Annotated in this window: 59 protein-coding genes (1 of these 59 running past the window's edge); 14 read left to right on the top strand and 45 right to left on the bottom strand. The window is 66.4% G+C overall.

What is annotated here, in order from left to right:
• The 23 genes from ACV4UZ_RS06105 to ACV4UZ_RS05995 all read right to left on the bottom strand — a co-directional run.
• Window positions 1–1408: the 5' portion of a methyl-accepting chemotaxis protein gene (locus ACV4UZ_RS06105; protein ID WP_491600018.1), read on the bottom strand. 614 nt of this gene lie to the left of the window's left edge; only the first 1408 of its 2022 coding nucleotides appear in the window; it begins with the start codon at window positions 1406–1408; its stop codon lies beyond the left edge, outside the window.
• Window positions 1409–1633: 225 nt separating this feature from the next.
• On the bottom strand, window positions 1634–2017 hold the full coding sequence (locus tag ACV4UZ_RS06100; RefSeq protein WP_491600017.1) for a 2Fe-2S iron-sulfur cluster-binding protein: 384 nt from the start codon (window positions 2015–2017) through the stop codon (window positions 1634–1636).
• Between the two features lie 38 nt (window positions 2018–2055).
• Entirely contained in the window at window positions 2056–2910 is an 855-nt protein-coding gene (locus tag ACV4UZ_RS06095; RefSeq protein ID WP_491600016.1) for an SIR2 family NAD-dependent protein deacylase, read from the bottom strand.
• Between the two features lie 23 nt (window positions 2911–2933).
• On the bottom strand, window positions 2934–3149 hold the full coding sequence (gene nifT / locus ACV4UZ_RS06090; protein ID WP_491600015.1) for a putative nitrogen fixation protein NifT: 216 nt from the start codon (window positions 3147–3149) through the stop codon (window positions 2934–2936).
• A complete protein-coding gene (locus ACV4UZ_RS06085; protein ID WP_491600014.1) occupies window positions 3146–3427 on the bottom strand; it encodes a nitrogen fixation protein NifZ in 282 nt (93 codons plus the stop codon). Before ACV4UZ_RS06085 ends, nifT begins: the two co-directional genes overlap by 4 nt.
• 23 nt (window positions 3428–3450) lie before the next feature.
• Window positions 3451–3639 (bottom strand): 4Fe-4S binding protein, encoded by a 189-nt coding sequence (locus ACV4UZ_RS06080; RefSeq protein ID WP_491600013.1) that lies wholly within the window; start codon window positions 3637–3639, stop codon window positions 3451–3453.
• Window positions 3640–3657: 18 nt separating this feature from the next.
• Entirely contained in the window at window positions 3658–5148 is a 1491-nt protein-coding gene (nifB, locus tag ACV4UZ_RS06075) for a nitrogenase cofactor biosynthesis protein NifB (protein ID WP_491600012.1), read from the bottom strand.
• Window positions 5149–5473: 325 nt separating this feature from the next.
• A complete protein-coding gene (locus ACV4UZ_RS06070) occupies window positions 5474–7114 on the bottom strand; it encodes a hydrogenase maturation protein (RefSeq protein ID WP_491600011.1) in 1641 nt (546 codons plus the stop codon).
• Window positions 7115–7214: 100 nt separating this feature from the next.
• Window positions 7215–8264 (bottom strand): hydrogenase expression/formation protein HypE, encoded by a 1050-nt coding sequence (gene hypE / locus ACV4UZ_RS06065; protein WP_491600010.1) that lies wholly within the window; start codon window positions 8262–8264, stop codon window positions 7215–7217.
• Window positions 8265–8528: a DUF2442 domain-containing protein gene (locus tag ACV4UZ_RS06060; protein ID WP_491600009.1), complete on the bottom strand. Its 264-nt coding sequence runs from the start codon at window positions 8526–8528 to the stop codon at window positions 8265–8267.
• Between the two features lie 3 nt (window positions 8529–8531).
• Window positions 8532–8792: a DUF4160 domain-containing protein gene (locus ACV4UZ_RS06055; RefSeq protein ID WP_491600008.1), complete on the bottom strand. Its 261-nt coding sequence runs from the start codon at window positions 8790–8792 to the stop codon at window positions 8532–8534.
• Window positions 8785–9924: a hydrogenase formation protein HypD gene (gene hypD / locus ACV4UZ_RS06050; RefSeq protein WP_491600007.1), complete on the bottom strand. Its 1140-nt coding sequence runs from the start codon at window positions 9922–9924 to the stop codon at window positions 8785–8787. The genes ACV4UZ_RS06055 and hypD overlap by 8 nt, the downstream gene beginning before the upstream one ends.
• On the bottom strand, window positions 9921–10148 hold the full coding sequence (locus tag ACV4UZ_RS06045; protein WP_085375368.1) for a HypC/HybG/HupF family hydrogenase formation chaperone: 228 nt from the start codon (window positions 10146–10148) through the stop codon (window positions 9921–9923). The genes hypD and ACV4UZ_RS06045 overlap by 4 nt, the downstream gene beginning before the upstream one ends.
• A gap of 111 nt (window positions 10149–10259) precedes the next feature.
• Complete coding sequence (locus ACV4UZ_RS06040; RefSeq protein WP_491600006.1) at window positions 10260–11333, bottom strand: Kae1-like domain-containing protein; 1074 nt, start codon at window positions 11331–11333, stop codon at window positions 10260–10262.
• A 123-nt stretch (window positions 11334–11456) separates the two neighbouring features.
• Window positions 11457–12392 carry a hydrogenase nickel incorporation protein HypB gene (hypB, locus tag ACV4UZ_RS06035; protein WP_491600005.1) on the bottom strand — a complete coding sequence of 312 codons (936 nt, stop codon included), beginning with the start codon at window positions 12390–12392 and terminating at the stop codon, window positions 11457–11459.
• Window positions 12392–12736: a hydrogenase maturation nickel metallochaperone HypA gene (gene hypA / locus ACV4UZ_RS06030; protein ID WP_491600004.1), complete on the bottom strand. Its 345-nt coding sequence runs from the start codon at window positions 12734–12736 to the stop codon at window positions 12392–12394. The genes hypB and hypA overlap by 1 nt, the downstream gene beginning before the upstream one ends.
• Complete coding sequence (locus ACV4UZ_RS06025; protein WP_491600003.1) at window positions 12729–13832, bottom strand: nickel-dependent hydrogenase large subunit; 1104 nt, start codon at window positions 13830–13832, stop codon at window positions 12729–12731. The genes hypA and ACV4UZ_RS06025 overlap by 8 nt, the downstream gene beginning before the upstream one ends.
• Complete coding sequence (locus tag ACV4UZ_RS06020) at window positions 13832–14059, bottom strand: HypC/HybG/HupF family hydrogenase formation chaperone (RefSeq protein WP_237051411.1); 228 nt, start codon at window positions 14057–14059, stop codon at window positions 13832–13834. The genes ACV4UZ_RS06025 and ACV4UZ_RS06020 overlap by 1 nt, the downstream gene beginning before the upstream one ends.
• Window positions 14060–14069: 10 nt before the next feature.
• Window positions 14070–14567, bottom strand: a complete 498-nt coding sequence (locus ACV4UZ_RS06015; protein WP_491600002.1) for a HyaD/HybD family hydrogenase maturation endopeptidase — start codon at window positions 14565–14567, stop codon at window positions 14070–14072.
• A gap of 139 nt (window positions 14568–14706) precedes the next feature.
• Complete coding sequence (locus ACV4UZ_RS06010; RefSeq protein ID WP_491600001.1) at window positions 14707–16410, bottom strand: nickel-dependent hydrogenase large subunit; 1704 nt, start codon at window positions 16408–16410, stop codon at window positions 14707–14709.
• A gap of 13 nt (window positions 16411–16423) precedes the next feature.
• Window positions 16424–17629: a Ni/Fe-hydrogenase cytochrome b subunit gene (hybB, locus tag ACV4UZ_RS06005; RefSeq protein WP_491600000.1), complete on the bottom strand. Its 1206-nt coding sequence runs from the start codon at window positions 17627–17629 to the stop codon at window positions 16424–16426.
• The gene (gene hybA / locus ACV4UZ_RS06000; RefSeq protein WP_491599999.1) at window positions 17629–18648 is read right to left on the bottom strand and encodes a hydrogenase 2 operon protein HybA; all 1020 of its coding nucleotides are present in this window, start codon (window positions 18646–18648) and stop codon (window positions 17629–17631) included. Before hybA ends, hybB begins: the two co-directional genes overlap by 1 nt.
• Window positions 18649–18654: 6 nt before the next feature.
• On the bottom strand, window positions 18655–19785 hold the full coding sequence (locus ACV4UZ_RS05995; protein WP_491599998.1) for a hydrogenase small subunit: 1131 nt from the start codon (window positions 19783–19785) through the stop codon (window positions 18655–18657).
• Between the two features lie 387 nt (window positions 19786–20172).
• Here ACV4UZ_RS05995 and ACV4UZ_RS05990 point away from each other — a divergent pair, with 387 nt between their 5' ends.
• Window positions 20173–20379, top strand: coding sequence for a hypothetical protein (locus ACV4UZ_RS05990; RefSeq protein ID WP_491599997.1), 207 nt, complete (start codon window positions 20173–20175; stop codon window positions 20377–20379).
• A 14-nt stretch (window positions 20380–20393) separates the two neighbouring features.
• Here ACV4UZ_RS05990 and ACV4UZ_RS05985 read toward each other — a convergent pair whose 3' ends face one another.
• Window positions 20394–20849, bottom strand: a complete 456-nt coding sequence (locus ACV4UZ_RS05985; protein WP_491599996.1) for a hypothetical protein — start codon at window positions 20847–20849, stop codon at window positions 20394–20396.
• A 98-nt stretch (window positions 20850–20947) separates the two neighbouring features.
• Complete coding sequence (locus ACV4UZ_RS05980) at window positions 20948–22159, bottom strand: CaiB/BaiF CoA transferase family protein (RefSeq protein WP_491599995.1); 1212 nt, start codon at window positions 22157–22159, stop codon at window positions 20948–20950.
• Window positions 22160–22388: 229 nt separating this feature from the next.
• Between ACV4UZ_RS05980 and ACV4UZ_RS05975 the strand changes: the two genes are divergently transcribed.
• On the top strand, window positions 22389–22655 hold the full coding sequence (locus tag ACV4UZ_RS05975; RefSeq protein ID WP_068435911.1) for an FtsB family cell division protein: 267 nt from the start codon (window positions 22389–22391) through the stop codon (window positions 22653–22655).
• Here the strand turns inward: ACV4UZ_RS05975 and ACV4UZ_RS05970 are convergent, their stop codons facing one another.
• Window positions 22656–23114, bottom strand: coding sequence for a hypothetical protein (locus tag ACV4UZ_RS05970; RefSeq protein WP_491599994.1), 459 nt, complete (start codon window positions 23112–23114; stop codon window positions 22656–22658).
• Between the two features lie 98 nt (window positions 23115–23212).
• Here ACV4UZ_RS05970 and ACV4UZ_RS05965 point away from each other — a divergent pair, with 98 nt between their 5' ends.
• The 5 genes from ACV4UZ_RS05965 (at window position 23213) to ACV4UZ_RS05945 (ending at window position 26862) form a co-directional block, all read left to right on the top strand.
• Window positions 23213–24190 carry a bile acid:sodium symporter family protein gene (locus ACV4UZ_RS05965; protein ID WP_491599993.1) on the top strand — a complete coding sequence of 326 codons (978 nt, stop codon included), beginning with the start codon at window positions 23213–23215 and terminating at the stop codon, window positions 24188–24190.
• 74 nt (window positions 24191–24264) lie between these two features.
• Window positions 24265–24669: a Fur family transcriptional regulator gene (locus tag ACV4UZ_RS05960; protein ID WP_491599992.1), complete on the top strand. Its 405-nt coding sequence runs from the start codon at window positions 24265–24267 to the stop codon at window positions 24667–24669.
• Window positions 24670–24764: 95 nt separating this feature from the next.
• Window positions 24765–25256: a bacterioferritin gene (bfr, locus tag ACV4UZ_RS05955; RefSeq protein ID WP_491599991.1), complete on the top strand. Its 492-nt coding sequence runs from the start codon at window positions 24765–24767 to the stop codon at window positions 25254–25256.
• Window positions 25253–25735 carry a bacterioferritin gene (gene bfr, locus ACV4UZ_RS05950; protein WP_491599990.1) on the top strand — a complete coding sequence of 161 codons (483 nt, stop codon included), beginning with the start codon at window positions 25253–25255 and terminating at the stop codon, window positions 25733–25735. The genes bfr (ACV4UZ_RS05955) and bfr (ACV4UZ_RS05950) overlap by 4 nt, the downstream gene beginning before the upstream one ends.
• 134 nt (window positions 25736–25869) lie before the next feature.
• On the top strand, window positions 25870–26862 hold the full coding sequence (locus ACV4UZ_RS05945) for an IS481 family transposase (RefSeq protein ID WP_491599989.1): 993 nt from the start codon (window positions 25870–25872) through the stop codon (window positions 26860–26862).
• A gap of 63 nt (window positions 26863–26925) precedes the next feature.
• Here the strand turns inward: ACV4UZ_RS05945 and ACV4UZ_RS05940 are convergent, their stop codons facing one another.
• Window positions 26926–28185 carry an MFS transporter gene (locus ACV4UZ_RS05940; protein WP_491599988.1) on the bottom strand — a complete coding sequence of 420 codons (1260 nt, stop codon included), beginning with the start codon at window positions 28183–28185 and terminating at the stop codon, window positions 26926–26928.
• A gap of 95 nt (window positions 28186–28280) precedes the next feature.
• On the opposite strand from ACV4UZ_RS05940, the gene gor reads away from it, so the two are divergent.
• Window positions 28281–29648: a glutathione-disulfide reductase gene (gene gor, locus ACV4UZ_RS05935; RefSeq protein ID WP_491599987.1), complete on the top strand. Its 1368-nt coding sequence runs from the start codon at window positions 28281–28283 to the stop codon at window positions 29646–29648.
• Window positions 29641–30516 (top strand): radical SAM protein, encoded by an 876-nt coding sequence (locus ACV4UZ_RS05930; protein ID WP_491599986.1) that lies wholly within the window; start codon window positions 29641–29643, stop codon window positions 30514–30516. The genes gor and ACV4UZ_RS05930 overlap by 8 nt, the downstream gene beginning before the upstream one ends.
• A 40-nt stretch (window positions 30517–30556) precedes the next feature.
• On the opposite strand, the gene padI is transcribed toward ACV4UZ_RS05930, so the two are convergent.
• The 5 genes from padI to ACV4UZ_RS05905 all read right to left on the bottom strand — a co-directional run bounded on the left by padI (window position 30557) and on the right by ACV4UZ_RS05905 (window position 35353).
• Window positions 30557–31966: an NADH-dependent phenylglyoxylate dehydrogenase subunit beta gene (gene padI, locus ACV4UZ_RS05925; RefSeq protein ID WP_491599985.1), complete on the bottom strand. Its 1410-nt coding sequence runs from the start codon at window positions 31964–31966 to the stop codon at window positions 30557–30559.
• A 2-nt stretch (window positions 31967–31968) separates the two neighbouring features.
• Complete coding sequence (padH, locus tag ACV4UZ_RS05920; protein ID WP_491599984.1) at window positions 31969–33204, bottom strand: NADH-dependent phenylglyoxylate dehydrogenase subunit epsilon; 1236 nt, start codon at window positions 33202–33204, stop codon at window positions 31969–31971.
• A gap of 5 nt (window positions 33205–33209) precedes the next feature.
• A complete protein-coding gene (gene padG, locus ACV4UZ_RS05915) occupies window positions 33210–34430 on the bottom strand; it encodes an NADH-dependent phenylglyoxylate dehydrogenase subunit alpha (RefSeq protein ID WP_491599983.1) in 1221 nt (406 codons plus the stop codon).
• A gap of 129 nt (window positions 34431–34559) precedes the next feature.
• Window positions 34560–34829, bottom strand: coding sequence for an NADH-dependent phenylglyoxylate dehydrogenase subunit delta (gene padF, locus ACV4UZ_RS05910; protein WP_491599982.1), 270 nt, complete (start codon window positions 34827–34829; stop codon window positions 34560–34562).
• Window positions 34826–35353: a 2-oxoacid:acceptor oxidoreductase family protein gene (locus ACV4UZ_RS05905; protein ID WP_491599981.1), complete on the bottom strand. Its 528-nt coding sequence runs from the start codon at window positions 35351–35353 to the stop codon at window positions 34826–34828. Before ACV4UZ_RS05905 ends, padF begins: the two co-directional genes overlap by 4 nt.
• A 305-nt stretch (window positions 35354–35658) precedes the next feature.
• Here ACV4UZ_RS05905 and ACV4UZ_RS05900 point away from each other — a divergent pair, with 305 nt between their 5' ends.
• Window positions 35659–35823, top strand: a complete 165-nt coding sequence (locus ACV4UZ_RS05900; protein ID WP_491599980.1) for a hypothetical protein — start codon at window positions 35659–35661, stop codon at window positions 35821–35823.
• Between the two features lie 113 nt (window positions 35824–35936).
• On the opposite strand, the gene ACV4UZ_RS05895 is transcribed toward ACV4UZ_RS05900, so the two are convergent.
• From ACV4UZ_RS05895 to ACV4UZ_RS05875, 5 genes are all read right to left on the bottom strand, one after another.
• A complete protein-coding gene (locus ACV4UZ_RS05895; protein ID WP_491600155.1) occupies window positions 35937–36641 on the bottom strand; it encodes an ABC transporter ATP-binding protein in 705 nt (234 codons plus the stop codon).
• An 11-nt stretch (window positions 36642–36652) separates the two neighbouring features.
• A complete protein-coding gene (locus ACV4UZ_RS05890; protein WP_491599979.1) occupies window positions 36653–37414 on the bottom strand; it encodes an ABC transporter ATP-binding protein in 762 nt (253 codons plus the stop codon).
• The gene (locus tag ACV4UZ_RS05885; protein WP_491599978.1) at window positions 37411–38358 is read right to left on the bottom strand and encodes a branched-chain amino acid ABC transporter permease; all 948 of its coding nucleotides are present in this window, start codon (window positions 38356–38358) and stop codon (window positions 37411–37413) included. The genes ACV4UZ_RS05890 and ACV4UZ_RS05885 overlap by 4 nt, the downstream gene beginning before the upstream one ends.
• Before the next feature lie 4 nt (window positions 38359–38362).
• A complete protein-coding gene (locus ACV4UZ_RS05880) occupies window positions 38363–39238 on the bottom strand; it encodes a branched-chain amino acid ABC transporter permease (RefSeq protein WP_491599977.1) in 876 nt (291 codons plus the stop codon).
• Window positions 39239–39327: 89 nt separating this feature from the next.
• Window positions 39328–40470: an ABC transporter substrate-binding protein gene (locus tag ACV4UZ_RS05875; protein ID WP_491600154.1), complete on the bottom strand. Its 1143-nt coding sequence runs from the start codon at window positions 40468–40470 to the stop codon at window positions 39328–39330.
• A gap of 314 nt (window positions 40471–40784) precedes the next feature.
• Between ACV4UZ_RS05875 and ACV4UZ_RS05870 the strand changes: the two genes are divergently transcribed.
• Together ACV4UZ_RS05870 and ACV4UZ_RS05865 are read left to right on the top strand one after the other, a co-directional pair.
• Window positions 40785–42467, top strand: a complete 1683-nt coding sequence (locus ACV4UZ_RS05870; protein ID WP_491599976.1) for an EAL domain-containing protein — start codon at window positions 40785–40787, stop codon at window positions 42465–42467.
• A gap of 187 nt (window positions 42468–42654) precedes the next feature.
• On the top strand, window positions 42655–43818 hold the full coding sequence (locus tag ACV4UZ_RS05865; protein WP_491599975.1) for an amidase: 1164 nt from the start codon (window positions 42655–42657) through the stop codon (window positions 43816–43818).
• A gap of 151 nt (window positions 43819–43969) precedes the next feature.
• Here the strand turns inward: ACV4UZ_RS05865 and ACV4UZ_RS05860 are convergent, their stop codons facing one another.
• The 3 genes from ACV4UZ_RS05860 to ACV4UZ_RS05850 all read right to left on the bottom strand — a co-directional run bounded on the left by ACV4UZ_RS05860 (window position 43970) and on the right by ACV4UZ_RS05850 (window position 48024).
• Window positions 43970–46075 (bottom strand): 3-hydroxyacyl-CoA dehydrogenase NAD-binding domain-containing protein, encoded by a 2106-nt coding sequence (locus tag ACV4UZ_RS05860; protein ID WP_491599974.1) that lies wholly within the window; start codon window positions 46073–46075, stop codon window positions 43970–43972.
• 56 nt (window positions 46076–46131) lie between these two features.
• A complete protein-coding gene (locus tag ACV4UZ_RS05855; protein ID WP_491599973.1) occupies window positions 46132–47337 on the bottom strand; it encodes a thiolase family protein in 1206 nt (401 codons plus the stop codon).
• A gap of 183 nt (window positions 47338–47520) precedes the next feature.
• Entirely contained in the window at window positions 47521–48024 is a 504-nt protein-coding gene (locus ACV4UZ_RS05850) for a MarR family winged helix-turn-helix transcriptional regulator (RefSeq protein WP_491599972.1), read from the bottom strand.
• A 200-nt stretch (window positions 48025–48224) separates the two neighbouring features.
• Here ACV4UZ_RS05850 and ACV4UZ_RS05845 point away from each other — a divergent pair, with 200 nt between their 5' ends.
• Both ACV4UZ_RS05845 and ACV4UZ_RS05840 read left to right on the top strand, forming a co-directional pair.
• Window positions 48225–48992 carry a DUF2189 domain-containing protein gene (locus ACV4UZ_RS05845; RefSeq protein ID WP_491599971.1) on the top strand — a complete coding sequence of 256 codons (768 nt, stop codon included), beginning with the start codon at window positions 48225–48227 and terminating at the stop codon, window positions 48990–48992.
• Window positions 48993–49106: 114 nt separating this feature from the next.
• Window positions 49107–49301, top strand: a complete 195-nt coding sequence (locus ACV4UZ_RS05840; protein WP_491599970.1) for a hypothetical protein — start codon at window positions 49107–49109, stop codon at window positions 49299–49301.
• 23 nt (window positions 49302–49324) lie between these two features.
• Here ACV4UZ_RS05840 and ACV4UZ_RS05835 read toward each other — a convergent pair.
• The 5 genes from ACV4UZ_RS05835 to ACV4UZ_RS05815 all read right to left on the bottom strand — a co-directional run bounded on the left by ACV4UZ_RS05835 (window position 49325) and on the right by ACV4UZ_RS05815 (window position 53888).
• Window positions 49325–50282, bottom strand: a protein-coding gene (locus ACV4UZ_RS05835) for an IS630 family transposase (protein ID WP_491599710.1) whose coding sequence is annotated in 2 segments (ribosomal slippage) — window positions 49325–49952 and window positions 49951–50282 — 960 coding nt in all. Because the reading frame shifts where the segments join, the coding sequence is not laid out codon by codon here.
• Between the two features lie 225 nt (window positions 50283–50507).
• The gene (locus ACV4UZ_RS05830) at window positions 50508–51881 is read right to left on the bottom strand and encodes an FAD-binding oxidoreductase (RefSeq protein WP_491599969.1); all 1374 of its coding nucleotides are present in this window, start codon (window positions 51879–51881) and stop codon (window positions 50508–50510) included.
• A 32-nt stretch (window positions 51882–51913) separates the two neighbouring features.
• Window positions 51914–53095: an MFS transporter gene (locus tag ACV4UZ_RS05825; protein ID WP_491599968.1), complete on the bottom strand. Its 1182-nt coding sequence runs from the start codon at window positions 53093–53095 to the stop codon at window positions 51914–51916.
• On the bottom strand, window positions 53096–53383 hold the full coding sequence (locus ACV4UZ_RS05820) for a hypothetical protein (protein ID WP_491599967.1): 288 nt from the start codon (window positions 53381–53383) through the stop codon (window positions 53096–53098).
• A gap of 175 nt (window positions 53384–53558) precedes the next feature.
• Window positions 53559–53888, bottom strand: a complete 330-nt coding sequence (locus tag ACV4UZ_RS05815) for a four-helix bundle copper-binding protein (RefSeq protein WP_491599966.1) — start codon at window positions 53886–53888, stop codon at window positions 53559–53561.
• Window positions 53889–53996 lie beyond the last annotated feature (108 nt).

The raw sequence follows: 53996 nt of genomic DNA, 5'->3' as shown, positions 1-53996 counted from the left end.
TCTCGTGGGTGGAGGCGCCCAGTTCCTCGGCCGCCGAGGCCACGGTCTGGATGTTGGCGGTGGCTTCCTCGGCGGCGGCGGCGACGGCGGCGCTCTGGCGCGAGGTCTGCTCGGCGGCGGCGTGCAGGCTGGTGGAGGTGGCGTGGACGCTCTGCACCGTATTGTCCACCTTGGCGATCACCCGGCGGATCATCACGTCGAAATCGGCGGTGAGCAGTTCGCGCTTGCGGCCGCGGGCCACCTCGCGCTCCTGCTCGGCGCGGGCCTCGGCTTCCAGGCGTTCGGCCTGGATCATGCTGTCCTTGAACACCTGGACGGCGCGGGCCATCTCGCCGATCTCGTCCTTGTTGGCGGTGGCGGGAATCTCCACGCTCTTGTCGCCCGAGGCCAGTTTGGACATGGTGGCGGTCATGGCGTTGATGGGCTTGACGATGGAGCCGGCGATCAGCGAGGCCAGCAGCAGGCCGATCACGAAAGCGCCGCCCGACAGCACCAGATCGGTGGTGGTGGCGCGGCTGATGCCGCCGATGGTCTGTTCCTTCAGGCCGGAAAGCCGGTCCATCTGGGCGCTTCGGGTCTGGTCGGCCAGCTTGGCGATTTCTCCGGCCTCGCCGCGCATCACCGTGTTGGCCAGATGCTCGACCACCATGGTCTTGTCGACCATCTGCACGAAGGCGGCGGCGTAGCGTTCGGCCAGGGTGGCGGCTTCCTTGGCCAGCCGCTTGCGGCCGGGGTCCTGCAGACGTTCCTCCAGCGAGCGCGCCCGGAGCAGGAAGGCATCCAACTGCTGGCGGGCGGTTTCGGCCAGCTTCTGGGTGGGGGTGCTGGTGAAGCGGCTGGCCAGCAGCCGGGCCTGCATCAGGGCTTCCTGGGCCTGGAGGGTCTGGGCCGCCGCCTCGAAATCGCCGGTGGCCATGGCCGCCGCGACGATGCCGGCCAGGGCCTCGCGCGATTGCATGCCAAGGACACTCAGCTGCTCGTTGATCAGCTTTTCCTTTTCACTGCGGGCCTCGGCCATCTTCTCGAAATTGGCGGCGTAGGCATCGAGTTCCTTGGCGATCTTGTTCAGGTTCTCCCGCCGCGCCGGGTTGACCGTCTTGCCGGCCACTTCGGCGACATCCTTGCGAAGTCGCGCGAACAGCTCACGCGCGGCGGTGGCCGAGGCGGCTGTGCCGTCATTGGCGAAGGCGCGGACATTGCGCCGCGCCTCGGTGAAATTGCCCACCAAGACCGCCACCTGAACGGTATTGTCGCCGACCCTGGCGTATTCCTCCACCTGATCCTTGGCGGATATCAGGCCGCTGATGCCGATGGCGGCGACCAGGGCGAGCAAGGCGAGGACCAGTCCGAATCCCAGAAAAACCCGGGTCTTGACGGTAAAGCGGGAGAGAACCTGATCAAGGGCCATGACTTCCCCTATTATATCATTGGCGATGTATGTTTTGCGGAAGCCTATGAATAAAGCATCCCGTTCGATCGGACTTTATGGCATGTGAAACTGGCGGGCTATATGCGTAAATACTGTATATACTCCAGGGTGACAGGCTTCGTATTCTTCTGATCGGTGTATTACAAAAGAATGAAGGGGCGCCCCGCCGGGGACGCCCCTTCTCGATCTGCGAGCTTCCGCCACCTATCGCCGCAGATCGATCTCGACGCCCGGCTCGCCCGAGAATTCCACCAGGATATCCTCGTTCCGGACGATGTACTGACAGGCCAGCCGGTAGGGCGGCGGCATGTCGTTGGTCTCGGTATTGGCCAGCTGATCCTTGGTCAGCTTGCCATTGACCGAAAGGGTGAGCTTTTCCTTTTCGGTCAGATGAATGCCGGACGGGCGCTTGTCGTCCAGGATGGTGACCTTGATCAGGCACGAGCCGCATTCGCCGTCCTGGCACTGGCAGGGGATGGCGATTCCGTGCTGCTTGGCCACGCCCAGCAGGGTCTTGTTGTCGCCCGCCACCGCATAGACGGTGACGTCCTTTTCCAGGGTGGGGGCGCTGAACGTAACGTTGGCCATGAGTGTTCCTCTCTCCGGGTATGGTGGGTGGCGGGGGGTCAGGCTGGCTGTTGGGCGCTCATCAGCGCCACGGCCTCGGCCAGCGGCAGGATGATGGGGGTGATGCCCTCGATTTCCAGGAATTTCAGTTCGTTGCGGGTGAGATCCTCGGGCAGGACGGCATAGCGCGGCCCGCCCGAGCGCTTGGCGATCTGCCGGGCGAAGGTGCGCAGGATCTGGTCGTAGAAGCGGCAGCCCAGGAAGACGAAGCCGCGTCCCGTCCGCCGGTCCTTGACCACCCGGGGAATGGGTGTCCCGATGTCGATGTCGGTCAGGACCTCCACATAGTCGGAATCCGACACCAGCACGTCGCCGGTGGGCTGGGCGGCGCCGTGGGGCTTGTAGAGCACGGTGCGCCAGCCGTCGGCCACGTCGTCGGCGACGATGGCGCCATCGGGCGACACCGCCCTCGTCCAGACGCCGCCGTCCAGACGCCTTGCCTTGGAGCAGCCCTGGACGATGCCCCAATTGTCGCGGCCCGCTCCTTCGAAGGCCGCCTTCATGGCGCCGTCATACCAGGTGTCCACCACCAGGGGCAGGCGGGGCAGCCCGGCCAGCCAGCGATGCAGCGCGTTGGGTTCCGGCACCGGCTGGAAGAACCCGGCCATCAGCTTGTCCAGGGTGACGCGGTGCTTGTGGGTCTCGATGTACTGGGCGGAATGCCAGAGATTGTTCTTGATGCGGCCGGGCACGCCCACCTTGGCGCCGAGCGCCAGCGCCAGGGCGCGGGCGCCCACCGGCACCGGCGGCTCGGAATCCATCAGCAGCACGTCGGGCCCGAGGAAGGGGACGAGATTGCCGGCGGCGATCTCGGTTCCGATCTCGGCGAGCAGGGATTTGGGGGAGTCGAGCATGGCCGCGTCCTCCTTGCCGGGGCTCACTCGTCGTCGCCGCTGAGCTTCCGGGCGTCGACCGTGACGGGCAGCTTGGTGTCCGGCGGCATCTCCGGCATGGCGAAGGTCCAGCCGTTGGCGATCTTGATGGTGCCGCCCCAGATGCCTTCCTTTTCGGATTCGACGACGAATTCCTCCAGGTCCTTCTTGGGGACGTAGATTTCGTATTTCTCGCCGACCTTGCGCAGCATGACCTTCATGACGCCTTCCTCTCTTCTTCTTCCGCGCGCTCCAGTTCGTGGGCGCGCATGCCGACCAGACGCTCGCTTTCCAGGAAGTCCACGGCATAGACGTAGAAGCGGTTGAGATAGGTCCCCACCTGGGTGACGTAGCCCACTTCGCCCTTGCGGATCAGGAACTCCCCGATCCTGGAGCCGGGATAGGTGCCGTCATTGCGGACATCCCTGAGCGCCGTGACCTTGTCACCGCGCTCGTAAAGGGGCTTGTCCCACAGTTCGAAATTCGCGTCCTCGCTCATGACGGCACCCTTTCCTCGGAAGGTCAGCCCTGGACGATGCAGCCCTCGACCGGGCAGACCGCCTGGCACTTCGGGGCATCGCCATCGCACTCGGTGCAGGCGGACGCCTTGATGATGTAGACGCTGCCCTTGGAGCTGATGGCCGCGTTGGGGCACTCGAACTCGCAGGCGCCGCAGGACGTGCATTCGTCGGCAACGATCTTCAAAGCCATGATGTTCTCTCCTTCTCTCTAGGCAATATCCGCGGCGATGCCGCTTTGTCCGAAGCGGTCGGCGTACCAGCCGGCAACCGCCGTCTCGATGTAGTCGAAGGGATAGGCGTCGATGGCCTCGATGCCGGCCTTCTTCAGGTCGTCCTTGGGGCAGCGGCCGATCTTGGCCACGAACACCGTGTCGATGCCCTCCAGCGCGGCCAGGACCACGTCCAGCTTGTCGTCGTCGCCATAACCGCCGACGCAGTAATTGTCGGCCTTGCGATGGCCCGAGAAGCGCACGCCCCTGGAATCCACCTCGAAGATCTGGAATTCCTTGGCGTGGCCGAAATGCTGGTTGATGCGCCCGCCGCCCTTGGTGCAGACGGCGACCAGCTTGGTCGGAGCCTCGGTCACGGTTTCCGCCAGTTCGGCCTCGGCCCCGGCCAGCGCCTTGGCGCGGTCGGCGCGCTCGCGCTCCACCACCTCGCGGTAGAGGCGGCGGGGCTCGGGGTCATAGGCGGCGGCCACTTCCGGAAGCTTGTCCAGGGTGAAGTCCTGGGACAGATCCTCGCCCAGCATGCCCACCGCGTCGGCGCGGCACTGGCGACAGTGGCGCATCAGGTTGGCGCCGCCGGCCAGCTTGTCCTGCAGGTCCTTCAGCTCGGCGGGCTTGGGGCCGCGCTGGCCGGAAAGCCCGAAGGCGGTGCCGTGGGCCGGGTCCGAGATCAGCGGCATGACGTTGTGCAGGAAGGCGCCGCGCGCCTTGATCTCCTTGTTCACCTCGATCAGGTGCTGGTCGTTGATGCCGGGGATCATCACCGAGTTGATCTTGGTGAGGATGCCGCGCGCCGTCAGACCCTCCAGGCCCTCCATCTGGCGCTCGTGCAGGATGCGCGCCGCCTCGATGCCGGTGTAGCGCTTGCCCTTGAAGTAGATCCAGGGATAGATCAGCGCGCCGATCTCGGGGTCCACCATGTTGATGGTGATGGTGACGTGGTCGATGTTGTGCTGGGCCAGCTCGTCCAGGTGGTCGGGGAGCGCCAGGCCGTTGGTCGAGACGCAGTATTTGAGGTCGGGCAGCAGCTTGGACACCTCGCGGAAGGTGGCCGAGGTCTTCTTCCAGTCGAACATGGAATCGCCGGGGCCGGCGATGCCCAGGACCGAAAGCTGCGGCACCTTGGCCGCCACCGCCGCCACCTTGCGCGCCGCCTGTTCGGGCGTCAGCTTCTCGCTGGTGACGCCGGGGCGCGATTCGTTGGCGCAGTCGTACTTCCGATTGCAGTAATTGCACTGGATGTTGCACGCCGGAGCCACCGCCACATGCATGCGGGCGAAGTAGTGGTGGGCTTCCTCGGAGTAGCAGGGGTGGTCCTTGACCTTGTCCCAGATGTGGGCGGGCATGTCGCCCTGGCCCGCATCGGACCCGCAGGACTTGGAGGAACAGCCGCCGGTGGGCGCGGCCGGAGCTTCGGCGGGGACCATGGGTCCACGGACGATGCTGGAGAGAGAGATGACGTTGCTGGACACCGGCGGCCTCCTCGTCAGGGGTCTATGCCGGTTCCTCTGCAATGGCGATGCCAAGTGCTGCGACGCAATAAAATGGCGGAAATGCTTGGTTTCAGCCTTTGTCGCATCCCCGACAAAGGCGGCGGGGATGCGACAAAGGCCGGTTTTGGCCGTCTTACTCCGACACAGGGGAGGAGACGCGGCCGCCATCTGCGGGTGAAAGATGCTTCGCTGGCGCTCAGCATGACAAAGGGGGCGTGTCGCCCCCTTCCCGACAAACAAAAGAGAGGCCCGGAGGCATGGGCTCCGGCCGGGGGCCGGGGCGGGAGCCCCGCGATGGTCGGTCCTATCCCTTGCGCCGGTGGCGCGCCAGATACAGCGGCGTGCGCGATTTGGGAATCTTGTGGATGAAGTTGTAACGGGCCACGTGGTAGCTGGGATCGAAGCCGTAGAAGTTCAGCTTCATGTGCTCCAACTCCTCGGCGCGGTACTGCTCCAGGGGCTTTTGGGCCTCGTCGGCGGCGCGGGTCAGGCGCTTGGCGGCGAGGCGCTCGTCGAGGCCCGGGTCGGCGGCCAGGGCCTCGGCCATCTCCGCCACCAGCTGGCGGAACTCCGGGATGGTGCGGCCGAAGCGGCAGTCGATCAGGCCCAGGCGCTCGGCCTCGGCCGTGCCCATGGGCAGGCGGGCCTCGACCACCTGGGCGGCGTTCGCGGCGCCGCAGCGCCGGGGCAGCAGGTAGGTCCAGTATTCCGAGCCGTAGAGGTTGCCCATGCCCTTGTAATGGGGGTTGAGCACCACCGCTTCCCTGGCCGCCACCAGATCGGCGGCCAGCGCCAGGAACACGCCGCCCGCCCCGGCATTGCCCTGCAGGGCGGCCACGGTGAAATGGCTGGGGCAGGTGATGATCTCGCGGCAGAGATCGTTCATGGCGTTGATGTTGTCCCAGGATTCCCCGGCGGGGCTGGCGGCGGATTCGATGGTGCACAGATGGATGCCGTTGGACCAGAAATCGGGTCCGCCCATCAGCACGATCACCTTGGTCGGGCGCTCCGTGGCCTTGACGAAGGCATCCCGGAGGCGCCGGCACTGGTCGGTGCTCATGGCGCCGTTGACGAAGGGGAAGTGGAGGTATCCCACCCCGTGACGCTCGTCGTACCAGATGTCGTGATAGCCGGGGGCTTCCGGCAAATGGTCCAGCGGCCCCAGCACGTCGAGCGCCGGCAGTTTCAGCGCATGCTCTTCCCTGGCCCGCAGATGGCCGATCCATACCGCGCCGTCGGTGGTGGCCCGCGCCACCGCCGAGCCCGAGCGGGCGACCAGATCGCCCGGCTTGCCCGAAAGCCCCGTCGCCGCATGGGCGTCATGGAGGTAGACCGACCGGTCGAGAATGGAATCCAGCAGGCCCGGCGTGCCATCGGCGGAGCGGATCTTGCGCAGCACGGTGGCGGTGTCGTCCCGGCTCCAGTCGATGGCGCGCCGGGCCTGTTTGACCGCCGGCTTGAAGGGGGCCAGGGCGGGGCGACCGACCGGTCCGTCGGCCAGGCGGGCCAGCGCGTCCAGGACCGCTTCCACCGCTCCGTCGGCCACCTCGTTGCGATAGAGGCTGGACTTGGTGGCCTGACGCAGCGGGAAGGTGCGGCTGGCCCACACGGGGCCTTCATCCATGCCGGCCTCGGCCTGCAGCACGGTGACGCCCCATTCCTCGTGGCCTTCCAGGATGGCCCAGTCCAGGGCCGCCGGTCCCCGGTCGCCGGGTGGGCCGGGATGGACCACCAGGCACAGGTGGTTCTTCCACACCGCTTCGGGAATGGCGCGCTTGAGGAAGGGCGCGACGATCACGTCGGGCCGCGCCATCTCCACCGCCTGGAGGGTCACCGCGTCGTTGACGTCGAATTCGGCCGTGACGTGGTGGCCCAGTTCCGACAGCTCCACCCACAGGCGCTGGGTCAGCGAGTTGAAGGAATGGGCGAGAAGAAGGATTTTCATCGAGATTCTCCGCCTGTCACCCTGAGCGGCGCGAAGGGTCTTTCAGGCACGGACGGGGTAGTGGGTGAAAGATGCTTCGCGGTGCTCAGCATGACAACTTTCAGCAGATTCTCGGCAGCTGCTCGCCCGCCAGCCAGTCCACCACCCGGTTGCCGCCCATGCGGGTCTTCATCTGGACGAAGTGGTGGGTGTCTTCCCGGCACGCCCCGATACGGGCAGCGTCGGCGCCCAAGGGATGGGCGCGCATGATGTCGAGCAGGCGGGGGGCATCGGATTCGGCGCAGATGCAGATCAGCTTACCCTCGTTGGCGACGTAAAGGGGGTCGAGGCCCAGCAGTTCGCAGGCGCCCAGCACCTGGGGCTTGACCGGCACCAGCCCTTCCTCGATCAGCATGCCCACGCCCGACTGGCTGGCGATCTCGTTCAAGGTGGCGGCCAGACCACCACGGGTGGGATCGCGTAGGACGCGGATGCCCGGCACGGCGGCGACCATCTCGGCGACCATTGTATGCAATGCCGCCGAATCCGACAGAATCTCGGTCTCGAAGCCGAGGGATTCCCGCTGGCTCATCACCGCCACGCCATGGTCGCCCATGGTGCCCGACACCAGGATGGCATCACCGGGGCGCGCCAGATCGCCGGAAATCTCCACGCCGGGCGGTACCATGCCGATGCCCGCCGTGGTGATGAAGATGCCGTCGCCCTTGCCCTTTTCCACCACCTTGGTGTCGCCGGTGACCACCGGCACGCCCGCGTCCTTGCTGGCCTTGGCCATGGACTCGACGATGCGCTTCAAGTCGGCCAGCGGGAAGCCCTCCTCGATGATGAAACCCGCCGACAGCGAGAGGGGCCGGGCGCCGGCCATGGCCACGTCGTTGACGGTGCCGTGGACGGCAAGACTGCCGATGTCGCCGCCGGGAAAGAACAGCGGCGAGATGACATAGCCGTCGGTGGTCATCACCATGCGGCCGCCGGGAACGTCGAAGGCCGCCTGATCGTTGCGCTGGTTCAGCGCCTCGTTGTCGAAGGCGGCGACGAACAGTTCCTCGACCAGCTGGGCCATGGCGCGGCCGCCGCCGCCATGGGTGAGGTCGACGCGGCCGGAGGCGATGTCCAGGGGGCGGGGATGGGTACGGCGGGGCAGGGTCATTCAATGCTGTCCGGGAAGGGGAGCGCCCGTGGCGCGGGAATAGAGGACATCGGGACAAATGTCTGCGCCGTTGGGCCAGCAGATGGTCCCCAATTCAGGGTTGACCCGCACCTTGGCGAATTCGGCCGGGTCCTTCAGGGGGGCGAAGACGCCCTTGAAGGAGAGCAGGGTGGAGCAATCCACCTCGCCCTCGGAGCCGTCCTCGAAGCGCAGCCGGAGCTTGAAACCGTCAACCGAGGTGACCTGGACGACATCCCTGTGCATGACCTACTCCAGAGGCGCGATCTTGTTGAGCGGCAGGTCCTGGCGCGCCAGAGCCCAATCCTGTTCCAGCTCGTTCTTATGGGCCGTTGCCCATTCTATCACGAGGCCCATGGCCTTGGGCGGCAGGTTACCCTGGATGCAGGCAAGATCATTGATGCGGATCACCGCTTCGCGGTCGCCGTAGCGCACATGGAAATGGGGCGGCGCGTGGTCGTCGTAATACATGGCGATGATCATGCCGAGGAAACGGCTGATTTCAGGCATCGCTCTTCTCCAGGTCGCGGAAGCGGCCATAGGTCCAGTGGGCGGCGCAGGCGCCCTCGGCCGAGACCATGCACGAGCCCATGGGGTTCTCGGGGGTGCACACGGTGCCGAACAGCTTGCAGTCGGTGGGCTTCTTGACGCCCCTCAGGATGGCGCCGCATTCGCAGGCCTTGTTGTCGCCGGAATTGTCCCGGGGCACGTCCCAGCGGCGCTCGGCATCCCAGGCGGCATAGGGTTCCTTGAGGCGCAGCGCCGAATAGGGCACCATCCCCAATCCCCGCCACTCGAAGACGCGCCGAAGCTCGAACATGTCGGCCACCAGGGACTTGGCCTTCTCGTTGCCGTCGCGCGTCACGGCGCGGGCGAACTCGTTCTCCACCTCGAAGCGGCCGTCGTTGATCTGGCGGACCAGCATGCGGACCGCCTGCATGACGTCCAGGGGCTCGAAGCCGGCGATCACCACCGGGCGCTGGTATTCCTCGGCGAAGTACTCGTAGGGGCGCGAGCCGATGATGGTGGACACATGGGCCGGGCCGATGAAGGCGTCCAGCTTGACCGTCCCCAGTTCGCGCACCTCGGGGCTGTCGAGAATCTGGGTGATGGCCGACGGCGTCAGCACGTGGTTGCAGAACACGCTGAAATTCTTGAGATCCAGGGCCTGGGCCTGTTTGATGGCCACGGCGGTGGGCGGCGTGGTGGTCTCGAAGCCGATGGCGAAGAACACCACCTGGCGGTCCGGGTTGGCCTGCGCCAGCTTGATGGCGTCGAGGGTCGAATAGACCATGCGCACGTCGGCGCCCTCGGCCTTGGCCTTCAGGAGCGACAGTCGCTTGGACCCCGGCACCCGCAGCATGTCGCCATAGGTGCAAAGCGTCACGCCCGGCTGCTTGGCCAGCCAGATGGCGGCGTCGATGCGCCCGATGGGCAGCACGCAGACCGGGCAGCCCGGCCCGTGGATCATGCGCACATTGGCGGGCAGCAGGTCTTCCAGGCCGTAGCGGCTGATGGCGTGGGTATGGCCGCCGCAGAACTCCATGATGTGATAGGTGGAGCCTGGATCGGCCTCGGCCTTGATGGCCTTGGCGATGCTTTGCGCCACCTCGCCGTCGCGGAACTCGTCGATGTATTTCACGCCGGCAATTCCTCGCCCATCTCGCGGAACAGCTCCAGGGTGCGGGCGGCCTCCTCGGGGTCGATCACCGACAGCGCGTAGCCCACATGGACGATGACGTAATCGCCCGGCTTCACGTCGGAAACCAGGGCCAGCGAGATGATCTTGGAGACACCGCCCAGTTCCACCCGGGCATTGTCGTCGGGCAGGATCTCGGTGACCAGGGAGGGCAGGGCAAGGCACATCTGTTCGTTTCCCTCAATCTGTCATCCCGAGCTTGCCGAGGGATCTTTCAGGTACGGACGCGACCGGGGCTGAAAGATCCTTCACTTCGTTCAGGATGACATCAACAACAATCAACTCAACGCGGCGATCCAGGCCTGCCCCAGGGACAGGCCGGCGTCGCCGGGCGACACCTTGGCGGCCAGCAGCGGTGTCAGGCCGGCATGCGTCAGCTTCTCCACCAATCCGCCGGTCAGCACGCGATTGAGGAAGCATCCCCCTCCCAAGGCGACATAGGGCGTACCGGCGGCTTCGGCCACGTCGCAGATCCACTGGCCCATGGCCTCGATCAGGGTGCCGTGGAACAGGTTGGCACCCCGGACCGGGTCGGCGCAATGGGCGAGGCAGGCCAGCAGCGGCAGCAGGTCCAGCACTCCGTCCTGGAGGATCCAGCCGGTGGGCAGCACCTCGGGCCTGGTCACCAGGGCTTCCAGCGCCATGGGGGCCTGGCCCTCGAACTCGGCGATGGGGTGGATGCCGAGCAGGCCACAGGCGGCGTCGAACAGCCGCCCGGCCGACGAGGTTTCCGGGCTGTTGAGGCGCTTGTCCAGCATCTGCCCCAGCAGGGCGCTCGCCGGGATGTCTTGGAAGCGTTCGGCGATTTCGCCGCCGCGACCCAGGCGGTGCAGCGCGGCGGCCGCCATGCGCCAGGGCTCGCGCGCCGCCCGGTCGCCACCGGGCTGGGGCAGCAGGGCGAGGTGGCCCAGGCGGCGGTAATGGGCGCCTTCCGCCAGCAGCAACTCGCCGCCCCACGACTGGTTGCCGGGGCCAAGGCCGAAGCCGTCGAAGGATACGCCGATCACCGGCCCCTCGATGCCGTGCTCGGCGGCGATGGCCGCGGCGTGGGCGTGGTGGTGCTGGACCGCCACGGCCGGCAGGTCCAGGGAGAGGGCGTAGCGGGTGGAGTGGAAATCGGGATGGAGGTCATGGGCGACGCGCACCGGGGTCACGCCCGCTTCCGCCACCAGCGCCTCGATGGAGGCCTCGAAGGCGGCGATGGCTTCCGGCGTGCCGAGATCGCCGTGATTGGCCGAAATCAGCGCCTCCGCCCCCCGGGTCAGGCAGACTGAATTCTTGAGGAACGCGCCCACCGCCAGGGTCGGCGGCACTTCGCGCGGCAGGGAGACGATCTGGGCGATGACGCTCATCGGCAGGCCGCCGATGCCGAATGCACCACGAAGGCATGACGGCGCGAAGGGGCACGAAGAAGAGAGGAAATCCTTCCCTTTCCCTTCCTGTCCTTCGTGCCTTCGTGGTGAAAATTCATGGCCTCAGCCTTGCTCGATGCCCGCACGCGCGGCCGCCAGCTTCTTTTCCAGCAGCGCAACCTTGTGGGCCAAGGCGCGCTTCCTGCCCTCGTTGATCCAGGCCAGCCATTCGTCGAAGCCCTCGCCGGTGCGCGCCGAAAGCTGCAGGACGACGATGTCGGGATTGACCCGGCGGGCGAAGCCGATGCAGCGCTCCACGTCGAAATCGGTGTGGGGCAGCAGATCGGTCTTGTTGAGGATCATCATGGCAGCCGCGTGGAACATGTCGGGATACTTCAAGGGCTTGTCCTCGCCCTCGGTCACCGACAGGATCGCCACCTTGTAGGCCTCGCCCAGATCGAAGGCGGCGGGGCAGACCAGATTGCCCACGTTCTCGATGAACAGCACCGAATCGTCTTCCACCTTCAGCTTGGCGATGGCGCTTTCCACCATGTGGGCGTCGAGATGGCAGCCCTTGCCGGTATTGACCTGGATGGCGGGAATGCCGGTGGCGCGGATGCGGTCGGCGTCGAAGCTGGTCTGCTGGTCGCCCTCGATCACCGCCAGGGGGTAGCGGGACTTCAGCGCCTCGGCGGTGCGGCACAGCAGGGTGGTCTTGCCCGAGCCGGGGCTGGACACCAGGTTCAGGGCGAACACGCCGTGCTCGGCCAGCCATGCCCGGTTGCGCCCGGCGAAATCGTCGTTGTGGGACAGGATGTCCTTCTCGATCTGGACGATGCGCTTCTGGGAAAGGCCCGGCACGTGGACGCCGGCGATGCCCCTTCCGTAATGGATGTCCTTGTCGGAATCGTGGTCGTGGTGGTGATGGTCGTGACCGTGGGGGTGGTCATGGCTGTGATCGTGGCTGTGGCCATGATGATGTCCATGGTCATGGTCGTGGGAGTGGGAGTGGGAGTGTCCATCCACCTTGGCGTCACCGCAGCCGCACACCGTGCACATCACTCCACCTCCATTTCCTTGATCCGCATCTCCTCGCCCGAGGTCACCGCCAGCTTGGCGCCGCCGCAATCGGGGCAGAGATCCACCCGCGAGGTGACGTGGACCGATTTCGAGCAATCCATGCACCACGCGGTGCCGGGAACGCGGATGATCTCCAGCCTGGCCTCGGCGGTGAGCGGATTGCCGCGCGCCACCGCGTCGAAGCAGAATTCCATGCTTTCCGGCACCACGGTGGACAGTTCGCCGATCTCCAGCCACACCGTCTTGACCCGGGTGAAACCGTGTTGGGCCGCCTGATCCTCCAGGATGCGCACCACGCCCTCGGTCAGGCTCATCTCATGCATGGGGGCTGACCTCGACGCGGTAGGGGACGCAAGGGTCGAGGCTGGCGGCCAGCAGCGCGGTCCGTCCCGCCAGATCGGGGCCGGACGCGCCGATCAGTCCCCGGGCCAGGGGGCCGTCGGGGTGGAAGTTCCACTCGGTGGGGGCCAGAATCCGGTACGCGCTCAACAAACCCTCCCGCAGTTCCACCCGGTGGGCCAACAGGCCGCGCGCCGCGTCCACCACACCCAATCCGCTCCCGTCGCTTCGCGCCATGGGCAGGCCGCCGGAATCGTCCCCCAAATCATGCGCCAATTCCGCCACTTCCCGCAACGCCGCCGCCATCTCCATCATCCGGGCGGAGAAGCGGGGCATCAGGCCGGTGCCGTACTGGCCCATCAGCAGCGCCATCAGGGGGCGGCGGGACTGGCGGGCCAGGGGGCCGGTCTCGAAGACGACGCCATCGCAATGGGGGCGGGCGCGGTAGGACCCGTCATGGTCGGCCGCCAGCCGCGCCTCCAGGTCGGGCGGCCCGGCTTCGGGCATCAGGCAGGGGGCAACGGCGCCGAATCCTTCGAGATTGTCGTCCTCGATGCGGCTGATCAGGCGGTCGGCCACATCATCCGCCCGGGCCACGGCCTCGCCCAGGCCGCGAACCAGATCGGTCAGGGCCGCGCCATCGGGGGCCAGCCTGCCGCCGCCGGGAGCCGTCCAGTCGCCGGCGGGATAAAGCGCCTTGCGCGCCGCCATGATCAGCGGGCGCAGCGGCTTCAGCCCGTCGAGGTCGGGGCTCTCGTCCAAGAGGGCGGGCCAGTCGCGCAAGGCGGCGGCGGCGTGCTCGACGACCACCTCCACCTGGCACAGGATGCGCCGGGCCGTCCGCTGGGCGGGGGCCGGCTGGATGCCGGCGGCGTTCTCCACCGCCTGCAGGCCGGCGAGGCCCTGGGCGGTGCCGCACAGGGAATAGAGGGTGGGCAACAGGGCCAGGACCTGGGCCGGCTGGCGGCCGTTCAGCATGTCCGAGGCCTTGACCAGACGGCTGGAGGCGATCTCCACCCGTCCGACTCGGTCCCCCTCCAGATGGAGCGTGATGGCGAGGCTGGACTCCACCGGCAGCATCAGGCCTGCCCGGTGGCCAGAACCTCGGTGAGATAGGCCAGCGCCTCGGCGGCCGTCTCGGGATCGACCTTTTCGGCGGCGAAGCTGCCGCCGGGGCCGAGCAGGACGTAGTCGCCCACCGCCACCTCTTCGTCCAGCAGCATCAGGCTGGTGGTGCGCAGCGCCCCGAAGGCCTCGACCGTGGCGATTCCGTTGTCGATGGCGGTGATGCGCGAAGGCACGGCCATGCACATGGTCTCAGGCCGCCTTCCTGCGCACCTGGACGCCGATCCCGGCCAGTTCGCCGGCCAGCAGTTCCACCAGCTCGGGCAGGCGGGCGCCCACGGTGGGGGTGGGCTCCATGGACAGGTCGAAGGACAGGGGTTCGACCCCGAACAGCACGATGTTCCTGGGCATCAGGCCGTGGAAATTCAAAGCGCCCAGCATGTCGGACAGGCCGACCTGATGGGGCGAGATGCGGGTCTTGAAGAAGGCGGGAATCTGGTCGCCGGTCAGCCGCGTGATGGTGCCGGGCTCCTTCTTCGAGCGCATGCAATCGGCGATGATCAGATGGTCGGCCTCGGAGACCTGATCCAGGCAATCCATGCCCGACGTGCCGCCGTCGATGACCTCCACCTCCTGGGGGAGATCGTAGAGCTCCACCAGCCTGTTCACGGCGTGGACGCCGATTCCTTCATCGGAGAGCAGGATGTTGCCGACGCCGAGAACAACGATGCGCATGGCTTGGGAATCCATCAAATGAAAGGCCTCCTTATCCCGTCATGCCCGGACTTGATCCGGGCATCCATGCCGTGCCGCAGGTCCGGCGCTTTCCGGGGCGGCACCGCGTGGATGGCCGGGACGAGCCCGGCCATGACGCGATCGGGGAAGCGTACTAGAGCGCCTTGACCTGCACCACTTCCTTGTTGTCCTCGACCACGTGCACGGCACAGGCCAGGCAGGGGTCGAAGGAGTGGACGGTGCGCAGCACTTCCAGCGGCAACTCGGCATCGGCGATGGGGTTGTCCATCAGCGAGGCCTCGTAGGGGCCGATGTTGTCGTTGTCGTCGCGCGGGCCGGCGTTCCAGGTGGACGGCACCACGCACTGGTAGTTGGCGATCTTGCCGTCGCGGATCACCGTCCAGTGGGACAGCAGGCCGCGGGGCGCCTCGTGGAAGCCGTAGCCCATGACCTCGCCCTTGGGGAAGGTGGGCTTGTTGAAGGTCTTGGTGTCGCCCTTGCCGATATTGTCGAGCAGGGCCTGCCAGTTCTGCACCATGACCTCCTGCATCACGCCGGCGCGCACGGCGCGGGCGGCGTGACGGCCGATGGTGGAGTGCAGCGCCGCCAGCGGGATCTTCGAGCCCAGGAGCGACGAGGCGGTGTCCAGCACCTTGTTGGCATAGCCGATGGTCGGCTGGTGGCCGGCGGCGACGCCCGCCAGCACGCTGGCCAGCGGACCCACCTGGGCGCGCTTGCCGTAGAAGGTGGGGGCCTTCAGCCAGGAATACTTCCCGTCATCCTGGAAGTCGGTGTACTTGGGCTTGGTCTCGCCCTTGTAGGGGTGCAGCGGGCCGGGCTTGGAATACTCGTACCAGGCATGCTTGACCCCTTCCTCGACGCCGTCGCGCAAATAGGCGTCGCCGAAGGCGGTGATGGGCTTGTACTGGGCCAGGTCGGCATTGGGGATGTAGCCGCCGGGAACCAGGAACTGGGTGCCCTTCGAGTCCATGGGGAAGTCGGGGCACGACAGGTAGTTGGTGACGCCGGCGCCGTACTTGGTCCAGTCGGCGTAGAAGGCGCCGATGGCGGCGATGTCCACCAGATAGACCTTGCGGATGAAGTCGCCCAGCGCGTCCATGTGCATCTTGAGCTTCAAGAGGCGCTCGACGGTCAGCACCGACTGGCTGTCGGTGGCGATGGGGTTGGACACGCCGCCCACCGCCACGTTCTGGATGTGGGGCGACTTGGAGCCCAGCAGGGTGACGATCTTGTTGGCGTGGCGCTGGGCGTCCAGGGCCTGGAGGTAGTGGGCCACCGCCAGCAGGTTCACTTCCGGCGACAGCTTCATGGCCGGATGGCCCCAATAGCCGTTGGTGAACGGACCCAGCTGGCCGGTGCCGACGAAGCTCTTCAGCTTCTCCAGGGTCTGGATCATGACGTGCTTGTTGTTCAGCGGCCAGTCCGACAGGCTTTCCGCCAACTGGGCGGTCTTCAGCGGATCGGCCTTGAGCGCCGAGACCACGTCCACCCAGTCCAGGGCCGACAGGTGGTAGAAGTGCACGATGTGATCATGGATGGCATGGGCCGAGATGATCATGTTGCGGATGAACTGGGCGTTCACCGGCACTTCCAGATTGAGGGCGTTCTCCACCGCGCGGACCGAGGTCATGGCGTGGACGGTGGTGCACACGCCGCAGATGCGCTGGGTGATGGCCCAGGCGTCGCGCGGGTCGCGGCCCAGCAGGATCAGCTCGACGCCGCGCCACATCTGGCCCGACGACCAAGCCTTGGTGACCTTGCCGCCGTCGACCTCGACGTCGATGCGCAGATGGCCTTCAATCCGGGTGATGGGATCGATGGTGATTCTCTTGGACACTGCTCAGGTCTCCTTACTCGGCGGCCGCAGGGGTCGAGTGGCCGGGAAGAATGGGGAATTTCCGGACGAAAATGATGTAGGCGAGGACTTCGATGGCGATCACGCCGATGGTGACCATCATCTCGGGCACGCTGGGGAAGTAGTGCCAGCCGGGGCCGGTGTCGTAGGCCACCAGGAAGGCGTCGATGCGGTACAGGACCGCGCCGGTCAGCATGCTCATGGCCGCGGCCAGCAGCTTGGACAGCCGCTTGCGGTTGGCCGGAGAGGACAGCACCACGATCGGATAGACGAACACCGCCATCTCGATCAGGAACATCACGCTCTTGGCGCCCGAGGTGAACACCTTGAAGATGGCGCCCCGGACCGCCAGGTCGCCCAGGCGGATGACCAGATAGGCCACCAGGATGCCCATGATGATCTTGCCGATCTTGGACAGCATGGGCAGCTCGTCATGGATGTCGCGCTTGAAGCCCACGGCGGCCACCGTCGCCTCGACGATGACGATGGCGAAGCCCATGCACACCGCGGTCAGCAGGAACAGCAGCGGCAGCAGCGGCGTCTGCCACAGCGGATGGATCTGGGCGCCGAACACCACCAGCAGTGATCCCAGCGAGGATTGGTGCATGGTGGGCAGCAGCACGCCCAGGCCGATGAAGAAGAACATCACCTTGTTCAGCTTGGCCTTGAGGTTCTTGAAGCCGAAATGCTCGAGGAAGGCCGGCGAGAACTCGATCCACAGCACGATGATGTACAGGCTGATGCAGGCGGCCACCTCGAACATCACCGAACCGGGCTGGGCGTAGCCCGGCCACAGGATGTGCCAGAAGTTCCAGTAGCGGCCGAGGTCGATCAGCACGCTGAGGCCGCCCAGGGAATAGCCGAACAGCGAGGCGGTCAGCGCCGGGCGGACCAGCGGATGGTATTCGCCCCGGTTCATGACGTAGCACACCAGGGCCATGGCGTAGCCGCCGCAGGCGAAGCCGGTGGCGATGACCACGTCCCACACCACCCAGATACCCCAGGGGTAGCCGTTGTTGATGTTGGTGACGGCGCCCAGGCCGTAGATGAAGCGCTGGACCAGGAAGAACAGGGCGATGCCGATCAGCACCGCCAGCACGATGGTGAAGGGGGAGACCAGCGAACCGCCGATGGCGGCCGGCCCGGCCTTGGCCTTCCTCAGGCGGCTGGCCACCTGACTGGGAATGGGATGGTTGACCATTACTTGTGCCCCCCTTCCGGATGATCGAACATGTCGAAATCATCGTCGTCGTGGTGGTCCTTGGAGCCCCGCCAGGCGGCGGTGACCAGACCGGCCAGCGCCACCACCGGCAGGATCATCCCGCCGTAAAGGGTGTGCTGCATGGTCTCGGAATCGGCGGCATAGGCCCGTTCCGGCAGTCCCATGGGCAGGGCCAGCTTGTCGAACGGCACGCCGGACAGGTAGCGGACCTGGGTGCCGCCGCCATCCTTCTGGCCGTAGACGTAATCCACGTATTCGGGCGCCGCCTTTTCGTGCATGTCGCCCGAATCGGGGGTGCGGCGGGGGAAGGTGTTGGGTTCGCCCGGCTTCATGGCGCGGCGGCGGTCGATTTCCGCCGACAGGGCCTTGTAGGAGCCGAAAATGGTGGCGCCCGTCGGGCAGACCTCGGCGCAGGCGGCGTACTTGCCTTCCTCCATCCGGTGCTTGCACAGCTGGCACTTGGCGATTTCCGGCTTGGGCGTGTCGTACTGGAACTGGGGCACGCCGAAGGGGCAGGCGGCGACGCAGTAGCGGCAGCCGATGCAGGCGTCCTTGTCGTAGGTGACCACGCCGTCGGTGGGCCGCTTCTGCATGGCCGAGACCGGGCAGGCCGACACGCAGGAGGGGTCGGCGCAGTGCAGGCACGAGCGCTTGATATGGGCAAAGCCGTTCTCGGCCTTGTCCTTGTTCTCCATGGTGCCCGACTGGTAGATCTTGATGACGTTGTAGGTCTTGCCCGACAGCTCCAGCGGGGTGTCCCACAGCTTTTCGCCGACATTGTCTTCCAGCGGCAGGCTGTTGACCTCCTTGCAGGCCGACATGCAGGCCTTGCAGCCGATGCACAGCGTCCCGTCGAACAGCAGGCCGACGGCATTCTCGGGAACCTTGTGGCTTTCCCGGGCCTCGACGCCGGTGGGGGCCAGGGTGGCGCAGGCGGCAGCCGCCGCCGTTCCACCCGCCGCCGCCCGGCGCAAGAAATTGCGTCTGGTGATGGTCATGGCGGATTACCCCTGCTTTCCGGAATCCTGGCCGTCTTCGCTCTTGCCCAGATTGCCCACCAGCTTGGCGCCGGCGCCGATGGCCAGGCCACCGACCGCCGCCACCGTGGCCAGCGCGCCGATGGAGGCACCGGTGCCCTGCTCCTCGACCACGCGGGGATAGCCCGCGGGCGGACGCTGGTTCTGCAGCTCGGCCAGGGCATGGATGGGCTTGTGGAACCCGATGCCCTTTTCCGTGCAGCCGATGCAGGGATGCCCGGTGCCCACCGGCCACGAGCCCGAACCCACGTCGTTGAACAGGATGGCGGGGCAGTTGGCGTAGGTCTCGGGGCCCTTGCAGCCCAGCTTGTACAGGCAATAGCCCTTGCGGTGGCCCTCGTCGCCGAATTCCAGCGCGAAGCGGCCGGCGTCGAAATGGGCGCGACGCTCGCAATTCTCGTGGATGAGACGGGAATAGGCGAATTTGGGGCGGCCCTTGTCGTCAACCGCCGGCAGGGCGCCGAAGGTCAGGAAGTGGACCACGGTGGACAGGAAGTTGTAGGGGTTGGGCGGGCAGCCGGGGATGGTCACCACCGGCTTGCCGGCCAGGATCTCCGGCACGCCGGTCGAGCCCGTGGGATTGGGCGGCGTGGACGGCATGCCGCCCCACGAGGCGCAGGAGCCGATGGCGATCACCGCCGCCGCGCCCTCGGCGCATTCCTTGGTCAGCTGCAGGGCGGTCTTGCCGCCCACCTTGCAGTAGATGCCGCCGTCCTTGACCGGGATGGCGCCCTCGACGACCAGGACGTACTTGCCCCAGTTCTTCTTCATGGCGGCTTCGCGGGCGGCCTCGACCTGATGGCCGGCGGCGGCGAACAGCGTCTCGTGGTAGTCGAGCGAGATGATCTCCAGGATCAGCTTCTCGATGGTCGGATGCTCGGCGCGGAGCATGGACTCGGTGCAGCCGGTGCACTCCTGGAAGTGCAGCCAGATCACGCTGGGGCGTTCCTTGGCGGTGATGGCCTGGGCGATCTGCGCGTCGGCCCCCTTGGGCAGGCCCATGGTCGCGGCCATGGCGGCGCAGAACTTCAGGAAGTCGCGGCGTTCCAGATTGAACCGGTTCGCGATCTCGCGGGAAATTTCGGTATCGTCGTACATTGTCCCCCACCTTGGCTGGCGCGTCGGGCTGCGGAAGTCCGGGAGGGAAGATCGCGGAGCCATGGCAGGACCCGGGGGTCATGCCCCGGCCCGCTCAGTCCCCCGAATGCCTCCCGAATCTTCTTGTTCTCGGTTGTGCGATGCAGTTACCGCAAGCACCGTGCCAACTCCAATGGGTGGGGCGGACGGGGTAGGGTCGATCCCGTAATCCAGGTGGGAAGGCGATCAGCGGAGTTGTATGGAATGCGTCCAGCAAGCGGCTGCCGTCGGCGGTGAAAGATAGCTATCCATATATGGAAAGTTACTTTTCATTATTCCTCTGAAGCATTGATTATGTCGTTCGTTCCTTGCGATAAGTATGCTCTTGATAAGAATCAAGAGGGCGGGATGGGCAATCCTGGATATGGCCCCTTGTGCGGCGAGCTGGAGCGGGCGTATCGCCTGGTGGCGGAGCTGTCGGAAAAGCCCGGGGCGGCGGAGGGAGAGCGGCTGGCGGCCGCCCGCGAGCGCATCAGGCGATGCGAGGAGCGGTTGCTGGTGGTGTCGCTGGGGCAGAAGGCTCCCTGCGATCTCAAGCTGGCGGAATGCCCCTGACCCTGGGAGGCGCCTCACCAGTTGCGCGAGATGCGCCGGGCCTTGGCCTTGACCTCCAGGGCGTGGATAAGCAAGGCGCGGGCCTGGGTGTCCAGTCTCGCCGGTTCGGCCTCGGGGTCGACGGCGTCGATGACCTCGCGCGCCGTGCGCAGGGTGTCGGACGGGGTGTCGGCCGGTTCCACCAGGCGGACCCAGGCCAGAATCTGCATGATCAGGGCGCCCAGGGCCGCCACGGCCAGGCCGTGCGACAGACGCCGCTCCACGTCGCCGTCCGGATGGGTGGCCTGGTCCCGGTGCCAGCGGACCACGTTGGCGGCCAGCGCCGAGCCTTCCTCGGCAATTCGCCGAATCTGGGCACGCTCGAATTCGGATAGGCTGTTGCGCGGCATCATGGCGGGCCCGGCGCCGAAGTTTCCCGAGGGAGGCGCGGTCGCCGCGCCGTCCATCAGGTATTGCTGTTGCTCACCCATGGACGATTTCTCCCGTCACGGTCATGGCGTCAGCAAAACACATACCAACGGCTAGGTCCACATGTGGATATCCGAAAGTGCCCCCACGGCGGATGGGGTCACACGACCCCGGCCCTGACGAGTCCCGCCAATGCCTCCTGGTCCAGATCCAGCCAGCCGGCCAGCACCTCGGCGGTGTCCGCTCCCAGCAATGGCGGGGCGCGATCGGCGACCGCCTGGGCGCCGTCGAAGCGGATGGGATTGGCCACCAGATCGATGCCGCCGGCCAGGGGGTGCCCGACACGGGTCTTCATGCCGCGATGGGTCACCTGGGCATCGGCGAACACGCCGGCCAGATCGTTGATGGGGCCGCAGGGCACCCCGGCCGCCTCCAGGGCCGTGATCCAGTCGGACGACGGGCGCGACGCCAGCAGCCCTTCCAGGATCGGCACCAGCTCGCCCCGGTTCCTCACCCGCTCGGCATTGGTGGCGTAGCGGGGATCGGTGCCAAGCTCGGGCCGCCCGGCGACGTCGCAGAACCGGCGGAACTGGCCGTCATTGCCCACCGCCAGGATGATGTGGCCGTCGGCGGTGGGAAACGCCTGATAGGGCACGATATTGGGGTGGGCGTTGCCCAGGCGCTTAGGGATGTTTCCGCCGACCAGATAATTGGCCGCCTGATTGGCCAGGACCGCCACCTGCACGTCGAGCAGCGCCAGGTCGATATGGCTGCCCTCGCCGGTGCGGTCGCGCCTGGCCAGGGCGGCGAGCACGGCGAAGCCGGCATACATGCCGGTGAAGATGTCGGTCAGCGCCACTCCCACCTTCATGGGCTGGCCGTCGGGCTCGCCGGTCAGGCTCATCAGCCCGCCCATGCCCTGGATCAGGAAATCGTAGCCGGCCCGCTGGGCGTAGGGGCCGTCCTGGCCGAAGCCGGTGATGGAGCAATAGACCAGATCGGGCTTCACCGCCTTCAGCGCGGGGTAGTCCAGGCCGTACTTGGCCAGTCCGCCCACCTTGAAGTTCTCCAGCACCACGTCGGCCTTGGCGGCCAGACGCCGCACCAGATCCTGCCCCTCGGGGCGGGTGAAGTCGATGGTCACCGAGCGCTTGCCCCGGTTGGCCGCCAGGAAATAGGCCGCCTCGCCGGTGTCCTTGCCCTCGGCATCCCTGAGGAAGGGCGGTCCCCAGCCCCTGGTGTCGTCGCCTTCGCCCGGGCGTTCCACCTTGATCACCTCGGCCCCCATGTCGGCCAGCAGCTGGCCCGCCCAGGGGCCGGCCAGCACCCGGCTGAGGTCGAGAACGCGAAGATGGGACAAAGGTCCGGTCATGGGGCGGGTCCTTGCAAAGGGCTGGGGCGGCGGCGGAAAAGGCCGGGCGAATGTGAGTGCCGTCACATAACCTTGGAAGGAGTGAGTCATTTATGCAACACCAGTGACTCACCTGATGGAAAAGTGAACGTGGTGTGAATGCATGTGTTGACGCAATGAATCAGCATGTGATTCCATCCCCTTCATGTTGCAGGAACTTCTCAGCCGCTGTCGTCGCGTCGTCGGGCCGATGATCGGGCTTGGCGCCGTGGCCTATTTCACCTACCACACCGTTGAAGGTGATCGCGGCGTGCTGGCCTATTTCCGGCTGCAGGCGGAAATCCTGGAAGCCGAGATGCATCTGTCGCGGGTGGCGTCCGAGCGAACCGAGATGGAGCACCGGGTCCAGCTGTTGCGGCCCGACCACCTCGACCCCGACATGCTGGAAGAGCGGGCGCGCATCATGCTGAACATGGGGCGCGAGGGCGAGGTGGTGGTGTTCGACAAGCGGCGCTGATCAGCCGCTGTTCCTCGGCACGGTCCTGCATTTCGCCCGCCCCATGCCGGTGATCCGGCATTCCGAGACGTTCTCCCACAGGCGGATGACCAGGAAGATCTCCTGGCCCCGGTATTCGATCAGCACGTTCTGGAACGACGTGGTTTCCAGGATGGGGCGCGCCGTCAGGTCGCGGAACACCAGCAGCGGGCAGGCCTTGACCCGGTCGCAGATGGCCACCGATTCCAGGCTGATCAGGGTGGTGCCGCGCGAGCGGGCGACGCTGAGGCGTATGGGCCGGCCGGCCGCCTTGGCCCTGGCGAAGTGGGCGCGGCCCCATTTCTCGGCGGCGGCCAGTTCCGGCGTGCTGGGGTCGTAGGCGAATTCCACGAAGATGCGGTCGCCGTTCGGGGTCTCGGCCCGGGCCGGGGGAAGGGGCAGGGCCAGGACGGCCATGATGGTCAACAGCAATCCGCGCATGCCCCCCTCATGCCAGAGCGGGGAGCAAATGTCGATGACATCGGGGGGGGCGGTTGGAGTAGTGTCGCGGCCGTGATTCCGGTGCTTCGAGGTCAGGTGTGTTCAAGCTTCTCGCCCGTTTCGGTGTCGACGCCTTCCTGCTGGGGCTGGTCTCCATGGTGGGGCTGGCCTGGGTGCTGCCCGATTTCGGCCGGAGCGGCGGCCATCTGCACATGGAGGCCGTCGCCGTCTACGGCGTGGCGCTGGTCTTCCTGCTCTACGGCCTGACGCTGCCGCCCGAGCGCATGAAGGCCGGTCTGGTCAACTGGCGTCTGCATCTGCTGGTCCAGGTCTCCACCTTCCTGTTGTTTCCCGCCCTGGCCTGGGGCGCGGCCCTGGCGCTGGGCGGGCGGGTCGCCCCCGATCTGATGCTGGGCTTCTTCTTCCTGGCGGCGCTGCCGTCCGCCATCTCGTCGTCGGTGGCCATGACCTCCATCGCGCGCGGCAACGTGGCGGGCGCCATCTTCAACGCCACCCTGTCCAGCCTGCTGGGCGTGGTGCTGACCCCGCTATGGGTGAACTGGTACCTGTCGTCCGGCGGCGCCTCGCTGGACCTGGGCCGGGTGCTGCTCAAGATCGTCCTGCTGGTCCTGCTGCCCATCGTGCTGGGACAGCTGCTGCGGCCCTGGGCGCGGGGCTGGGTCGAGCGCAACATGAAGTGGCTGAAATCCCTCGACCGCCTGACCATTCTGCTGATCGTCTTCAACTCCTTCTCGGATTCGGTGGCCGAAGGGGTGTGGAACGGCCAGGGGGGCGGCTTCGTGGCCCAGGCCCTGGGCGGCGCGGCCCTGCTGTTCGCCTTCGTCTTCCTGCTGCTGCGTCTGGCCTGCCGGGTGCTGGGCTTCAGCCGCGAGGATGCCATCGCCGGCGTGTTCTGCGGCACCAAGAAGTCCCTGGCCACCGGGGTGCCCATGGCCAAGATCATGTTCGGCGCCTCGCCCGTCCTGGGCCTGATCATCGCGCCGACCATCCTTTACCACCTGATCCAGCTGATCGCCGCCGGCATCATCGCCCGCCGGTGGCAGGACGAGGCGTGACCGGAAAAAGTCCCTTGCCGGGAAGGGATATTCGGGCTAATTAATGCAACTCACTCGCAGTTGCATAACGGCCCATGACGTCCTCCGATACCATTCTCCGTGACGCCGGATTGCGGCCGACCCGCCAGCGGCGCGGCATGCTGGAGGTGCTCGAGACCCTGCGGGCCGGCAACGTCTCGGCCGACGAGGCCCACCGCTTGGCGGCGGAGATGGGGTTGCGGCTGTCCCTGGCCACCACCTACAACATCCTGAATCAGTTCGCCAAGGCAGGGCTGGTCCGCCGCATCGACCTGGGGGAGCGGACGTGGTTCAGCACCAGCCCTGCGGGCCACCATCATTTCCTCGACCTGTCCACCGGGCGGCTGAGCGACATCGCCGGGCGCCAGCCCGCCCTGGACCACCTGCCGCCGCCGCCGCCCGGCTACGAGGTCGACGGCGTGGACATCCTGGTCCGCATCAGACCCGCGAATAAGTCTTAGATGTATAGCGATCTTGTTGATTTTAAAGGAAAAAACTTGATAAGCCGATGAAGGCTCCCCATCATCCCTCCCATGATTTGAAGGAGGGTATTGCCATGCAGGGCAGTAAGAAGGTCATCGATTGTCTCAACAAACTGCTGACGGCCGAGCTGACCGCCGCCGACCAGTATTTCGCCCATTCGCGGATGATGGCCAACTGGGGCTTTCACCGCCTCTACGAGCGCATCGCCCATGAGCGCGAGGAAGAGCTGGAGCACGCCGACAAGCTGATCCACCGCATCCTGTTCCTGGAAGGCACCCCCGACGTGGGCAAGCGCGGCAAGCTGGCCATCGGCAAGGACGTCGAGGAGATGCTCAGGAACGATCTCGCCTACGAGATCATGGTGGTGGGCGAGTTGAAGGCCGCCATCGCGCTGGCCGAGAAGGAGCAGGATTTCGAGACCCGCGCCATCCTGCGCGAACTGCTGTCCGACACCGAGGAAGACCACACCCACTGGCTGGAGCAGCAGGTGGGCCTCATCGCCCGGCTGGGCCTGCAGAACTATCTGCAATCGGCGGCGGGCGATCTGGCGGGAGGCGCGTCATGAAGGGCGACAAGGCCGTCAACAAGGCGCTGAACGAGGTGCTCAAGGTCCAGCTCACCGCCATCAACCAGTTCTTCCTGCATGCCCGCATGCTGAAGAACTGGGGGCTGAAGGACCTGGGCAAGGCCGTCTACAAGCTGTCCATCGAGGAGATGAAGCACGCCGACGAGGTCATCGAGCGTATCCTGTTCCTGGAAGGGCTGCCCAACCTGCAGGACCTGGGCAAGCTCTATATCGGCGAGGACGTGCCCGAGATCATCGCCAACGATCTGGCCATGATGGTCAAGGAGCGCACCGCCCTGGTCGCCGCCATCGCCCTGGCCGAGGACAAGCAGGACTTCGTCACCCGCCACGAACTGGCGGAAATCCTCGAAGAGGCGGAGGAGGCCATCGACTGGCTGGAGAACCAGCAGGGCCTGATCGCCTCCATGGGCCTGCCCAATTACCTGCAATCGGCCATGGGCGAACTGGCCGGGGGGTGACCGGGCCGCTGGCCATGCCCGGTATCATTTCACCACGAAGGCGGGAAGGCACGAAGGAGCACGAAGAAGAGAATTAGATGTTTAGTCCCGGCATTTGATGGTGCATTCTTGTCCACGGAGTGGAAGGAGGCACTATGGGCCAGGTTCTACACGGCAGCGCCACGACGACAGAGGCAGTCCGTCGAGCAATACAAGATAGTCAAGAGAGCCTGAGGGCCCTTGCCAAGCGTTACGGGATCAACCCCAAAACGGTTGCCAAGTGGAAGAAGCGCCGATCCGTCAGCGATCTGCCGACGGGGCCGAAGGAAGCCAAATCCACGGTGCTGAGCATCGAGGAGGAGGCCATCATCGTGGCCTTCCGCCGCCATACCTTGTTGCCGTTGGACGATTGCCTGTACGCCTTACAGGCGACGATCCCGCACCTGACCCGCTCTGCTTTGCATCGTTGCTTGCAGCGCCACGGCATCAGCCGTCTGCCGGAGACTGAGGGTGACAAACCGGCCAAGAAGAAGTTCAAGGCCTATCCCATCGGCTATTTCCACATCGACATTGCCGAGGTGCGGACCGCCGAAGGCAAGCTTTACCTGTTTGTCGCCATAGACCGCACCAGCAAGTTCGCGTTTATCCAGTTGCATGAGAAGGCGACGACACGTATCTCCGCTGACTTCCTGCGGGCCTTGATCCAGGCGGTGCCCTACACGATCCACACCGTGTTGACCGATAACGGCACCCACTTCACGACCCCAGGAAACAAGGCCTCGGCAGCATCTGACATCAAGCTGGCGATGCAACGGGGCGAGCGGTTCCGCGCCCATGCTTTCGAGTTTGCCTGCGCCCAGAACGACATCGACCATCGCCTGACCAAGCCCAAGCATCCTTGGACCAACGGGCAGGTCGAGCGCATGAACCGCACCATCAAGGAAGCGACCGTGAAGCGGTTCTTCTACGACAACCACGCTCAGCTTCGCGCCCACCTCGATGACTTTGTGTTGGCCTACAACTTCGCCAAGCGCCTCAAGACCCTCAAGGGCCTCACACCATACGAATACATCTGCAAAATCTGGACAACAGAGCCAAAGCGATTCAAGCTTGACCCGATCCATCAAATGCCGGGACTAAACATCTAAAATGTCTTCTCCTTACCTTCGTGCCTCTGTGCCTTCGTGGTTCAATTGCTTTCAGGAGAGGGCTCAATGCCTTTTAGGGCTGGGCAGGAAGGCCGAACCGGCCAGGCCCAGCCCCGCCACCGCCGCCGCCATGACGAAGGCGCCGGAAAAGCCGCCCCAGGCGTCGGCCATCCAGCCGGCGATGGCCGGGCCGACGATCTGGCCCAGCGCGAAGACCATGGTGATGGTCCCGAACGAGGCCGCCGCCTGCTCCGGGCCGAGATAATCGCCCACCGCCGCCGCCATGATGGACGGCACCGCCCACAGCGCCAGCCCGTAAAGCAGGATCGAGGCGTAGAGGAAGGGCTCGGGCAACGGCGCGGCCACCAGGGCATAGGCGCAGGCCTGGAAGCCGAACACCATCATCAGCCCGGCGCGGCGGCCCAGCCGGTCGGACAGGCTGCCGAACACCGGCCCCGAGGCCAGGGAGAGCAATCCGATCCACGACCAGAAGATGCCTGCGGTGGATTCGGGAAAGCCGCGCTCGCGCACCAGGGCGGTGACGATGAAGGTGGCGTAGATGACGTAGCTGAAACCGAAGGCGGCGTAGACCAGCCCCAGATGGGCCAGGATGCGGCGCTTGGCCCCGGGCGGAATGGCCGCCGCGCAGGAGGGGGCGGCGACATCCTCCCCGGGCGCGCCTTTTCCGGCCACCGGCCCCAGGCCCAGTTCGGAGGGGTGATTGCGGATCACCAGCCAGTCCACCAGGGCGGCCCCCAGGACGATCAGGCTGATGACCAGCCAGGACAGGCGCCAGCCCTCGGCGCCCTGGGCGGCGTTGATGGCGGGGACCAGGGCGCCCGCCACCATGATGGCGAAGCCCGATCCGATCACCGCGAAGCCGGCGGCGCGGCCTCGGACCCGGCGGCCGAACCAGTGGGCGATCAGGCCCATGATGGGCACGTTGCTGCCGCCGCTGCCGAAGCCGGTCAGGGCGTAGAGAACCAGGACCTGGGAAAAGCTCTGGGCGTAGGACACCGCCATCATGGACAGCGCCACCAGCACCAGCCCCGCCGCCACGGTGCGCCGCGCGCCCAAAAGCGCCACCATGCGGCCACCCAGGGTGACGGCCGACAGGTAGCCGATGAAATTGGCGGTGGAGATGGCGCCCATCTCGGAGCGCGACAGGTCCAGCGAGGCGCCCATGGAGGGCAGCAGCATGCCCAGCGCGAAGCGTCCCATGCCCAGACAGGCGAACAGGCCGAGACAGCCGGCGGCGACGATGGCCCAGCCGTAATGGAAGGGCAGGCGGCGGACCAGCGGGTGTTCAGAGTTTTTCGACATTGTTGTCCAGGTCAACCAATCTCCTGGCACCTTGGCACGGCCGTTCCGGCATGCCAAGTTGAATGCGATACCGCACCGCAAACCGGGGACGTCCCATGGCCGCCTATGATTTCGACCTGATCACCCTGGGCGCCGGTTCCGGCGGCGTGCGGGCCTGCCGCATGGCGGCGCAGGCGGGGCGCAAGGTGGCGGTGGTGGAAAGCAGCCGGGTGGGCGGCACCTGCGTCATGCGCGGCTGCGTGCCCAAGAAGCTGCTGGTCATGGGCGCCAAGTTCGCCGAGGACCTGACCGATTCGCTGGGCTTCGGCTGGAGCCTGGAGGGCGCCGATTTCGACTGGGCGCGCCTCGTCTCGGCCAAGAACGAGGAATTGCAGCGCCTGGAAGGCGTCTACATGCGCCTGCTGAAGGAGTCCGGCGTCACGGTGGTGGAGGGCAAGGGCTATCTGCTCGACGCCCATACCGTGCAGGTGGGGCTCAAGGTCTACACCGCCGAGACCATCCTGGTGGCCACCGGCGGCCGACCCGCTCTGCCCGACGTGCCGGGCATCGAGCACGCGGTGACCTCCAACGAGGCGCTGGACCTGATGCAGCTGCCGGAAAGGGTGGTGATCGTCGGCGGCGGCTATATCGCGGTGGAATTCGCCGGCATCTTCAACGCGCTGGGGAGCGGCGTCACCCTGGTGCTGCGCGGCGACACCCTGCTGCGCGGCTTCGATGCCGACATCCGCGCCATCCTGGCCGAGGAGATGGTGAGGAAGGGCATCGAACTGCGCGCCACCACCCAGGTGAGGAGCATCGCGCGGCACGGCCACGGCTATGGTGTCGAGCTTTCGGATGGCCAGACCATCGAAGCCGATCTGGTGATGTACGCCACCGGCCGGCGGCCCAATACCGAGGGGCTGGGCCTGGAGCAGGCGGGGGTGGTGCTCAATTCCAAGGGCGCCGTCATGGTGGACCGCCTGTCGCGCACCTCGGTGCGCAACATCTGGGCGGTGGGCGACGTCACCGACCGGGTCAACCTTACGCCGGTGGCCATCAACGAGGCCATGGCCTTCGTGCGCACCGCCTTTCTCGGCCAGACCACCGCCATGGATTACGACAACATCCCGTCCGCGGTGTTCTCCCTGCCGCCGGTGGGCACGGTGGGGCTGACCGAGGCGGAAGCGACCAGGCGCTATGGCGCCCTTGACGTCTATCTCACCCGCTTCAAGCCCATGCGCAACATCCTGGCCGGCCGCGAGGAACGCACGATGATGAAACTGGTGGTGGACCGCGCCACCGACCGGGTGCTGGGCCTGCACATGGTGGGCGCCGACGCGCCGGAAATCGTCCAGGGCTTCGCCGTGGCGCTGAAATGCGGCGCCACCAAGGCCCAGTTCGACGCCACCGTGGGCCTTCACCCCACGGCGGCGGAGGAATTCGTCACCATGCGGGAAAAAAGGGCGGAGAACGGCCGTGCTTGACTACGACTTTCCCCTGTGGCGTCCGCCGTCGGAAGGCGACAACCTGATCATCCAGGCGACGCTGGGCTGCCGCTACAACCAGTGCAGCTTCTGCTCCATGTACAAGACCAAGGAATACCGGGCCCGGAGCCTGGACGAGGTCTTCGCCGACATCGACGAGGCGGCGCGCCAGTGGCCCGACGCCCACCGGGTGTTCCTGGCCGACGGAGACGCCTATTGTCTGCCCACCGCGACCCTGGCGGCCATCTGCGACCATCTGGCCCTGCGCCTTCCGGCCCTGCAGCGCATTTCCGCCTACGCCACCCCCTTCGACATCCTGGGCAAGAGCCCCGAGGACATCGCGCTGCTGAAGTCCAAGCGGCTGGGGCTGGTCTATCTCGGCATCGAGACCGGCTCGGACGCGCTGTTGAAGCGCATCGCCAAGGGCTCGGCCCGGCAGATGGAAGGGGCGCTGGCCAAGGCCCGCCAATGCGGGCTCAAGGTTTCGGCCACGGTGATCCTGGGCCTGGGCGGCAAGACCGGCTGGGAGGCGCATATGGACGAGACCGCCGATCTGGTCAACCGGGCGCCGCCGGTCTATCTCTCCACCCTGCAGCTGGGGCTGGAAACCAACGTGGCGCCCCGCTTCTTCGAGCGCTTCGGCGAGGCGTTCCAGTGGCAGGACGATCACGGCGTGCTGGTGGAACTGCGTCGCCTGCTCGACCGCCTAGACCCGCCCGCCCCGGTGATCTTCCGCTCCAACCACGCCAGCAACGCGCTCGCCCTGGCCGGCAACCTGCCCCGGGACAGGGACAAGCTGCTGGCCCGCATCGACGCCGCCCTGACGGGGGGCTCCGGCGTGCGGCCCCGATGGATTCGGGGGTTCTAGCCGGGCAAAAAAACTCCCCGCCGAAGCGGGGAGCGGAACATCAGTTTCTCGCGATTTCCCGCCTTGTGGGCTGGGACAGTTCGGCTCCGGCCGGGGTGGAGGATCCGGCCGGAGCCCTGTGCGCCGCGTGAGGCGGAGGGGACTCCGCCGCCATCAGTTTGAGCAGCGCAACCTGCTCGTCCACCTTGGCCTGGATGTGGGCGAGCTGGTCGGGGGTCAGATGACGGTACTTGCCGATCATCCTGACGTATTCAGACACCGGATAGGCATTGTCCGGCGAATGGGTGAAGCGCAGCCCGGTGGTGTTGGTGTATTCCCACAGGGGATTGAAGTTGCTGTCCACGCTCATGCGGCAGGCTTCGATCACCTTGGACGAGGGAACGCGCCAGCCGGTGGGGCACGGCGAGTAGATGTGCAGATACGCGAAGCCCTCGAACGACGCCTCGACGGCGCGGTCCAGCTTCTCGTAGAGGTCCTCCATGTAGCCGGTGGACGCCGTCGCCACGTAGCGGCACTTATGCGCCGTCATGATCAGCGGCAGGTTCTTGGCGTCCTGGGTCTTGCCCTTCATGTGCTCGCCCACCGGGGTGGTCGAGGTCCACGAGCCGTAGGGCGTGGTGCCCGACCGCTGCATGCCGGTGTTCATGTAGCCTTCGTTGTCGACGCAGACATACAGCACCTTCTCGCCGCGCTCGGCGGCACCCGACACGGCGTGGAAGCCGCAATCGGACGTGCCGCCGTCGCCGGCCAGGGCCATCACCACGATGTCCTTGCGCCCGATGCGGTCGTAATAGCGGCGGATGCCCGACAGCATGGAGGCGGTGTTGGTCAGCAGCGGATGGAACACCGGCACCTTGGTGCCGGTCTTGCCGTTATAGCCCACCGATCCCATGCCGGGAATGCAGCCGGGCGGGGTGGCCAGCACCGAGTTGCGGCCGATCTTGCGCATGGCGTGGCGCATGATCAGCTCGGAATTGCAGCCCTGGCAGCCCGACAGGCCGGGGACGAACAGGTCTTCCTTGTCGCCGTACTGATTGAAGATGGTGCCCGCCTTGCGGAACTCCAGCGCGCCGGTGGGGCAGACCTTGACGCAGGCCGGGTCGCCGTCGCACTGGTCGCACTTGGCGACGCGGGCCACGCTCTCGTCCACCGCGATGCCGCCATAGGCGCAGCCCGCCGTGCACAGCAGGCAGTCCACGCATTTGGACGCGTCCCAGCCCACGACGCCGTTGCCCCCATCCTTGTCCAGCGCGCCCGAGGGGCAGACCTGGACGCATTTGGGATCGCCGCACTGGCGGCAGATGGCGGTCTCGAATGTCCCGGCCTTGGCGCCGGGCACGATGGAGATCCTGGAAGCGCCCTGCTTGGCCGTGGAACAGGCCGTCATGCAGTCGCCGCAGCCGTCGCAGAGCGAGGCCTTGAAGCTGATGCTGTCGAATGCCGCGCCCATCCTTACCTCCACTGCTCGCTCATCAGGCGCCGTCCGGTTTCCACCGGCCGGGCCAGGAAGGCGTCCTTGCATCCGCTCAGATCCACCCGGCGGCGGATCAGCTCACCCATGATGCCCACGTCGAAGGGCTCGTCGACGCTGGCATAGCCCACCAGCCGGTTGTCCTCGAGCACCAGCCGGCGATAGGCGGCTCCGTCGGTCTCCACCGCCTCGACGCCGTCGGTGGCGGCGGCCCGGCCGATGGACAGCGCCACCCGGCCGAAGAAGCGGTAGGTGTTGACCGGCAAGCCGCCGGCGTAATCCTTGCGGTAGGAATCCCCGGCCATGCCCTGGCCGGCGATCTTGCCCTGCTCCACCGCCGTGGGAATGATGCCGATCAGCGCCTTGCCGCCGGTCGCGAAGTCGGTGGCCTGGGCCACGTCGCCCGCCGCCCAGATTCCGTCGATGTTGGTGCGCATGGCCTCGTCCACCAGGACGCCCTTGTCGATGGTGACGCCCGAGCCTTCCAGCCAGTCGGTCACGGGGCGCACGCCGGTGGCGACCAGCAGCAGGTCGGCCGCGAGCGTGTTGCCGTCGTCGAGCGTCACCTTGCCAGGTGCCACCTCGGTGACCCGGCGGCGCAGCTTCAGCTCCACGCCGTGCCTGGTGAAGGCGTCCTCGATGCGGGTGCTGGCCTTGGCGTCGAAATAGCCGGGCAGGACGTGGTCCTGCATCTCCACCACCGTCACCGAAAGGCCGGCCTCGGCCAGATTCTCGGCGGCATGCAGGCCCACCAGACCGGCGCCCAGAACCACCGCCGACCTGGCCGAGCCCATGGCGGAGCGCAGGCCCTCGGCGTCGGCCAGGGTGCGCAGCACGTGGTAGCGCACGGAGTCCAGCCCCTTGACCGGCGGAATGGCCGGGGCGGCGCCGGTGGCGATCAGCAGGGTCTGGTAGCGCCAGACCTCGCCACCGTCCAGGGTGACCGCCTTGGTCTTGGGGTCGAGCGACACGGCCCGGGCATTGGGGACGTAGGCGCAGTTGTTGGCCGCGAAGAAGGCCGGATCGCGCAGCAGCACCTTGTCCGGGGCCGAACGTCCCGACACCACGTAGGGCAGGATGGTCGGCGAATAGGGCAGCCGCCCATCCCGGGTCAGCATGGCCATGGAGCCGTCGGGATCGACCAGACGGATGGCGCGCAAGGCTTCCAGCGCCGCGTGGCTGGAGCCGACGAGAAGGTATTTGGCCTCGGGCATCATCGACCTCAATCGTTCTCGTTCAGCCACACGGGACCGGCGGCGGCTTCGCCCCCGGCCAGACGGAAGGTGCGCCGCACCACTTGGGCGAAATGCTCGACGGTGATGTCGGCTCCGGCCAGTCCGCCGATGAAGCTCATCATGGGGATGCGGGCGGTCTGGTGGGCGTAGAGCGCCGCCAGCACCTCCTGGAAGGCCGGGCCGCAGTTCCAGCCGAAATTGACCGAGCGATCGACCACGCCGATGGCCTTGACCTTGGACAGCGCCTGGGCGATGCGGGCGGCGGGGAACGGGCGGAAGGTCTTGATCTTGACCAGCCCGACCTTCTTGCCGTCCAGGCGCGCCTCGTCCACCGCGTCCTTGGCGGCGCCCGTCATGGAACCGATGGTGACCAGCGCCACCTCGGCGTCCTCCATGCGGTATTCCTCGATCAGGGGCGACCAGTAGCGCCCCGTGCGCTTGCCCCAATCCGCGTGGGCGTCCTCGATCACCTGCAGCGCGGTCTGCATGCCCGAGCACAGGCCCTTCCTGTACTTGACGAACATGGAAGGCCCGATACCGCCGGCGCCCCCGGTCAGCGGGTCCACCGCCATGGGGCGCTCGGGGTCCAGGCAGGCGTGCCAGTTGACCTGCTTCTCCCCCAGGAAGGCATCCACCACCGACTGCTCGGGCAGTTCCACCCGCGCCACGCCGTAGGACAGGTAATTGCCATCGTGGTTGACGTTGACGGGCAGCATCACGTCGGGATGCTCGGCCACCTTGTAGGCGATGGGGATGGTGTCGAGGATTTCCTGCTGGGTCTCGCAGTACATGTGGATCCAGCCCACTTCCTTGACCGTCATGGCGTCCTGCTGGCCGCCCCACACGCAGGTGGGCGACACGGCGTCGCGGGTGACCAGCGACACCACCATGGGCAGGCGCAGGCCCGGGGTGCGGAAATAGGGCTCGAACATGAAGGCCAACCCTTGCGCCGACGTGGCGGAATAGGTCCTGGCCCCGGCCAGCACGGCGCCGTGCAGCACGGAGAGCACGGTGTGCTCGCCCTCCACGTCCATCAGATCGGCGTCCATGCGGCCGTCGGCGATGAACTGGGCCAGATATTCCACCAGCGAGCTTTGCGGCGTGATGGGATAGACGGCCACCATGTCGGGCCGCGACAGGCAGGCGCCCCAGGCCGCCGCCTCGTTACCGTCGCAGACGATGACCTTGCCGGTCGAAACCTTGTTCATGGCTTTTGCCCCTCAGACGCCGGGCGGGCACCTCCGTGCCCTTGGCTCCTCCGCTTCCCACCTTCGCTTTGCTCCGGTGTCGCTCCGGGGCGCTCAACGCGCCCGCGCTTCGGCTTCGCCTCGCTCATGTCAGCCCTCCGCCTCTTCAACCATCCTGATGGCGCGGTGCGGGCATTCCTCGGCGCAAATGCCGCAGCCCTTGCAGTAGTCGTAGTTGAAGTCGAACCACGCCGCCTTCTCGACCACGCACTGCACCGGGCAGTACAGCCAGCAGGTGGCGCACTTGACGCAGCGGTCGCGATCGACCATCGGACGCAGCGCCCGCCAGTCGCCGGTGAGCATGGTGGTGTACTCGGTGGCGATGGGGCACATGTTGTCGGGAACGTTGCGGAGGCTCATGCCACCTTCTCCTTGGCCAACTCCAGCACGGCGGTCTCGGCATAGCCGCGCCGCACCGCCTCGATGTTCTGCTTGAGGCCGGCATCGCGGAAATGGGCCTCTTCCAGCGCCTTCTCCAGCGAGTCCACGCTCACCAGTCCGGTGGCCTTGGCGAAGGCGCCCAGCATGATAGTGTTGGTGATCTGCCGCTTGAAGATGTCCATGGCGATGTGGATGGCGTTGCAGGTCGCCACCCGGTTGACCATGGCCGGCACCTCGATGTCGCCCGGCTGCTTGCCCGTGGCCATGATCAGCGTCCCACCCTTGGGCATGCCGGCGAACACGTCCACCGCCCGGGCCACCGTGGGATCGATCACCACCACGATGTCGGGGGAGTAGATGTTCGTGACACGGCGGATCACCGTATCGGACAGTCGGAGAAACGCCACCACCGGCGCGCCGCGGCGTTCGAAGCCGAAGGCGGGAATGGCCATGACGTGTCGCCCTTCCTCCACCAAGGCGGCGGCAAGAATGGCGGAAGCCAAGACGGCACCCTGTCCGCCACGGCCATGAAGTCGCACTTCATGCATGGTTTCCCGATCCTCCCGTAGACCTCTAAGCGATTACCGGCACTTGGCGGCCGGTTAATTCGGTATTTCATTACCTATTACAGATTTCGGATGATAAAAGCAAGTTTCGTATCACGTTGCAGCGCAAAATCCGCACGGGGCGCCCCTGTCCGTGCCGCGGCGATTTTTGTGGATTTTCCGGCCCGAAATGGGGTAGCTACTCCTTCAGGATAATCCGATACCTCCTTAGGGTAGGCGTAATTACGTAGAGACCTGTAATCATGTATGAATCAACGATCAGCTCGAACGAATCCAACATGCGCAACTGGATCGCGCTCGGCATTGTCGGCCTGGGCGCCCTGGCCATCGCGGTGCTGTTCTCGCCGGCCGTCGGCCTCTACGACCTGGGCCCCGCCCATAAGCAAATCGCCGCCAGCGGACGCTGACGGCGATTAAATGCTGATCCTGTCATCCTGAGGCGCAGCCGAAGGATCTTCAGACCGGAACGGCGAGCGCCCGGGCTGAAAGATGCTTCGCTGCCGCTCAGCATGACAACGTCTTACAGTCCCAGATAGGCTTCCTTCACCTTGTCGTCGTTGAGCAGACGCGAGCCCTGATCGGTCAGGACCACCGAGCCGGTCTCCAGCACATAGCCGCGATCGGCGATGGCCAGGGCGGCATAGGCGTTCTGCTCCACCAGGAAGATGGTGGTTCCCTGATCCTTCAGCGCCTGGATGGTGCGGAAGATTTCCGCCACCAGCAGCGGCGCCAGTCCCATGGACGGCTCGTCGAGCAGCAGGACGCGGGGATTGCCCATCAGCGCCCGGGCGATGGCCAGCATCTGCTGCTGGCCGCCCGACAGCGTCCCGGCCGGCAGGTCCCGCTTCTTGTGCAGGATGGGGAACATCTCGTACATGCGGTCCATGTCGGCCTTGACGTCCGGGCCCTGGCGGCGATAGGCGCCGAGGCGCAGATTGTCCTCCACCGACATGGGACCGAACACCTGGCGGCCTTCGGGCGACTGGCAGATGCCGAGGCCCACCCGCTTTTCCGGAGCCATCCTGGTGATGTCCTGGCCGGCGAACTTGATGGTCCCGCCGGTCACCGTCTGGACCCCCGAGATGCAGCGCAAAAGCGTGGTCTTGCCGGCGCCGTTGGCGCCCACCAGGGCCACCAGCTCGCCCTCGGCAACCTGGACGTCGATACCCTTCAGGGCCTGGATGCGGCCGTAATGGCTGGTGAGATTGGAGATTTCGAGCAGCATACCCATGTTCATCACCCGTGCGTGCCGAGATAGGCGCTGACCACTTCCGGATTGGCGCGGACTTCGGCCGGAGTGCCCTCGGCCAGCTTGCGTCCGTAATCGAGCGCCGTGATCTGGTCGGAGATGCCCATCACCATCTTCATGTCGTGTTCCACCAGGACCACCGTGATCCCCGACGCCGCCACCTTCTTGATGACCTCGTCGATTTCGCGGCTTTCGGTGGCGTTCAGCCCCGCCGCCGGCTCGTCGAGCAGCAGCATCTTGGGCTGGGCGGCCAGCGCCCGGGCGATTTCCAGCCGCTTCAGCGCGCCGTAGGGCATGGAAGCGGCGTCGGCGTCCACGTACTTGGCCAGGCCGACGAACTCCATCAGCCCGGCGCAGTAGTCGCGGCATTCGCGGTCGCGGCGCTTGATCTTGGGCAGGCGCAGCAGCGAGGGCAGGAACCGGCGGTCCAGATGCAGGTGATGGCCGACCATGACGTTCTCGATGGCCTGCATGTTGAAGAAGATCTGCAGGTTCTGGAACGTGCGGCTCATGCCGAGAGCCGCCAGCTCGTAGGGCTTCATGCCCGACACCAGCCGGTCCTGGAACAGCACCCGGCCCGAGCTGGGGGTGTAGACCCCGGTGATCAGGTTGAACAGGGTGGTCTTGCCGGCGCCGTTGGGGCCGATGATGGAGTGGATGTGGCCCGCCTCCACCGTGAAGGTCAGGTCCTCGACCGCATGGACGCCGCCGAATTCCTTGGAGAGCTTTTCGACCTTGAGCAGGCTCATTGCGCGGCCCTCCTGCTCTTGAGCATGATCATCAGGCTGGGCAGCAGCCCCTTGGGCATGAAGATCATGGTGCCCATCATGATGACGCCCAGGATCATGGCCTCGTACTGCTCGACCACCGCCAGCAGCTGCGGCAGCAGGGTGAGGATCACCGCGCCCACCACCGCGCCGTAAACCGACGCCATGCCGCCCAGCACCACCATGGTGACCAGATGCACCGAGCCGAAGAAGCTGCCGATGTCGGGGGTGATGAAGCCGTTCTTGTGGGCGAACAGCGAGCCGACCACCGAGGCGAACACCGCCGAGACCACGAAGACCAGGACCTTGTAGCTGGAGGTGTCGACGCCGACCACCTCGGCCCCCACCTCGGAGCCGTGGACGGCGCGCAGCGCCCGGCCCACCGGCGATTCGATCAGGTTCAAGGACAGCCACACCGCGAAGATCAGCAGCGCGCCGGTCACCCAGTACCACATCTGGTCGCCCTTGATGGTGAAGCCCAGCATCTTGAAGTTGCCCAGGCTCATGCCGTCGGGACCGCCGGTGATGCCGGCCTCGGTCTTCAGGACGATGTGGATGATGATGCCGATGCCCAGCGTCGCCATGGCCAGGTAGTGGCCCTTGAGCTTGAGGATCGGCCGCGCCACCAAGAAGGCCAGCACCCCCACCACCGCCGCCGACAGGGTCAGGGCGGCGATGGCCGGCACGCCGTACTTCTCGGTCAGGATGCCGCTGCCATAGGCGCCCAGCGCGAAGAAGCCGGCATGCCCCAGGCTGATCTGGCCGGCATAGCCGATCAGCAGGTTCAGCCCGACGCAGACGATGGCATTGAACATGGCGTTGACGCCGACGTCGTAGAAGTAGCTGTTGGAGAACCCGACGGGGGCGACGGTGACGACGATCGCCAGGGCCGCCAGCCCTCCGGTTCTTGCGGTCATGAGGTTCATGGCGTCACACCCGATCCGTGCCGCGCTTGCCGAACAGGCCGCTGGGCATGAAGAACAGAACGAAGAGAATGATGATGAAGGCGATGGCGTCCTTGTAGGCCGACGACAGATAGCCCGACGCCATGGCCTCGGCGATGCCGACGATCAGGCCGCCGACGATGGCCCCGGTGCCGTTGCCCAGGCCGCCCAGCACCGCCGCCGAGAAGCCCTTGAGCCCCAGCATGATGCCCGCCTCGTAATTGGTGAAGGTGATGGGGGTGACCACGATGCCGCCCACCGCGCCCAAGAGGGCCGACAGGGCGAAGCTGGCCAGCAGCACCTTCTTCACCGCCACGCCCACCAGCTGGGCGGCCAGGCGGTTGTGCGAGGTGCCCAGCATGGCCTTGCCGAACATGGTGCGGTTGAAGAAGTACCACAGCAGGGCGATGGCCACCGTCGAGATGCCGAACACCCACAGGCTCTGGGGCATCAGGGTGGCGCCCAGCACGGCGATGGGCGTCTCGCCCGAGAAGGCCGGCAGGGAGTGGAATTCCTTGTCCCAGATGATCTGGGCGGCGCCCCTGAGGAAGATGGAGGCACCGATGGTGATGATGATGATGGTGACCACGTCGGCGTTGCGCGCCGGTTCGACCGCGAATTTCTCCATGGCGACGCCCACCAGCATGGCGGCGGCCATGGCGAGCGGAATGGCCAGATAGATCGGCACGCCGGCGGCCACCATGGTGGCCGTCGCCATGCCGCCGATCATGATGAACTCGCCCTGGGCGAAGTTGATCACGTGGCTGGCGTTGTAGATGATGGCGAACCCGAGGCCGGCCAGCGCGTAGATGGCGCCCGACGTCAACCCGGAAAACAGATACTGCAGAAATGCGGCGAACATGGCTCCCCCAACTCTCAGGGCGGGGTCGTCGGGCGGCCCGCTCCGAGGGAGCGAAGCCGCCTTTCAACCATCATGTCTTAAGGAAGTACTCAGTTGGACAGGGTGAACTCGCCCTTGCGGATTTCCACCATGTGGAAGGCCGAAGGCGACAGACCCATGTGGTCGGTGGCGGACATGGAGACCAGGCCGCCGGTGCCGACATAGCCGGAGGTCTTCTCGATCTCGTCCCTGACCTTGGCCTTGTCGGTGGACTTGGCGCGGTTGATGGCGGCGAGAGCGATCTGCAGACCGTCATAGGCATGACCGGCGAAGGTGGAGACCTCGGACTTGAAGGCGGTCTCGTAATCCTTCTTGAAGGTGGTCACCACCGGCTTCTGCGGGTCGGTGGCGGGCAGCTGTTCGGCCACCACCAGCCCGGCGGCGGGCAGGCGGACGCCCTCGGAAGCATCGCCGGCAAGCCGGATGTATTCCTTGGAGGCCACGCCGTGCGACTGGTACAGCGGCAGCGCGATACCCAGCTGCTTGAAGTTCTTGGTCACGATGGCCGGACCCTGGCCGAAGCCGAAGTTGAACACCGCCTGGACGCCGGGGGCGTTCTTGATCTTGGTCAGCTGGGCGGTGACGTCGGGGTCCTTGGGCGAGTAGATCTCGTCGGCGACCACTTCGATACCGTAGTTCTTGACCACCAGCAGCGACTGGTCGCGGCCCGACTTGCCGAAGCCGGCGTCCTCCGAGATCATGCCGATCTTGGTGATGCCGCGCTTCTTCATGTCCGAGAACACCTTCTCGGCGGCCATCTTGTCGGTGTGGGGAGTCTTGAACACCCACTTCTTGACCGGCTCGACGATCACCACGGCACCGGCCAGCGAGATGAACGGCACCTCGTTGCGCTCGGCCAGCGGCACGGCCGCCATGGTGGTGGCGGTGGTGGAGCCGCCGATCAGCAGGTCGACCTTGTCGCTTTCGATCAGACGCTTGGTGAAGGTGGAGGCCTTCTCGCCGGCGCCGCCGTCGTCATAGACGACCAGCTCGACCTTGCGGCCCAGAACGCCGCCTTCCTTGTTGATGCGCTCGACATACATTTCCAGCGTCTTCTTCTCGGGCTCGCCCAGGAAGGAGGCCGGGCCGGTGACCGACAGGATGGAACCGATCTTGATGGGATCGGCGGCCTGGGCCAGACCGGCGAAGGTGGAGCAACCGGCGACGACGACGGCCGTCGCGCCCCATTTCATGAGGTTACGCATTCATTTTCCTCCCAGAAGCAGCTCACGGCTTGTTCCGCCGCGTAGCCTATCTAATGAGCTATTTAACCCGAGAGCAATGCATTACGCCAGGAAAAAAATGCGCATTTGAGTACCGGATTGCTTATTGACGAAACCGCCACAATCTGCCGCCCTCTCCTGTGCATAGGTCTGGCCGCCGGACATACATCCGTATGCCCCACTGTCCAAATTTCGTAATCATGTTGAAACGATATGTATCATTTTGTAACTTACTTGTGGGGGCATAGCACCTTGAGCGAGAAGCTTCGGAGGTCGGACAGGCCATGGGTAGCGGGGATGCGTCACTTGTTGAGAAACTGAAGCTTCAGCGGGACCGGTTCATCGCCTTCGCCTTCGCCGGGGCTGACCTTCTGCTGGAGATGAACGACGAGGACGTCGTCACCTATTCCGCCGGGGCGGGCGAGGCGCTGTACGGCATCTCCGACGCGGAACTGCTGGGCCGTCCGCTGTCCGACTTCATCTACACCCGCGACCGGGACAAGTTCGTCGAGGCCATCCAGCGCCTGCGCAATTCCGGGCGCCTCGACCATACGCCGCTGTCCATGATCGGCGCCTCGGGCGCGGTGTCGCGCATGCGCATGGCCGGCATCAAGCTGCCTCAGTTCCCCACCGGCTATCATCTGGTGCTGTCGCGCATCTCGCCCTTGGCCACCAGCGAGAACGACCAGTCGGGCCAGACCGCCGACCCCCGGGTGCGCTTCGTCGACATGGTGCGCCAGCGCCTGAACGAGGCCAACCGTCTGGGCGAGGACTACACGCTGACCATGTTCGACCTGTCGGCGTCCAGGTTCGGGGGCACCGAACCGGCCCTGCTGCAGAGCTTCTTCTCGACCCTGCACCACACCCTGGAGGGCTGCTCGGTGCGCCAGTCCTCGGCCGGGGCGCTGAACGAGCGCGCCTTCGGCCTGGTCCACGACCAGTCCATGAGCTCGGGCGACGTCCACGAGAAGGTGAACGAGGTGTTCCGCCAGTTCAGCGGCAAGGTCAAGGGCGCCAACCTCAAGATGCACAGCGCCTCGCTGGACATGGACGATTCCGCCATGTCCGAGGAGGATCTGGGCAAGGCGCTGACCTTCATCATCAACGGCTTCGTCAGGGACAGCGCCAAGTTCGCCATCAAGTCCCTGGCCGAGGGCGCCAAGGTGGCGGTGGAGGACACCCTGGTCCGGGTGCGCAATTTCCGCAAGATGATCCGCGGCGACAAGCTGGCCTTCTTCTTCCAGCCCATGGTCAACGTATCCACCGGCACGGTGCTGGCCTACGAGGCGTTCGGCCGCATCGCCCACGACAAGGGCTTCTTCGCGCCGTCGCAGATCATCCCGTTTGCCACCGACGTGGGCGTCATCGGCGAATTCGACCTGATGGCGGTGAAGAAGGCGCTGGTCGCCATGAAGGAGGGGGCGGACATCTCGTCGCTCGCCTCCATCGCCGTCAACGTGTCGGGAACCTCGCTGGGCAATCCCGCCTTCTACCACTCCCTGATCAAGATCCTGGAGGAGAACAAGCCGGTTCTCGCCCGGCTGGTGCTGGAAATCACCGACGTGGCCCGGATCTACAACCTGGACGAGGCCAGGCGCCTGCTGGCCCGCATCAAGCGCCTGGGCGTGCGCCTGTCGCTGGACGATTTCGGCTCGGGCGGCGCGGCCTTCGACATCCTGAAGATCCTGCCCGCCGATTACGTCAAGATCGACCGCGACTACATCTTCGACGCGCGCGAAAAGCGCGGCCGCTCGGTGCTGCGCGCCATGGTCAGCCTGACCCACGAACTGGGCATGACGGCCATCGGCGAGTGCATCGAGGACAGTTCCATGCTGAACATCCTCAAGGATGTGGGCGTGGAATACGCCCAGGGCTTCTTCTTCGCGCCCCCCGCCCTGGATGCGGCCCGCAAGATCAAGTACTACAAGGACCACCTCAAGGTCGCCGAATCCTCGGCCGCCGAATAGGGCGGCCATGGAGGCCACGGCCAGCCCGCGAAAGCCGGCGCCCGGCGAGGGACGAACATAAAGCCCTGTCCCCCAGGCATCCCGGCAATGCCGCCATGGGACTGGACCCCGCCCGGTGATCTGGTATTTTCCCCCTATGCCGCAATGGCGGTGACGCAGTGGGGACCTTCGCAAAATGCATGATCCATTGAACGCATTCGCTCTGGGCGGCGACGTCTACCTGAATGGTGCCGAGACCGGGCCGCTGGCCGGACTCACCTTCGCCGCCAAGGACGTCTTCGACGTCGCCGGCTACGTCACCGGAGCGGGGAACCCCGACTGGCGCCGTCTGGCCGAGCCGGCCAAGCACACCGCCTGGGCGGTCGCCACCTTGCTGGAATCCGGCGCCCGCCTGGTGGGCAAGACCCATACCGACGAGCTGACCCGGGGCATCTTCGGCGACAATTCCCATTACGGCACCCCCGACAACCCCCGCGCCCCCGGCCATGTGCCCGGCGGGTCCTCCAGCGGTTCGGCGGCGGCCGTGGCCGGTGGCCTCGCCTCAATGGCGCTGGGCACCGACACCGCCGGCTCGACCCGCGTGCCGGCCTCGTTCTGCGGGGTGTTCGGCCTGCGCCCGACGTTGGGGGTCATTCCCATGGACGGCGTGCTGTCGCAGTCCAACACCTTCGACACCGTCGGCCTGCTGGCCGACGATCCGGAAATCCTCGCCAAGATGGGCGAGGCGCTGCTGCGCAAGAAGATCAAGGACGTCCGTCCCGCCCAGGCGGTGGTGCTGGAAGACGCCCTGGAAGCCTCGGACCCGGCCGTCGCCGCCGCCATCGAGGCCGCCCTGCCGCGCATCGCCGAAGCCGTCGCCCCCATCGTGCGGGGCCGCAGGCTCTCGCCGGTACCGCTGGCCGATTGGGTCGAGCACCAGAACGCCATCCAGGGCCGCGAGGCCTGGGAGACCTTCGGCGAGTGGATCAACAATTCCAATCCCCGCTTCGGCTTCGAGGTGGCGGACAATTTCCTGCGCGGCTCCAAGGTGTCGCAGCGGACCCTGTCGGCGGCCCGTGGCTTCCGCCTGCGCGCCAAGCGCTGGGTGCAGGACGCGCTGGAGGGCAATGCCGTGCTGGTGCTGCCCACCACGCCCGTCACCGCGCCGCCGGTCCACTCGCCCCGCTCGGTGATGTGGGAGATCCGGCACCGCATCGTCAGCCTGACCACCATCGCCGGCATGGCCGGCTGCCCGCAGATCAGCCTGCCGCTGTGCAAGGCCGGCGGCCTGCCGGTGGGCCTGTCGCTGATCGGCCCGCGCGGCTCCGACGCCATGCTGCTGGCGGCGGCCAAGCGGATCGGCAAGGCGTAGACGGGCTTCTGCCGCCCCCGGCGAGTACCCGGGGGCGGCCCGACCTCCAGACCTCCCGACAACGCCCGGCCTCTCGGCGCATCGGGCCACCGGCAAAAAAAAGGACCCGCGGCCGAAGCCGGCGGGTCCAGTGTTCATCCGGGAGGATGATCTATTTGCGGTTGGCGGCGTCCCATTCCGCGAAGGTCGAACCGGCCTTGGCCAGCTTCTCCAGCAGGGGGGCGGGCGTCCAGTAGCGCGGGTCCAGGGTCTTTTGGAACTCGACGATCTTGTCGTAGATGACCTTCAGGCCCACGGTGTCGGCGTAGAACATCGGGCCGCCGCGATAGCGCGGGAAGCCGTAGCCGGCGGTGTAGACCACGTCGATGTCGGAGGCGCGAAGGGCAATGCCTTCCTCCAGCAGCTTGGCGCCCTCGTTGATCATGGAATACAGGCAGCGCTCCAGGATCTCCTGCTTGCCGGGCTTCCTCGCCGGCACGTTCAGGCGCTTTCCTTCGGCATGCATCATCTCGATGACCTCGGGGCACGAGGCGCGCTTGCCGCCGTCATAGCGGTAATAGCCGCGGCCCACCTTCTGGCCCAGCCACTTGTTGGCCACCAGCAGGGCGGAGCAGCGGTAGAAGCTGGGGTCGTCGGGGACCATGTGGGGGTTGGCGATGCGGGTGTTGTCGCCCACCTCGACGCCGGCCATGTCGTAGACGGCCAGGATGCCCATGGCCATGCCCCATTCCTCCAGCGCGCCATCCACCTCGGCGGGCGTGGCGCCTTCCAGCACCATGCGCTCGGCCTCGCGGCCGTAGGGGTCCATCATGCGGTTGCCGATGAAGCCGTAGCAGACCTTCGAGACCACGCCGGTCTTCTTGATCAGCTTGGCCATGTCGAGCGCGGTGAGCAGCACGTCCATGCTGGTCTTGGCGCCCTGGACGATCTCCAAGAGCGGCATGACGTTGGCCGGGCTGAAGAAGTGCAGGCCGATGACGTCGGCGGGACGCCGGGTGATATTGGCGATCTCGTCGATGTCCAGCGTCGAGGTGTTGGTGCCGAGGATGGCGCCTTCGGGCAGGACGGCATCCAGCTTCTGGAAGATGTCCTTCTTCAACTCCATCTTCTCGAACACCGCCTCGATGGCCAGATCGGCGTCCTTCAGCGACGCGTAGTCGGTGGACGCCGTCAGCAGGGCCATGCGGCCTTCGAGCTGTTCCTGGGTGAGCGAGCCCCGGGACACCGAGCGCTCGTAGTTCTTGCGGATGACGGCGAAGCCGCGCTCCAGGTTCGCGGCCGAGACGTCGATGATGGTCACCGGCACGCCGATATTGGCGAAGCACATGGCGATGCCGCCGCCCATGGTGCCGGCGCCGATGATGCCCACCTTGCGGATGGGGCGCGCCTTGATGTCCTTGGTGATGCCGGGGATCTTGCGCACTTCGCGGTCGGCGAAGAACAGGTGGCGCATGGCCCGGGCCTCGACGGCGTGCTCCAGCTGCTTGGAGATGTCGGCTTCCAGCTTCAGCCCTTCCGCGAAGGAGAGCGTGGTGGTGGCGGCCATGGCCTCCAGCGCCTTGACCGGCGAGGTGCGGTTCTTCATGGACTTGGCCACCTGGGCCTGGCGGGCGGCGATGATCTCGGCGGCCTGGGCGGCATCCTTGGGCGTCATGTCCGAGGTGCGGCGCACGCCCTTGCCCTCGGCCACCAGCGTCTTGGCGAAGGCCAGGGCGGCGGCGTTGACGTCGGCGGCCGCGACCTCGTCCACCAGACCCAGTTCCAGCGCCTTGGGGGCGGGAAGGGGCTTGCCCGACAGCACCAGGTCCATGGCGGCGTCCAGGCCGATCAGGCGCGGCGCGCGCTGGGTGCCGCCGGCTCCCGGAATGATGCCCAGCGACAGTTCCGGCAGGCCGATGCGCGCCCCCTTGTCGGCGACGCGGTAATGGCAGGCCATGGCCAGCTCGGTGCCGGCGCCGAGAGCGGTGCCGTGCAGGGCGGCGACCACCGGCTTGGCGCAGGCCTCCACCAGATTGAACAGGTCCTGGTGGTGGGGGGGCTTGATGCCGGTGTCGAACTCGCCGATGTCGGCGCCGGCCATGAAGGTGCGCCCGGCGCAGGTGACCACCACCGCATCGAAGTCCGAACGGCCGGCCAGATCGGTGAAGACCTTCTGCAGCCCGGCGCGCACCGGATGATCGGCGGCGTTCACGGGGGGCGAATCGATGGTGACGGTGGCGATACGGTCAGCGATGGAAAGAGTGACGACGTCGCTCATGATGTCGGTTCCTTGAATGAATTCGTGTCGGTTCGGACGGATCAGGCGCCAGTCGCTCAGGCGTCGGTGACCTGGAGGACCACGGCCATGGCGGAATCGCCGGCGGCGCAGCCGGAGAACAGGCCGTAGCCGCCGCCCTTCAGGGCCAGCTCCTCGATCACCTCGATGATGCCGCGCGTGCCCATGGGCGACTGGGGATGGCCCCACAGCAGCGATGAACCGAAATTGTTGAAGCTCTTCACGTCGATGTCCAGCGCGCGGGCGAAGGCGAAATCGTTGGCGGTGAAGGGGTTGTGCAGCTTGATCACGCTCACCTGGGACAGGCTGATGCCGGCCTGCTTCAGGGCCAGTTGGGCGGCAGGCGCCGGGGCCTTGGGCATGTAGGCGGGCTCGACGCGCTTCTGGCCGAAGCCCAGCACGCGCACCCGGATGGCCTTGTTCCTGGACAGCTCGCGCGCCCGGTCGGGATTGGCGACGATGATGGCGGCGTTGCCGTCGGCCGGGTGGGTCTGGCAGCCGAAGGTGATGGTGCCGTCGGGCAGCACCGGCTTCAGCTTGGCCAGGCCCTCGGCGGTGGAGACGCTGACGCCCTCGTCGCCCGACAGCGTGGCGACATTCTTCTTGAAATTGGGCGCCGGCACGTCGAAGGGCAGGGTCATGAAGCGCTTGAGGAAGGCGCTGTCATCGGCCAGGGCGGCCTTGTACTGCTCCTGGCGATAGAGCACCAGCTCGTGCTGCTCTTCCGTGTTCAGGCCGAATTCCCGGGCGGTGTTCTCGGCGGTGACCAGCATGGACTTGGTGGTGACGGGATCGTAGCCGAAATTGTCCATCACCCAGTTCTCGGCATCGCCGGTGCCGCCCGGCGCGGCGGGCTTGGGGTAGAACACGTGCGGGCCGTTGGAGGTGCGGTCGCAGGTCATCACCAGCGACACGCCGGCGATGCCGTCGTTCACTTCCTGGGAGGCCGCCTGCAGGCAGCGCACGCCGGTGGCGCAGGCCTGGGAGATGGTCGGGCCGCCCACCTGTCCGGCGCCCAGCATGGCGGTCAGCCAGGGCGTGCCGAAGAACGAGTGCTTCTGCGGCACCGAGATGCCCATCACCGCCGCGTCGAACACCGAGGCGGGAATCTGGCGCTTGGCCAGCTCGGCCTTGGCCACGTGGGCGGCGAATTCCATGGAATGCAGGTTGGCGTAGGCGCCCTGCCAGCGGGCGAACGGCGTGGACCAGTAGCAGCCGTAGGGGATCTCGACATTGTAGGACATGACGCACTCCCAAATGTTTTTTTGCCGCGCGGGCGCGGTGACGCGGGTAACTCCCGGATTGCCACCACTCTAGCGATCTTCGGAAATGCGGTAAAGGTAAATATTTGCTCCTCACAACAGTTGACCAGGTAAACAATCTCGGCGAAAAAGGGGGGTGCTGCCAGCGCCGGTGCGGCTTTCCGCCTAGATCTGGGGGGTGTAGAGGCGGTGCAGCAGGTCGCGCAGCAGGGTCCGCTCGGCGTCCGACAGCTGCGAGGTGATGCGCAGATCGTGCTCGGCCACCAGCCGCTTCAGCTCGGCCAGGGTCTTCTGTCCGGCCTCGGTCAGCATGATGGCGTAGGTGCGGCGATCATTGGGCGAGGGAACGCGGCTGGCCAGCCCCTTGCCCTCCAGCGCGTCGATCAGGATCACGGCGCCCGAGCGGTCGATGCCCATGGTGGCGGCCAGCGTGGTCTGGGACAGGCCGGGATTGGCGCCGATGATGGTCATGGCGGCGAATTGCGACGGGCGGATGTCCAGGGAGCCGACGGTACGGACGTAATCCTGATAGACCACCACCTGGGCGCGGCGCAGACGATAGCCGACGATGTCGTCGAGAATGTCCAGTTCCATGCCCGACAGCGACGCGGGCTGTGTCTTGACTTCCGCCCTGTCCGTCGCGGTCTTTCTGGTGCGCTTGATCGCCAAATCACCCTCTTACGACAATTGCCGGCTCAAATGTGTATTGCTTTTGCGCCGCCCACACAACTGCAATAGGAACGGCGAGGCAATACCGAAGGGCGGTCTTGTTTCATCCGGCGGGAATTTCCACATGAAGGGCGGCAGTGCTTCGCGCCGGGGCGCGGAGGTTGGGACACTCCTTCGCACAGGGGGGTAAGATGATTTCCATGGCCATTCATTCCCATCGGTACGACGCCCGGCTGGTGACACCCGTCCAGGCCTCCGAATGGCTCAATGCCGGTTGGCGCGACGTCTGGCGCAATCCCGGCCTCAGCCTCGGCTTCGGCGCGCTTTATGCCGGTATCGGCATGGTCCTGTTCGTGGTGCTCAACGCCATGGACATGGGGTCGCTGCTGTTCCCGCTGGCGGCCGGCTTCATGCTGGTCGGTCCGCTGGCGGCGGTCTTCCTCTACGAGATCAGCCGCCGGCATGAGATGGGCCAGCCTGTCGGCCTGGGGCTGGTGGTGGGCGGCGTCCGGTCCCGCCTGGACCAGATCGGCAACATGGGGCTGGTCCTGTCCATCCTGCTGATGGCCTGGCTGCTGGCCGGGCTGGTGGTGTTCGCCCTGTTCTACCCGCCGGGCATGCCGCTGCCGCTCGGCAATTTCATCGAGGACGTGGTCCTGCGCCCGGCCTCCTTCCGCTTCCTGACGGTGGGAACCCTGGTGGGCGGGGTGCTGGCGGTGATCGCCTTTTCCATCAGCGTCTTCGCCATGCCCATGCTGCTCGACCGCGACGTGGGCGTGGTCGAGGCCATGGAATTCAGCATCCAGGCGGTGCGGCTCAACTGGCGCACCATGATCGGCTGGGCGGCCACCATCGCGGTGGTGACCTTCTTCGGCATGGCCACCGCCTTCATCGGCATGGTCGTCGCCCTGCCGGTCATCGGCCATGCCAGTTGGCATGCCTATCGCGATGTGGTTGGAAGACATTGATTCCCGGCGTCACAGGCGCTCACAACTCCTTCCTGTTCGTTGGTGGATTACGGTGAGGGGACGAGGCAAGGTTGCAGTGAAGATACTGCAACCTTTTTCGTTCACAGGCCGATCATGGACCCATCGCTCAGAGAGATCATCGCCCAGGCGGTGACGGACGCCCGCAAAGGGGGGCTGGATGCGGTCGCGCAGCGTGGCGCCGCCGCCACATTGCTGGCGGCCATGATGCCGACCCTGGATTCGGATACCGTCCGGCTGATCGTCGATCAGCTCTATCCCTTCATCGCCGAGTTGGGCGCCGCCGCCTGAGGGGGCGCTAGAGCGGCGTGCGTTTAATCTGAAACATACCCGGCTTCCCTGAGGTAGTTCCAGCATTCGTCTGGGGTGTAGAGATCGCAGATATTGCCGACGGCCTTCCAGAGGTCGTCGATGGTGCGCGCGCCGATCCGTCGGAGATGAGCCTTGAGTTTGGCAAAGGCCATCTCGATTGGGTTTAGGTCTGGGCTGTATGGGGGTAGGAACAGGAACCAGGCGCCTCTCTCCTTGAGGATGGCCTTGGCCTTCTCGCTTTTATGGCTGGAGAGGTTGTCGAGGATGACGACGTCGCCCGGCTGGAGCGTCGGGGCCAGTTGGGTCTCGACGTAGACCTCGAAGGTTTGTCGGTTCATGGGGCCGTTTATGATCCAGGGTGCCGTCAGACCGTCACAGCGCAAGGCGGCGATGAAGGTTTGGGTTCCCCAGTGGCCGAATGGCGCGCGGGCCTTGAACCGTTGCCCTCGCGGTGCCCGTCCCCGCAACCGGGTCATCTTGGTGGTGGTGGCGGTCTCGTCGATGAACGCCAGCCGGTGAGGCTCCTGGCACATCCGGGGCTGGCGGTGGCTCAGCCAGGTCCGGCGCTCCGCCACCACATCATCGCGACCGGCTTCGGTGGCCAGCAGCGTTTTTTTTGACGCTGAAGCCTTGCCCGATCAGAAACCGCGAGAGTGACGCCGGGTGGGCCGTGACGCCGCATTCGGCCTTCAGCTTGGCCGCCAGTTCCGGCATCGTGATGTCGCCTTGCGCCTCCACCCAGCCGGTCAGAAGAGCGGCAAAGGCCGCCAGCTTACCACCGCCCGGCGGACGGCCTTGCCGCAAGGGCTCCAACGAACCCGTCGCCGCCATCCGTTGTGCAAGACGGACGCTGGTCGCGGCGCTCACTCCAAAATGCCGAGCCGCCGCTCGCCGCGATTCGCCGTGTTCGATCTTACCGTAAACACGGACCCGAAGATCTGATGATAGCCATTTGCCCATGATCCACCTCCAATGAGGTTGAATCACTTTTTCGCCTACAAGGGAATCCCCTGCGATTCAGATTTCAGGTCCGATGCTCTAAGCGGCGTGCGTCAAATATGAAACGCACTGTCATGCTGAGCGCAGCGAAGCATCTTTCAGCCCGAGGCGATTACCGCCTGTGCCTGAAAGACCCTTCGCCAAGGCTCAGGGTGACACTCTGTTTCTGATTTAGGGCTCACCGCTCTAAGGGATGACGATCTTGCCGGGATTCATGATGCCGGCGGGATCGATGGCGCGCTTGACGGCGCGCATGACGTCCAGCGCCTCGCCGTATTCCTCTTCCAGGAAGGCCATCTTGCCGTGGCCCACCCCGTGCTCGCCGGTGCAGGTGCCGTCCAGGGCGATGGCGCGGCGCACGATGCGGCGATTGATGCGCTCGGCCTCGACGATTTCGTCGGGCCTGGCGGGATCGACCAGCAGCATGACGTGGAAGTTGCCGTCGCCCACATGGCCGACGATGGTCGAGGTCAGGAAGGTCGACTTCAGGTCCTCCTCGGTCTCCAGCAGGCATTCGGCCAGACGCGAGATGGGGACGCAGGCGTCGGTGGTCCAGGCGCGGCAGCCGGGGCGGAGCGCCACGCCGGCGTAATAGGCGTTGTGGCGCGCCGCCCACAGCCGGGTGCGCTCCTCGGCCCCGGTGGCCCACTGGAAGCCCTCGACGCCGAATTCCGCGGCGATGGCCTCGACCTTCTCGGCCTGTTCGCGGACGCTGGCGGGGCTGCCATGGAACTCGAAGAACAGGGTGGGGGCCACCTTGTGGCTGGTCTTGGCATAGCGGTTGACCGCATCGATCATCACCTTGTCCAGGAACTCGATGCGTGCCACCGGCACGCCCGACTGGATGGTGAGGATCACGGTGTTGACCGCCGCCTCGATGGAGGGGAAGGGACAGGCCGCCGCCGAGATGGCCTCGGGAATGCCGTGCAGGCGCAGCGTCAGCTCGGTGATGATGCCCAGCGTGCCCTCCGAACCGACGAACAGGCGGGTGAGGTCGTAGCCGGCCGACGACTTGCGGGCCCGCCTGGCGGTGCGGATCACCCGGCCGTCGGGCAGCACCACCTGGAGCGACAGCACGTTCTCGCGCATGGTGCCGTAGCGCACCGCGTTGGTTCCCGACGCCCGGGTCGCCGCCATGCCGCCCAGGGAGGCGTCGGCGCCGGGATCGATGGGGAAGAACAGGCCGGTGTCGCGCAGGTATTCGTTCAGCTGCTTGCGGGTGACGCCGGGCTGGACGGTGACGTCCAGATCCTCGGGCCTGACCTCCAGCACGCCGTTCATGCCGCTGACGTCGATGCAGACGCCGCCCGACAGCGCCGCCACATGGCCTTCCAGCGAGGTGCCGGTGCCGAAGGCGATGACCGGCACCCCATGGGCGGCGCAGGCCTTGACGGTTTGCGCCACCTCCTCGGTGGACAGGGCGAAGACCACCGCCTCGGGCGGGCAGGGGGGGAAATGGGATTCGTCCTTGCCGTGCTGCTCGCACACGATCCGGGCGGTGGAGAAACGCTCGCCGAAACGGGCGGCGAGGTCGGCGACGAGATCGGCGGGAAGGGGCATGGGGGCTGGCCTCTATGGTAGGACCGCTTAAATTAAGGTTCCTTGCCGGCCCGGCGCAAGGCCAGGGCCATGCCGATTCCAGCCATGGTGGCCGTGCCCAGCACGAAGGAGGCGGCGGGCCAGCCCCAGGCGGAGACGGCGGCGCCCACCACCACCGGCCCCAGCAGCTGGCCCCAGTTGCTGCCCTGCATGTAGAGCCCCAGCGTCACCGGCACCAGGGTCAGGCGGGGCGCGTAGACCGAGGCCGAGCCCAGGATGCAGCCGGGCAGCAGGCCGGCGCAGGCGCTGACCATCAGGCACAGGCCATAGGCGGCGCCGGCCGGGACCCAGGACTGGAAGATGCCCAGGCAGCCGGCCATCATCACCGTGAAGGCGGCGGCCATCACCTTGCGCCGGGGCAGGCCCAGGCGGAGCGCCGGGCCGGAGGCCACGTTGCCGATGATGTTGACCCCGGCCACCAGGGCGGCCATCAGTCCGGCGGTGCCGGGCGAGACGCCCATGCGTTCGATCAGCAGGGTGGGCAGGAAGCCGGTGAGCGCCGCGTAGGCGGCGGAATAGGGAATGAAGGTGGCGGCCAGCAGCAGCGGCCCGGGCGCCCGCAGGGTGTCGGCCACGTCGCGCAGGATGTGGCTGTCCACCGGCCTGGGCGGTCTGGGCGGCCTGGGCATGCGCAGATGCACCAGCAGGGCGTAGAGCAGCAGCAGAACCGCCATGCCCAGCCACAATCCGCGCCAGCCGGCCAGCGGCAAAGCGGGGGCGGCGGCCATGGACACCGCCATGCCGAAGGGCATGAAGGCCCCCCACAGGCCGAAGGCCATCTGCCGCTGGGCGGGCGTGGTGAGAAGGGTGATCAGGGCCGGGGCGGCGATGACCACCAGCATGTAGCCGATACCTTCGACCACCCGGGCCGCCAGCAATCCGCCGAAGCCCGGGGCCAGGCCGCCGGCCAGGCTGCCGGCCGCCAGGATGCCGAGTCCGACGGGCAGCAGCCGGCGCGATCCCACCCGGGTGACCATGGTGCCCATGCCGGCCCCGGCCACCGCCCCCATCAGGGCGAAGATGGACAGGATCCAGGCGGCGTGGGAGAGGTCCAGGCCCATCTCGCCCCGGATGAACGGCAGGGCGATGGGCGCCTTGCCCACCTGGAAGGCGGCGGCGACCCCCGCTCCCACCGCCCCCAGGACGGCGAGCCACGAGGTGCGTTCGGGAGTCATCTACTTGGAATCGCGCTGCGTCAACGCGTCGAGCCAGGGATTGGCCCCGCCCAGCATCCGGGTCCAGGGGGCGAGCCACGCCCGGGCCATGGTGTTCCACAGGGCGAGGGGATCGCTCCAGGCCTGGGGCGACATGCCGCCCAGCAGCGCCTCGGCGGCCTGGAAGGACGGCGTGGCCGAGAGATGAATGGTCATGTGCTCGGCCGCGCCGTCGGCATCCTGGCGATGGACGATCTCCATGCGAAGGTTGGGCAGGTTGCCAACGATGCGGGTTTCGTCCTTCACCATGATCTCCTGTAACGGTTTTCCAGCGGTCTTAGCGACGAGCGTCAAATATGAGAAACGCTGTCATGCTGAGCGCCGCGAAGCATCTTTCAGCCTGAGGCGGTTGCCGCCTGTGCCCGAAAGACCCTTCGGCTGCGCCTCAGGGTGACAACACGTCTCGGATTTAGCACTCGATGCTTCAGTTCTTGATGGTCTTGCGGCAAGCCGTGGCGGCCCGGCGGCAGGCCTCGGCGCATTCCTTGAGGCGCACGTCCTCCTTGGCCAGCTTCTCGCAGGCGCTGGCGCATTTGTCGGACACCTCGGCGGCCACCTGGCAGGTGAGGTGGTGCAGGCGCGACGAACGCAGCATGAAGTCGGCGGCGGTCTCGTTGATGTCGGCGCAGTCGAGCAGCAGCTGGATCAGTTCCCATTCGGCGGCCGCGCCGCCCTGCTGCATGCCGTGGATCACGGATTCGGTGCAGGCCCGGTGCGCCTGTTCACAGGCGTCGATGCAATCGGACAAAGGCATTTTGCGTTTCTCCCCTGTACGGGCCGGACGAGTCCGGGCCCGTTTCCTTGGTAGCCCCGGCGGGGCGGAGCGTCAATCCGCGTAATCGTACTTGCCGCCCTTCCAAAC

This window comes from Paramagnetospirillum sp., assembly GCF_058402745.1.
The sequence above is the reverse complement of the archived record's forward strand: the minus strand, read 5'-3'. Positions and strand labels throughout refer to the sequence as shown.

What these genes read in the sequence shown, in the direction of transcription:
- ACV4UZ_RS05995 (WP_491599998.1), bottom strand. Translation starts at nt 19,785, where the DNA reads ATGTACGACGATACCGAAATTTCCCGCGAGATCGCGAACCGGTTCAAT.
- ACV4UZ_RS05825 (WP_491599968.1), bottom strand. Translation starts at nt 53,095, where the DNA reads ATGACTCCCGAACGCACCTCGTGGCTCGCCGTCCTGGGGGCGGTGGGA.
- padI (WP_491599985.1), bottom strand. Translation starts at nt 31,966, where the DNA reads ATGGGCGCGGCATTCGACAGCATCAGCTTCAAGGCCTCGCTCTGCGAC.
- ACV4UZ_RS05860 (WP_491599974.1), bottom strand. Translation starts at nt 46,075, where the DNA reads ATGAGCGACGTCGTCACTCTTTCCATCGCTGACCGTATCGCCACCGTC.
- ACV4UZ_RS05830 (WP_491599969.1), bottom strand. Translation starts at nt 51,881, where the DNA reads ATGCCCCTTCCCGCCGATCTCGTCGCCGACCTCGCCGCCCGTTTCGGC.
- ACV4UZ_RS05895 (WP_491600155.1), bottom strand. Translation starts at nt 36,641, where the DNA reads ATGCTGCTCGAAATCTCCAATCTCACCAGCCATTACGGCCGCATCCAG.
- ACV4UZ_RS06020 (WP_237051411.1), bottom strand. Translation starts at nt 14,059, where the DNA reads ATGGCCGTGCCTTCGCGCATCACCGCCATCGACAACGGAATCGCCACG.
- ACV4UZ_RS05900 (WP_491599980.1), top strand. Translation starts at nt 35,659, where the DNA reads ATGTATGAATCAACGATCAGCTCGAACGAATCCAACATGCGCAACTGG.
- ACV4UZ_RS06085 (WP_491600014.1), bottom strand. Translation starts at nt 3,427, where the DNA reads ATGAGCGAGGACGCGAATTTCGAACTGTGGGACAAGCCCCTTTACGAG.
- ACV4UZ_RS05870 (WP_491599976.1), top strand. Translation starts at nt 40,785, where the DNA reads ATGGGTAGCGGGGATGCGTCACTTGTTGAGAAACTGAAGCTTCAGCGG.
- ACV4UZ_RS06045 (WP_085375368.1), bottom strand. Translation starts at nt 10,148, where the DNA reads ATGTGCCTTGCCCTGCCCTCCCTGGTCACCGAGATCCTGCCCGACGAC.
- ACV4UZ_RS06095 (WP_491600016.1), bottom strand. Translation starts at nt 2,910, where the DNA reads ATGCTCGACTCCCCCAAATCCCTGCTCGCCGAGATCGGAACCGAGATC.
- ACV4UZ_RS06015 (WP_491600002.1), bottom strand. Translation starts at nt 14,567, where the DNA reads ATGGATTCCCAAGCCATGCGCATCGTTGTTCTCGGCGTCGGCAACATC.
- hypB (WP_491600005.1), bottom strand. Translation starts at nt 12,392, where the DNA reads ATGTGCACGGTGTGCGGCTGCGGTGACGCCAAGGTGGATGGACACTCC.
- ACV4UZ_RS05980 (WP_491599995.1), bottom strand. Translation starts at nt 22,159, where the DNA reads ATGACCGGACCTTTGTCCCATCTTCGCGTTCTCGACCTCAGCCGGGTG.
- hybA (WP_491599999.1), bottom strand. Translation starts at nt 18,648, where the DNA reads ATGACCATCACCAGACGCAATTTCTTGCGCCGGGCGGCGGCGGGTGGA.
- hypE (WP_491600010.1), bottom strand. Translation starts at nt 8,264, where the DNA reads ATGACCCTGCCCCGCCGTACCCATCCCCGCCCCCTGGACATCGCCTCC.
- padH (WP_491599984.1), bottom strand. Translation starts at nt 33,204, where the DNA reads ATGATGCCCGAGGCCAAATACCTTCTCGTCGGCTCCAGCCACGCGGCG.
- ACV4UZ_RS05975 (WP_068435911.1), top strand. Translation starts at nt 22,389, where the DNA reads ATGATCGGGCTTGGCGCCGTGGCCTATTTCACCTACCACACCGTTGAA.
- ACV4UZ_RS05990 (WP_491599997.1), top strand. Translation starts at nt 20,173, where the DNA reads ATGGGCAATCCTGGATATGGCCCCTTGTGCGGCGAGCTGGAGCGGGCG.
- ACV4UZ_RS06025 (WP_491600003.1), bottom strand. Translation starts at nt 13,832, where the DNA reads ATGCTGCCGGTGGAGTCCAGCCTCGCCATCACGCTCCATCTGGAGGGG.
- ACV4UZ_RS05985 (WP_491599996.1), bottom strand. Translation starts at nt 20,849, where the DNA reads ATGGGTGAGCAACAGCAATACCTGATGGACGGCGCGGCGACCGCGCCT.
- ACV4UZ_RS05960 (WP_491599992.1), top strand. Translation starts at nt 24,265, where the DNA reads ATGACGTCCTCCGATACCATTCTCCGTGACGCCGGATTGCGGCCGACC.
- ACV4UZ_RS05845 (WP_491599971.1), top strand. Translation starts at nt 48,225, where the DNA reads ATGGCCATTCATTCCCATCGGTACGACGCCCGGCTGGTGACACCCGTC.
- gor (WP_491599987.1), top strand. Translation starts at nt 28,281, where the DNA reads ATGGCCGCCTATGATTTCGACCTGATCACCCTGGGCGCCGGTTCCGGC.
- padG (WP_491599983.1), bottom strand. Translation starts at nt 34,430, where the DNA reads ATGAACAAGGTTTCGACCGGCAAGGTCATCGTCTGCGACGGTAACGAG.
- ACV4UZ_RS05890 (WP_491599979.1), bottom strand. Translation starts at nt 37,414, where the DNA reads ATGAGCCTGCTCAAGGTCGAAAAGCTCTCCAAGGAATTCGGCGGCGTC.
- ACV4UZ_RS05855 (WP_491599973.1), bottom strand. Translation starts at nt 47,337, where the DNA reads ATGTCCTACAATGTCGAGATCCCCTACGGCTGCTACTGGTCCACGCCG.
- bfr (WP_491599990.1), top strand. Translation starts at nt 25,253, where the DNA reads ATGAAGGGCGACAAGGCCGTCAACAAGGCGCTGAACGAGGTGCTCAAG.
- ACV4UZ_RS05880 (WP_491599977.1), bottom strand. Translation starts at nt 39,238, where the DNA reads ATGTTCGCCGCATTTCTGCAGTATCTGTTTTCCGGGTTGACGTCGGGC.
- hypA (WP_491600004.1), bottom strand. Translation starts at nt 12,736, where the DNA reads ATGCATGAGATGAGCCTGACCGAGGGCGTGGTGCGCATCCTGGAGGAT.
- ACV4UZ_RS06070 (WP_491600011.1), bottom strand. Translation starts at nt 7,114, where the DNA reads ATGAAAATCCTTCTTCTCGCCCATTCCTTCAACTCGCTGACCCAGCGC.
- padF (WP_491599982.1), bottom strand. Translation starts at nt 34,829, where the DNA reads ATGAGCCTCCGCAACGTTCCCGACAACATGTGCCCCATCGCCACCGAG.
- bfr (WP_491599991.1), top strand. Translation starts at nt 24,765, where the DNA reads ATGCAGGGCAGTAAGAAGGTCATCGATTGTCTCAACAAACTGCTGACG.
- ACV4UZ_RS05970 (WP_491599994.1), bottom strand. Translation starts at nt 23,114, where the DNA reads ATGCGCGGATTGCTGTTGACCATCATGGCCGTCCTGGCCCTGCCCCTT.
- ACV4UZ_RS05875 (WP_491600154.1), bottom strand. Translation starts at nt 40,470, where the DNA reads ATGAAATGGGGCGCGACGGCCGTCGTCGTCGCCGGTTGCTCCACCTTC.
- ACV4UZ_RS05815 (WP_491599966.1), bottom strand. Translation starts at nt 53,888, where the DNA reads ATGCCTTTGTCCGATTGCATCGACGCCTGTGAACAGGCGCACCGGGCC.
- ACV4UZ_RS05885 (WP_491599978.1), bottom strand. Translation starts at nt 38,358, where the DNA reads ATGAACCTCATGACCGCAAGAACCGGAGGGCTGGCGGCCCTGGCGATC.
- ACV4UZ_RS05820 (WP_491599967.1), bottom strand. Translation starts at nt 53,383, where the DNA reads ATGGTGAAGGACGAAACCCGCATCGTTGGCAACCTGCCCAACCTTCGC.
- ACV4UZ_RS06055 (WP_491600008.1), bottom strand. Translation starts at nt 8,792, where the DNA reads ATGCCTGAAATCAGCCGTTTCCTCGGCATGATCATCGCCATGTATTAC.
- ACV4UZ_RS05945 (WP_491599989.1), top strand. Translation starts at nt 25,870, where the DNA reads ATGGGCCAGGTTCTACACGGCAGCGCCACGACGACAGAGGCAGTCCGT.
- ACV4UZ_RS06100 (WP_491600017.1), bottom strand. Translation starts at nt 2,017, where the DNA reads ATGGCCAACGTTACGTTCAGCGCCCCCACCCTGGAAAAGGACGTCACC.
- ACV4UZ_RS06080 (WP_491600013.1), bottom strand. Translation starts at nt 3,639, where the DNA reads ATGGCTTTGAAGATCGTTGCCGACGAATGCACGTCCTGCGGCGCCTGC.
- ACV4UZ_RS05940 (WP_491599988.1), bottom strand. Translation starts at nt 28,185, where the DNA reads ATGTCGAAAAACTCTGAACACCCGCTGGTCCGCCGCCTGCCCTTCCAT.
- ACV4UZ_RS05840 (WP_491599970.1), top strand. Translation starts at nt 49,107, where the DNA reads ATGGACCCATCGCTCAGAGAGATCATCGCCCAGGCGGTGACGGACGCC.
- ACV4UZ_RS06040 (WP_491600006.1), bottom strand. Translation starts at nt 11,333, where the DNA reads ATGAGCGTCATCGCCCAGATCGTCTCCCTGCCGCGCGAAGTGCCGCCG.
- hybB (WP_491600000.1), bottom strand. Translation starts at nt 17,629, where the DNA reads ATGGTCAACCATCCCATTCCCAGTCAGGTGGCCAGCCGCCTGAGGAAG.
- ACV4UZ_RS06060 (WP_491600009.1), bottom strand. Translation starts at nt 8,528, where the DNA reads ATGCACAGGGATGTCGTCCAGGTCACCTCGGTTGACGGTTTCAAGCTC.
- nifT (WP_491600015.1), bottom strand. Translation starts at nt 3,149, where the DNA reads ATGAAGGTCATGCTGCGCAAGGTCGGCGAGAAATACGAAATCTACGTC.